54 protein-coding genes (2 of these 54 cut by a window edge) are annotated in these 56,133 nt (G+C 71.0%); 21 read left to right on the top strand and 33 right to left on the bottom strand.

Translation table 11 applies throughout. The annotated features are described in order from the left end of the window. Window positions 1-575, top strand: the 3' portion of a protein-coding gene (cseB, locus tag ASD48_RS10950; RefSeq protein WP_020132468.1) for a two-component system response regulator CseB. Its footprint begins 127 nt before the window's first position; 575 of the gene's 702 nt are visible here — the last part of the coding sequence; the start codon falls outside the window, past its left edge; it ends in the stop codon at window positions 573-575. A 25-nt stretch (window positions 576-600) separates the two neighbouring features. After that, window positions 601-1,947, top strand: coding sequence for a two-component system sensor histidine kinase CseC (gene cseC, locus ASD48_RS10945; protein ID WP_057601345.1), 1,347 nt, complete (start codon window positions 601-603; stop codon window positions 1,945-1,947). 442 nt (window positions 1,948-2,389) lie between these two features. Here the strand turns inward: cseC and ASD48_RS10940 are convergent, their stop codons facing one another. Then, the gene (locus tag ASD48_RS10940; RefSeq protein ID WP_057601343.1) at window positions 2,390-3,973 is read right to left on the bottom strand and encodes an MDR family MFS transporter; all 1,584 of its coding nucleotides are present in this window, start codon (window positions 3,971-3,973) and stop codon (window positions 2,390-2,392) included. A 166-nt stretch (window positions 3,974-4,139) separates the two neighbouring features. Here ASD48_RS10940 and ASD48_RS10935 point away from each other — a divergent pair, with 166 nt between their 5' ends. Beyond that, window positions 4,140-4,727: a TetR/AcrR family transcriptional regulator gene (locus ASD48_RS10935; RefSeq protein ID WP_057601341.1), complete on the top strand. Its 588-nt coding sequence runs from the start codon at window positions 4,140-4,142 to the stop codon at window positions 4,725-4,727. 11 nt (window positions 4,728-4,738) lie between these two features. Here the strand turns inward: ASD48_RS10935 and ASD48_RS10930 are convergent, their stop codons facing one another. Continuing rightward, a complete protein-coding gene (locus ASD48_RS10930) occupies window positions 4,739-5,323 on the bottom strand; it encodes a M23 family metallopeptidase (RefSeq protein ID WP_057601339.1) in 585 nt (194 codons plus the stop codon). Between the two features lie 517 nt (window positions 5,324-5,840). On the opposite strand from ASD48_RS10930, the gene ASD48_RS10925 reads away from it, so the two are divergent. Beyond that, a complete protein-coding gene (locus tag ASD48_RS10925; protein WP_057601337.1) occupies window positions 5,841-6,491 on the top strand; it encodes an HAD family acid phosphatase in 651 nt (216 codons plus the stop codon). 70 nt (window positions 6,492-6,561) lie between these two features. Here ASD48_RS10925 and ASD48_RS10920 read toward each other — a convergent pair whose 3' ends face one another. Then, a complete protein-coding gene (locus ASD48_RS10920) occupies window positions 6,562-9,090 on the bottom strand; it encodes an ATP-dependent Clp protease ATP-binding subunit (protein WP_020132474.1) in 2,529 nt (842 codons plus the stop codon). 430 nt (window positions 9,091-9,520) lie between these two features. On the opposite strand from ASD48_RS10920, the gene ASD48_RS10915 reads away from it, so the two are divergent. Then, complete coding sequence (locus tag ASD48_RS10915) at window positions 9,521-10,162, top strand: SCO3374 family protein (protein WP_057601335.1); 642 nt, start codon at window positions 9,521-9,523, stop codon at window positions 10,160-10,162. On the opposite strand, the gene ASD48_RS10910 is transcribed toward ASD48_RS10915, so the two are convergent. From ASD48_RS10910 to ASD48_RS10865, 10 genes are all read right to left on the bottom strand, one after another. Beyond that, on the bottom strand, window positions 10,141-10,476 hold the full coding sequence (locus ASD48_RS10910) for an Lsr2 family protein (RefSeq protein WP_020132476.1): 336 nt from the start codon (window positions 10,474-10,476) through the stop codon (window positions 10,141-10,143). The two genes, ASD48_RS10915 and ASD48_RS10910, sit on opposite strands and share 22 nt — an antisense overlap. Window positions 10,477-10,702: 226 nt before the next feature. Then, window positions 10,703-11,251 (bottom strand): amino-acid N-acetyltransferase, encoded by a 549-nt coding sequence (locus ASD48_RS10905; RefSeq protein WP_020132477.1) that lies wholly within the window; start codon window positions 11,249-11,251, stop codon window positions 10,703-10,705. Window positions 11,252-11,260: 9 nt separating this feature from the next. Beyond that, window positions 11,261-11,701 (bottom strand): BlaI/MecI/CopY family transcriptional regulator, encoded by a 441-nt coding sequence (locus ASD48_RS10900; protein WP_079073711.1) that lies wholly within the window; start codon window positions 11,699-11,701, stop codon window positions 11,261-11,263. A gap of 147 nt (window positions 11,702-11,848) precedes the next feature. Next, on the bottom strand, window positions 11,849-12,028 hold the full coding sequence (locus ASD48_RS10895; RefSeq protein WP_057601331.1) for a hypothetical protein: 180 nt from the start codon (window positions 12,026-12,028) through the stop codon (window positions 11,849-11,851). Between the two features lie 51 nt (window positions 12,029-12,079). Beyond that, the gene (locus ASD48_RS10890; RefSeq protein ID WP_057601329.1) at window positions 12,080-12,769 is read right to left on the bottom strand and encodes a hypothetical protein; all 690 of its coding nucleotides are present in this window, start codon (window positions 12,767-12,769) and stop codon (window positions 12,080-12,082) included. Window positions 12,770-12,989: 220 nt separating this feature from the next. Beyond that, window positions 12,990-13,787 (bottom strand): type III pantothenate kinase, encoded by a 798-nt coding sequence (locus ASD48_RS10885; RefSeq protein ID WP_020132481.1) that lies wholly within the window; start codon window positions 13,785-13,787, stop codon window positions 12,990-12,992. A 16-nt stretch (window positions 13,788-13,803) separates the two neighbouring features. After that, the gene (gene nadC / locus ASD48_RS10880; RefSeq protein ID WP_057601327.1) at window positions 13,804-14,805 is read right to left on the bottom strand and encodes a carboxylating nicotinate-nucleotide diphosphorylase; all 1,002 of its coding nucleotides are present in this window, start codon (window positions 14,803-14,805) and stop codon (window positions 13,804-13,806) included. A gap of 5 nt (window positions 14,806-14,810) precedes the next feature. After that, a complete protein-coding gene (locus ASD48_RS10875; protein WP_057601325.1) occupies window positions 14,811-16,526 on the bottom strand; it encodes an L-aspartate oxidase in 1,716 nt (571 codons plus the stop codon). Beyond that, the gene (gene panC, locus ASD48_RS10870) at window positions 16,523-17,521 is read right to left on the bottom strand and encodes a pantoate--beta-alanine ligase (RefSeq protein ID WP_057601322.1); all 999 of its coding nucleotides are present in this window, start codon (window positions 17,519-17,521) and stop codon (window positions 16,523-16,525) included. Before panC ends, ASD48_RS10875 begins: the two co-directional genes overlap by 4 nt. Continuing rightward, window positions 17,518-18,483: a DUF2520 domain-containing protein gene (locus tag ASD48_RS10865; protein WP_057601320.1), complete on the bottom strand. Its 966-nt coding sequence runs from the start codon at window positions 18,481-18,483 to the stop codon at window positions 17,518-17,520. The genes panC and ASD48_RS10865 overlap by 4 nt, the downstream gene beginning before the upstream one ends. A gap of 197 nt (window positions 18,484-18,680) precedes the next feature. Here ASD48_RS10865 and ASD48_RS10860 point away from each other — a divergent pair, with 197 nt between their 5' ends. Beyond that, window positions 18,681-19,859 carry a beta-eliminating lyase-related protein gene (locus tag ASD48_RS10860; RefSeq protein WP_057601318.1) on the top strand — a complete coding sequence of 393 codons (1,179 nt, stop codon included), beginning with the start codon at window positions 18,681-18,683 and terminating at the stop codon, window positions 19,857-19,859. On the opposite strand, the gene ASD48_RS44710 is transcribed toward ASD48_RS10860, so the two are convergent. Further along, window positions 19,849-20,061 carry a hypothetical protein gene (locus ASD48_RS44710; RefSeq protein ID WP_057601317.1) on the bottom strand — a complete coding sequence of 71 codons (213 nt, stop codon included), beginning with the start codon at window positions 20,059-20,061 and terminating at the stop codon, window positions 19,849-19,851. The two genes, ASD48_RS10860 and ASD48_RS44710, sit on opposite strands and share 11 nt — an antisense overlap. 265 nt (window positions 20,062-20,326) lie before the next feature. Between ASD48_RS44710 and ASD48_RS10850 the strand changes: the two genes are divergently transcribed. After that, window positions 20,327-21,433 (top strand): DUF5937 family protein, encoded by a 1,107-nt coding sequence (locus ASD48_RS10850; RefSeq protein WP_057601315.1) that lies wholly within the window; start codon window positions 20,327-20,329, stop codon window positions 21,431-21,433. Between the two features lie 60 nt (window positions 21,434-21,493). Here the strand turns inward: ASD48_RS10850 and ASD48_RS10845 are convergent, their stop codons facing one another. Together ASD48_RS10845 and ASD48_RS10840 are read right to left on the bottom strand one after the other, a co-directional pair. Then, on the bottom strand, window positions 21,494-22,174 hold the full coding sequence (locus ASD48_RS10845; protein ID WP_057601313.1) for a response regulator transcription factor: 681 nt from the start codon (window positions 22,172-22,174) through the stop codon (window positions 21,494-21,496). A gap of 157 nt (window positions 22,175-22,331) precedes the next feature. Continuing rightward, window positions 22,332-23,534, bottom strand: coding sequence for a sensor histidine kinase (locus ASD48_RS10840; protein WP_057601311.1), 1,203 nt, complete (start codon window positions 23,532-23,534; stop codon window positions 22,332-22,334). 169 nt (window positions 23,535-23,703) lie between these two features. Between ASD48_RS10840 and ASD48_RS10835 the strand changes: the two genes are divergently transcribed. Beyond that, window positions 23,704-24,714: an SAM-dependent methyltransferase gene (locus tag ASD48_RS10835; protein WP_107104290.1), complete on the top strand. Its 1,011-nt coding sequence runs from the start codon at window positions 23,704-23,706 to the stop codon at window positions 24,712-24,714. Window positions 24,715-24,746: 32 nt separating this feature from the next. On the opposite strand, the gene ASD48_RS10830 is transcribed toward ASD48_RS10835, so the two are convergent. After that, window positions 24,747-25,898, bottom strand: a complete 1,152-nt coding sequence (locus ASD48_RS10830; protein WP_057601306.1) for an NADH-quinone oxidoreductase subunit D — start codon at window positions 25,896-25,898, stop codon at window positions 24,747-24,749. Between the two features lie 43 nt (window positions 25,899-25,941). Here ASD48_RS10830 and ASD48_RS10825 point away from each other — a divergent pair, with 43 nt between their 5' ends. Both ASD48_RS10825 and ASD48_RS10820 read left to right on the top strand, forming a co-directional pair. Beyond that, entirely contained in the window at window positions 25,942-26,445 is a 504-nt protein-coding gene (locus tag ASD48_RS10825; RefSeq protein WP_057601304.1) for a PH domain-containing protein, read from the top strand. A 203-nt stretch (window positions 26,446-26,648) separates the two neighbouring features. Next, on the top strand, window positions 26,649-27,974 hold the full coding sequence (locus ASD48_RS10820; RefSeq protein WP_057601391.1) for a PH domain-containing protein: 1,326 nt from the start codon (window positions 26,649-26,651) through the stop codon (window positions 27,972-27,974). A gap of 19 nt (window positions 27,975-27,993) precedes the next feature. Here the strand turns inward: ASD48_RS10820 and ASD48_RS10815 are convergent, their stop codons facing one another. The 3 genes from ASD48_RS10815 to ASD48_RS45945 form a co-directional block, all read right to left on the bottom strand. Then, window positions 27,994-29,511 (bottom strand): hypothetical protein, encoded by a 1,518-nt coding sequence (locus ASD48_RS10815; protein WP_348983211.1) that lies wholly within the window; start codon window positions 29,509-29,511, stop codon window positions 27,994-27,996. Between the two features lie 394 nt (window positions 29,512-29,905). Next, a complete protein-coding gene (locus ASD48_RS10810; RefSeq protein ID WP_057601300.1) occupies window positions 29,906-31,030 on the bottom strand; it encodes an alpha/beta hydrolase-fold protein in 1,125 nt (374 codons plus the stop codon). Window positions 31,031-31,289: 259 nt separating this feature from the next. Beyond that, on the bottom strand, window positions 31,290-31,415 hold the full coding sequence (locus tag ASD48_RS45945) for a hypothetical protein (protein WP_282438183.1): 126 nt from the start codon (window positions 31,413-31,415) through the stop codon (window positions 31,290-31,292). Between ASD48_RS45945 and ASD48_RS10805 the strand changes: the two genes are divergently transcribed. From ASD48_RS10805 to ASD48_RS10780, 6 genes are all read left to right on the top strand, one after another. Beyond that, window positions 31,368-33,077 (top strand): phosphatidylglycerol lysyltransferase domain-containing protein, encoded by a 1,710-nt coding sequence (locus tag ASD48_RS10805; RefSeq protein ID WP_242432572.1) that lies wholly within the window; start codon window positions 31,368-31,370, stop codon window positions 33,075-33,077. The two genes, ASD48_RS45945 and ASD48_RS10805, sit on opposite strands and share 48 nt — an antisense overlap. A 144-nt stretch (window positions 33,078-33,221) precedes the next feature. Then, window positions 33,222-34,202, top strand: a complete 981-nt coding sequence (gene folP, locus ASD48_RS10800) for a dihydropteroate synthase (RefSeq protein WP_057601296.1) — start codon at window positions 33,222-33,224, stop codon at window positions 34,200-34,202. Further along, window positions 34,199-34,720, top strand: coding sequence for a nuclear transport factor 2 family protein (locus tag ASD48_RS10795; RefSeq protein ID WP_057601294.1), 522 nt, complete (start codon window positions 34,199-34,201; stop codon window positions 34,718-34,720). The genes folP and ASD48_RS10795 overlap by 4 nt, the downstream gene beginning before the upstream one ends. 279 nt (window positions 34,721-34,999) lie before the next feature. Next, window positions 35,000-35,359 (top strand): dihydroneopterin aldolase, encoded by a 360-nt coding sequence (gene folB / locus ASD48_RS10790; protein ID WP_057601292.1) that lies wholly within the window; start codon window positions 35,000-35,002, stop codon window positions 35,357-35,359. Then, on the top strand, window positions 35,356-35,967 hold the full coding sequence (gene folK, locus ASD48_RS10785; protein WP_057601290.1) for a 2-amino-4-hydroxy-6-hydroxymethyldihydropteridine diphosphokinase: 612 nt from the start codon (window positions 35,356-35,358) through the stop codon (window positions 35,965-35,967). Before folB ends, folK begins: the two co-directional genes overlap by 4 nt. Window positions 35,968-36,039: 72 nt before the next feature. Then, complete coding sequence (locus ASD48_RS10780) at window positions 36,040-36,525, top strand: DUF3180 domain-containing protein (protein ID WP_057601288.1); 486 nt, start codon at window positions 36,040-36,042, stop codon at window positions 36,523-36,525. 26 nt (window positions 36,526-36,551) lie between these two features. Here the strand turns inward: ASD48_RS10780 and folE are convergent, their stop codons facing one another. The 6 genes from folE to dacB form a co-directional block, all read right to left on the bottom strand. After that, a complete protein-coding gene (gene folE, locus ASD48_RS10775) occupies window positions 36,552-37,157 on the bottom strand; it encodes a GTP cyclohydrolase I FolE (protein WP_057601286.1) in 606 nt (201 codons plus the stop codon). Between the two features lie 150 nt (window positions 37,158-37,307). Beyond that, on the bottom strand, window positions 37,308-39,347 hold the full coding sequence (gene ftsH / locus ASD48_RS10770; protein WP_020132504.1) for an ATP-dependent zinc metalloprotease FtsH: 2,040 nt from the start codon (window positions 39,345-39,347) through the stop codon (window positions 37,308-37,310). A gap of 186 nt (window positions 39,348-39,533) precedes the next feature. Further along, the gene (gene hpt / locus ASD48_RS10765) at window positions 39,534-40,094 is read right to left on the bottom strand and encodes a hypoxanthine phosphoribosyltransferase (RefSeq protein ID WP_057601282.1); all 561 of its coding nucleotides are present in this window, start codon (window positions 40,092-40,094) and stop codon (window positions 39,534-39,536) included. Between the two features lie 72 nt (window positions 40,095-40,166). Beyond that, on the bottom strand, window positions 40,167-41,189 hold the full coding sequence (gene tilS, locus ASD48_RS10760) for a tRNA lysidine(34) synthetase TilS (protein WP_057601279.1): 1,023 nt from the start codon (window positions 41,187-41,189) through the stop codon (window positions 40,167-40,169). 191 nt (window positions 41,190-41,380) lie between these two features. Continuing rightward, window positions 41,381-42,514 carry a zinc-dependent metalloprotease gene (locus tag ASD48_RS10755; protein WP_079073709.1) on the bottom strand — a complete coding sequence of 378 codons (1,134 nt, stop codon included), beginning with the start codon at window positions 42,512-42,514 and terminating at the stop codon, window positions 41,381-41,383. A gap of 108 nt (window positions 42,515-42,622) precedes the next feature. Then, window positions 42,623-44,284 (bottom strand): D-alanyl-D-alanine carboxypeptidase/D-alanyl-D-alanine-endopeptidase, encoded by a 1,662-nt coding sequence (dacB, locus tag ASD48_RS10750; protein ID WP_057601277.1) that lies wholly within the window; start codon window positions 44,282-44,284, stop codon window positions 42,623-42,625. 79 nt (window positions 44,285-44,363) lie between these two features. Between dacB and ASD48_RS10745 the strand changes: the two genes are divergently transcribed. Beyond that, window positions 44,364-44,855, top strand: a complete 492-nt coding sequence (locus tag ASD48_RS10745; RefSeq protein ID WP_007452023.1) for an inorganic diphosphatase — start codon at window positions 44,364-44,366, stop codon at window positions 44,853-44,855. Between the two features lie 114 nt (window positions 44,856-44,969). Beyond that, window positions 44,970-46,631 (top strand): threonine/serine exporter family protein, encoded by a 1,662-nt coding sequence (locus ASD48_RS10740; protein WP_057601276.1) that lies wholly within the window; start codon window positions 44,970-44,972, stop codon window positions 46,629-46,631. Between the two features lie 40 nt (window positions 46,632-46,671). Here the strand turns inward: ASD48_RS10740 and ASD48_RS10735 are convergent, their stop codons facing one another. Further along, complete coding sequence (locus tag ASD48_RS10735; protein WP_057601275.1) at window positions 46,672-47,667, bottom strand: VTT domain-containing protein; 996 nt, start codon at window positions 47,665-47,667, stop codon at window positions 46,672-46,674. 142 nt (window positions 47,668-47,809) lie between these two features. Between ASD48_RS10735 and ASD48_RS10730 the strand changes: the two genes are divergently transcribed. Further along, window positions 47,810-48,175: a YbjQ family protein gene (locus ASD48_RS10730; RefSeq protein WP_057601274.1), complete on the top strand. Its 366-nt coding sequence runs from the start codon at window positions 47,810-47,812 to the stop codon at window positions 48,173-48,175. A 177-nt stretch (window positions 48,176-48,352) separates the two neighbouring features. Here ASD48_RS10730 and ASD48_RS10725 read toward each other — a convergent pair whose 3' ends face one another. Next, complete coding sequence (locus ASD48_RS10725; RefSeq protein WP_057601390.1) at window positions 48,353-49,114, bottom strand: MerR family transcriptional regulator; 762 nt, start codon at window positions 49,112-49,114, stop codon at window positions 48,353-48,355. A 125-nt stretch (window positions 49,115-49,239) separates the two neighbouring features. Between ASD48_RS10725 and ASD48_RS10720 the strand changes: the two genes are divergently transcribed. Further along, window positions 49,240-50,523, top strand: a complete 1,284-nt coding sequence (locus tag ASD48_RS10720) for an ion channel protein (protein WP_057601273.1) — start codon at window positions 49,240-49,242, stop codon at window positions 50,521-50,523. A gap of 30 nt (window positions 50,524-50,553) precedes the next feature. Then, window positions 50,554-51,960, top strand: a complete 1,407-nt coding sequence (locus ASD48_RS10715) for a glutamate decarboxylase (RefSeq protein ID WP_057601272.1) — start codon at window positions 50,554-50,556, stop codon at window positions 51,958-51,960. A 23-nt stretch (window positions 51,961-51,983) separates the two neighbouring features. On the opposite strand, the gene ASD48_RS10710 is transcribed toward ASD48_RS10715, so the two are convergent. The 5 genes from ASD48_RS10710 to ASD48_RS10690 all read right to left on the bottom strand — a co-directional run. After that, window positions 51,984-52,745 carry an ABC transporter permease gene (locus tag ASD48_RS10710; RefSeq protein ID WP_057601271.1) on the bottom strand — a complete coding sequence of 254 codons (762 nt, stop codon included), beginning with the start codon at window positions 52,743-52,745 and terminating at the stop codon, window positions 51,984-51,986. Then, window positions 52,742-53,713 (bottom strand): ATP-binding cassette domain-containing protein, encoded by a 972-nt coding sequence (locus ASD48_RS10705; protein WP_057601270.1) that lies wholly within the window; start codon window positions 53,711-53,713, stop codon window positions 52,742-52,744. The genes ASD48_RS10710 and ASD48_RS10705 overlap by 4 nt, the downstream gene beginning before the upstream one ends. 82 nt (window positions 53,714-53,795) lie before the next feature. Continuing rightward, window positions 53,796-54,437: a PadR family transcriptional regulator gene (locus tag ASD48_RS10700; protein WP_057601269.1), complete on the bottom strand. Its 642-nt coding sequence runs from the start codon at window positions 54,435-54,437 to the stop codon at window positions 53,796-53,798. Between the two features lie 97 nt (window positions 54,438-54,534). Then, window positions 54,535-55,995, bottom strand: coding sequence for an aldehyde dehydrogenase family protein (locus tag ASD48_RS10695; protein WP_057601268.1), 1,461 nt, complete (start codon window positions 55,993-55,995; stop codon window positions 54,535-54,537). A 122-nt stretch (window positions 55,996-56,117) separates the two neighbouring features. Then, window positions 56,118-56,133: the end of a helix-turn-helix transcriptional regulator gene (locus ASD48_RS10690; RefSeq protein ID WP_057601389.1), read on the bottom strand. The gene runs 809 nt beyond the window's last position; only the last 16 of its 825 coding nucleotides appear in the window; the start codon falls outside the window, past its right edge — the gene reads right to left on this strand; it ends in the stop codon at window positions 56,118-56,120.

Here is a 56,133-nt window from a genome sequence, read left to right as displayed (position 1 = left end):
CGTTCCGCGCCGACCGCCCCGACATCGCGCTGCTGGACGTCATGGTGCCCGGGCTGGACGGCGTGAGCCTGTGCCGCCGCATCCGGGACGAGTCCACCGTGCCGGTGATCATGCTGTCGGCGCGTGCCGACTCCATCGACGTCGTCCTCGGTCTGGAGGCCGGCGCCGACGACTACGTGACCAAGCCCTTCGACGGCGCCGTGCTGGTCGCCCGGATCCGCGCCGTGCTGCGCCGCTTCGGTCACGCGGGCGGCGGCGACCGCACCGAGCCCGCCGCCTCGACGGCCGGCGGTGTGCTGTCGTTCGGCGATCTGGAGATCGACACGGAGGGGATGGAGGTGCGCCGGGCCGGGCAGCCGGTGGCGCTGACCCCCACCGAGATGCGCCTGCTGCTGGAGTTCTCCTCCGCTCCGGGCACGGTCCTCTCGCGCGACAAACTGCTGGAGCGGGTGTGGGACTACGGCTGGGGCGGCGACACCCGGGTCGTCGACGTCCATGTGCAGCGGCTGCGGACGAAGATCGGCCAGGACCGTATCGAGACGGTCCGCGGTTTCGGCTACAAGTTGAAGGCCTGAGCGGGGCAGGGACAGGGGCAGGAGGATGCGGGGGATGATCCGGCAGCTGGTTCCGGCTCGCAGAGAACGCGTGGGCATCCGTACGGGGCTGCGGTGGAAGCTGAGCGCGGCGATCGCGCTGGTCGGCGCGCTGGTGGCGATCGCGCTGAGTCTGGTCGTGCACAACGCCGCCCGCGTGTCCATGCTCGACAACGCGCGTGATCTCGCCGACGAGCGCGTCCAGATCGCCCAGCGCAACTACGAGCAGTCGGGGCGGCCGCCCTACTTCCCCAACATCAAGATCGACGACTCCAACCTGCCGCCGTCGTTGCGGGAGAAGGTCCAGGAGGGCCGCCGGGCCACCTTCGTCTCCGACCGCGCGGGCGGGGTGCCGGACATCTGGGCCGCCGTACCCGTCAAGGGCGGACACGTGCTGTCCCTGCACACCGGCTTCACCGACCGCAGCACGGACATCCTCAACGACCTCGACCAGGCCCTGGTGATCGGCTCCATCGCGGTCGTGCTCGGCGGCAGCGCGCTCGGCGTGCTCATCGGCGGGCAGCTCTCGCGCCGGCTGCGCAAGGCGGCGGCCGCGGCGAACCAGGTCGCCGGCGGCGAGTCGAACGTGCGGGTGCGGGATGCCATAGGCGGGGTCGTACGGGACGAGACCGACGATCTGGCGAGCGCGGTGGACGCCATGGCGGACACGCTCCAGGAGCGGCTGGAGGCCGAGCGCCGGGTCACCGCGGACATCGCGCACGAACTGCGCACCCCGGTGACGGGACTGCTGACGGCCGCCGAGCTGCTGCCGCCCGGCCGGCCCACCGAGCTGGTCCTGGACCGGGCGAAGGCCATGCGCACCCTGGTCGAGGACGTGCTGGAGGTGGCTCGTCTCGACGGCGCCTCGGAGCGCGCCGAACTGCAGGACATCGTGCTGGGTGAGTTCGTGGCCCGCCGGGTCGCGGCCAAGGACCCGGACGTCGAGGTGCGGGTGGTGCACGAGTCGATGGTCACGACCGACCCCCGGCGCCTGGAGCGCGTGCTGTTCAACCTGCTGGCCAACGCCGCCCGGCACGGCAAGCAGCCGATCCAGGTCACCGTCGAGGGCAGGGTCATCCGGGTCCGCGACCACGGCCCCGGGTTCCCGGAGGACCTGCTCGCCGAGGGACCCAGCCGCTTCCGCACCGGCAGCGCCGACCGGGCCGGGCACGGACACGGTCTCGGGCTCACCATCGCGGCGGGCCAGGCCCGGGTGCTCGGCGCCCGGCTGACCTTCCGCAACGTACGGCCCGCAGGGGCTCGTGAGCACATACCCGCCGAGGGTGCCGTCGCCGTCCTGTGGCTGCCCGAGCACGCGCCGACGAACACGGGAAGCTACCCGGTCATGCCGTGACGGCGGACACCGAGCGGCTCGTCGCACGGTGGCGGCACAGCGGGGGCACGGGGCACGGGGCACGCCGTGCGGGGCTGAGCGCAGGATGCTCAGCCGAGGTGCTTCGGGAAGTCGGGCTTTCGCTGGGCCGCCGCCGGATCGGTGAGTACCGGTTGCCGCTGTCGTCGCGGAAGAGCGCCTCATCGCGGAACAGCGCCTCGTCGCGGTGGAGACGGCGGTGACCGGCAGGGCCTCTCGGCGTGGACGACGGGCAGGGTTCGGAGCCGCCGCGAGGGGTGCGGGGAACCGCGCGAAACGGCCCCCGCCGGCCCGCAGGACCGGACACCGTGCCCGTCGGCTCACCACCGGTCGCACCGGGCGGACGGCATCGGCGCGGGCGCAGGAAAAGCGCAGGCCCCCCGGGGCGGACACCGCCGGGGGGCCTGCGCTCACAGCGGCGCGGTCAGACGGCCTCGACCAGGGGCGGCTGCGTCGCGGCCGCATCGTCGGTCGGCTCGCCGTCCTTCTTCGGTCCCGCTCCCTTGAGCGGGACCTCCTTGACGAACACCGCCGCCACCAGCGCGGTCACCGCCACCACGGCCCCCAGCAGGAACGCCGAGTGGGTGCCGGCCGACACCGCGTGCTGGTAGGCCTCCCGGGCCGCGACGGGGAGCTTGGCCAGGCTGGCCGCGTCCAGTTGCGCCGACTGCTCGGTGATCTTCGAACCCAGCGCGCCGGCCCGCTCGGACATGACGTCCTGGACACGGTTGTTGAACAGCGCGCCCATGATCGCGACACCGAAGGAGGAGCCGAGCGTACGGAAGAGGGTGGTGGACGAGGACGCGACGCCCATGTCCTTCATCTCGACGCTGTTCTGCGCGACCAGCATCGTGATCTGCATCAGGCAGCCCATGCCGAGACCGACGACGGCCATGAACACACCGGAGGTGAGGCGGCTGGTCCCGGTGTCCATGGTGGACAGCAGGTACAGGCCGATGACCATCGCAACGCTGCCGACCAGCGGGAAGATCTTGTACTTGCCGCTGCTCGTGGTCACCCGGCCCGCCACCATCGAGGTGACCAGCATGGCGCCGAGCATCGGCAGGAGCAGCAGACCGGAGTTGGTCGCGGAGGCGCCCTGCACCGACTGCTGGTACAGCGGCAGGAAGAGGGTGGCGCCGAACATCACGAAGCCGGTGACGAAACCGATGATCGACATCAGCGTGAAGTTGCGGCTGCGGAAGATGTGCAGCGGCACGATCGGCTCGGCGGCCCTGGTCTGCCAGAACACGAACCCGATGAGCGAGGCGACACCGATCCCGATGAGCTCCATGATCCGCGCGGACGACCAGGCGTACTCCGAGCCGCCCCAGGTGGTGACGAGGACGATCGAGGTGATGCCGACGGTCAGCAGGGTGGCGCCCAGATAGTCGATCCGCGACTGCGAGCGCTTCTTCGGCAGGTGCAGAACGGCGCTGATGAGGGCCAGCGACACCACGCCGAGCGGCAGGTTGATGTAGAAGGACCAGCGCCAGCCCCAGTTGTCGGTGATGGTGCCGCCGACCAGCGGGCCACCGATCATCGCGAGCGCCATGACGCCGGCCATCATGCCCTGGTACTTGCCGCGCTCCCGCGGCGGGATGAGGTCACCGATGATCGCCATGACGCCGACCATCAGACCACCGGCGCCGAGGCCCTGGATCGCGCGGAAGCCGATCAGTTCGCCCATGTTCTGGGCCATGCCGCTCAGTGCGGAGCCGATCAGGAAGATCACGATCGACGTCATGAAGGCGCCCTTGCGCCCGTACATGTCGCCGATCTTGCCCCAGATCGGGGTGGAGGCCGCGGTCGCGAGGGTGTACGCGGTCACGACCCACGACAGGTGCTCGAGCCCGCCGAGTTCGCCGACGATCGTCGGCATCGCCGTGCCCACGATCATGTTGTCGAGCATCGCGAGCATCATCGTGATCATCAGTGCGAGCAGGACGACCCGCACGCTCCTCGGTGGTTTCTCCGCCTCGGTCTCGACTGTCTTCGTGTCCGCCATGATTGCCACTCCCCTGGGCTTCCCCCCGGTCGGCCACTTACTTGCCGCCCGGCTAGTTCACTACACTGGGAAGGTAGACCTGCAACTAGCCGGGCGTCAAGTAAGTTTCCGGGATCTAACTAGCCGGACGGCAAGTAAGTTTTCCGGAGACAAGAGGACCACGAGAATGGACGTCACCATGGACGGCACGAAGCAGCAGCGGCGCGGCAACACCCGCCAGCGCATCCAGGACGTCGCACTCGAACTCTTCGCGGAGCAGGGCTACGAGAAGACCTCCCTCCGCGAGATCGCGGAGCGTCTGGAGGTCACCAAGGCGGCCCTGTACTACCACTTCAAGACCAAGGAAGAGATCATCGTCGGCATCTTCACGGATCTGACGAAGCCGATCGAGGACCTGATCGAGTGGGGCAGGAGCCAGCCGCACACCCTGGACACGAAGCAGGAACTCGTACGGCGCTACAGCCAGGCCCTCTCCGAGGCGACCCCGCTCTTCCGTTTCATGCAGGAGAACCAGGCGACCGTGCGGGAACTCCAGATCGGCGACTCGTTCAAGGACCGCATGCGGGCTCTGCGCGACATCATCATCGACCCGGACGCCCCCCTCTCCGACCAGGTCCGCTGCGTGAGCGCCATCTTCACGCTGCACGCCGGCATGTTCTTCCTGCAGGACCTCGAAGGCGACCCCGAGGACAAGCGCGCAGCCGTCCTCGAGGTCGCCATCGATCTGGTGACGCAGGCGCACCAGGGCGCCTGATCACCCGGGGGTCAGACCGTCACACCCTTGCCGCGCAGGAAGGTGACCGGGTTGATCGCGGAACCGTAGTTCGCGGTCGTACGGATCTCGAAGTGCAGGTGGGGACCGCTGGAGTTGCCGGTGTTGCCGGACAGGGCGATCTTCTGGCCCGTCTTGACGATCTGGCCGACCTTCACGTGGATGCTCGAGAGGTGGGCGTACTGCGAGTAGACGCCGTTGGCGTGCTTGATCACGACGGCGTTGCCGTAGGCGGGGCCGTCACCGGCGCCGTTGCCGCCGGCCTTGACGACGGTGCCGCCGTGCGCGGCCATGACCTTGGTGCCGCTCGGCACGGCGAAGTCCTGACCGCTGTGGGTGGACTGCCACATCGCACCGGCCTGGGCGTAGCCGGCGGACAGCGTGTACTTCTTCACCGGGTCGATCCAGGAGGCGGCCGAGGCGGCCGTCTTGGCCGCGGCGGGCGCGGCGGCGGGCGCGGCGGCTGACGCCACTCCGCTCCCCAGCACGACCGAGGCGCCCAGGGCGGCGGCGCCGACGGCCACACGAGTGCGGAGCTGGGACGTACGGGAAGAACGGAACGTGACGCGCTGGAACATCGAAGACCTCATGGGGACGGGGACAGAAGAAACCACCCGGCGTGAACCTCCGCCGAAGTGGCCATCCCTTGGTAACCCCGAGGCCCACAGACCCCCAAACGTGTGATCTACGACGGAACCTAGTACTTCACCCCAAAACTTCCCACTTATTGACAGAACCACCTTTACGGACACATGCGACATTCGCCCACGCTGGAGGCTTGGAAGGGGATCGAGACCTCGGCGCGGTTCGTCCTTTTTAGTCCGATTTGGGTTACGACTAAGCGGCCTAGTAGGGTCCAGATCGCCTGTGCGCCATGTCACCGGCCGCCCCCTGCAAGGGACTTCGCAATGTGACGGCGACTACTCCCTTGCCCCGCAGGGCACTTGTGACCCCGCTCACGTCGCGTGCACGGGTCTGTGACGGGGCTCTCGTCGGCCTCTACCGTCCAGTAACCCGCTGGTTCCCCTCAGGCCACCCCCAGCGATCAGCATGCTCACGACACCGGCAGCGCAAGGACGCGAGAGGACCCCACACATGACCAGAGGCAGCTGGACGCGCCGCATCGCCATGACCGCCGTGGCGACGGCAGCCGTCACGGCGATGGCCGTTCCGGTCGGCGCCCAGGCCGCGACGGCCACCGGCACCTCCACCTCCACCGTCGCCACCGCGGCCACCGCGGCCGCCACCGAGGACGTCGACTACGCCACCTGGCAGCAGGACTGCCAGGCCGTGGCCGACCAGGCACTGCCGGCGCTGAAGCAGCGGATCGCCGCCACCAAGCCGGGTGAGAAGCAGGCGATCGTCTTCGACATCGACAACACCACCCTGGAGACCGACTTCGGCTTCAGCTACCCCCAGCCGGCCAACAAGCCGGTTCTCGACGTGGCCAAGTACGCCCAGGAGCACGGCGTCGCCCTGTTCTTCGTCACCGCCCGCCCGGGCATCATCTCCGGGGTGACCGACTACAACCTCAAGTACGACGGCTACAAGGTCTCCGGCCTCTACGTGCGCGGCTTCCTCGACCTCTTCAAGGACGTCGCCGCCTACAAGACCGCCCAGCGTGTCGCCATCGAGGCGAAGGGCTACACGATCATCGCGAACATCGGCAACAGCGCCACCGACCTCTCGGGCGGCCACGCCGAGACGACGTACAAGCTGCCGGACTACGACGGCCAGCTGTCGTAGGCATCCGCGCATGCGAAAGGGGCCGGTGCTGTGAAGCACCGGCCCCTCTCTGCGCTCATCCCCCGGAGGGTCAGGCGTCCTTGCTCAGGTTCGGTCCGGCGCCGCCGGCCGCCTGCTCGATCGGCGGGACGTCGGGCAGAGCCGACTTCTCCTCGCCGCGGAAGGTGAAGGTCTTGGTCTCACCCTCACCCTCGGTGTCCACGACCACGATGTGACCGGGGCGCAGCTCGCCGAAGAGGATCTTCTCCGACAGCGTGTCCTCGATCTCGCGCTGGATCGTGCGACGCAGCGGACGCGCGCCCAGCACCGGGTCGTAACCCTTCTTGGACAGCAGCTCCTTGGCGGACTGGGAGAGCTCGATGCCCATGTCCCGGTCCTTCAGGCGCTCGTCGACCTTGCCGATCATCAGGTCGACGATCCGCAGGATGTCCTCCTGCGTCAGCTGCGGGAAGACGACGACGTCGTCGACGCGGTTGAGGAACTCGGGGCGGAAGTGCTGCTTGAGCTCGTCCGAGACCTTGTTCTTCATGCGCTCGTAGTTCGACTTCTTGTCGCCCGAGGCCGCGAAGCCCAGGTTGAAGCCCTTGGAGATGTCCCGCGTGCCGAGGTTGGTCGTCATGATGATGACCGTGTTCTTGAAGTCCACGACCCGGCCCTGGGAGTCGGTCAGACGACCGTCCTCCAGGATCTGGAGCAGCGAGTTGAAGATGTCCGGGTGGGCCTTCTCGACCTCGTCGAAGAGGACGACGGAGAACGGCTTGCGGCGGACCTTCTCGGTCAGCTGGCCGCCCTCTTCGTAGCCCACGTATCCGGGGGGCGAACCGAAGAGCCGCGACACCGTGTGCTTCTCGCTGAACTCCGACATGTCGAGGGAGATCAGCGCGTCCTCGTCGCCGAAGAGGAACTCGGCGAGCGCCTTGGACAGCTCGGTCTTACCGACACCGGACGGACCGGCGAAGATGAACGAACCACCGGGACGCTTCGGGTCCTTGAGGCCCGCACGCGTACGACGGATCGCCTTCGACAGCGCCTTGACGGCGTCGACCTGGCCGATGACCCGCTTGTGGAGCTCGTCCTCCATGCGCAGCAGGCGGCTCGACTCCTCCTCGGTCAGCTTGAAGACCGGGATGCCGGTGGCGGTCGCGAGGACCTCGGCGATCAGCTCGCCGTCGACCTCGGCGACGACGTCCATGTCGCCGGCCTTCCACTCCTTCTCCCGCTTGGCCTTGGCGGCCAGGAGCTGCTTCTCCTTGTCGCGGAGGGAGGCGGCCTTCTCGAAGTCCTGCGAGTCGATCGCGGACTCCTTGTCGCGGCGGACGCCGGCGATCTTCTCGTCGAACTCGCGCAGGTCCGGCGGCGCGGTCATCCGGCGGATGCGCATCCGGGAACCGGCCTCGTCGATCAGGTCGATCGCCTTGTCCGGCAGGAAGCGGTCCGAGATGTACCGGTCGGCCAGGGTGGCGGCCTGGACCAGCGCCTCGTCGGTGATCGAGACACGGTGGTGCGCCTCGTACCGGTCACGCAGACCCTTGAGGATCTCGATCGTGTGCGGCAGGGACGGCTCCGCGACCTGGATGGGCTGGAAGCGGCGCTCGAGGGCCGCGTCCTTCTCCAGGTGCTTGCGGTACTCGTCCAGTGTGGTCGCGCCGATGGTCTGGAGCTCACCGCGGGCCAGCATCGGCTTCAGGATCGAAGCGGCGTCGATGGCGCCTTCGGCGGCACCCGCACCGACCAGCGTGTGCAGCTCGTCGATGAACAGGATGATGTCGCCGCGGGTGCGGATCTCCTTGAGGACCTTCTTCAGGCGCTCCTCGAAGTCACCGCGGTAGCGGGAACCGGCGACCAGGGCACCGAGGTCCAGGGTGTAGAGGTGCTTGTCCTTGAGGGTCTCGGGCACCTCGCCCTTGACGATGGCCTGGGCGAGGCCTTCGACGACGGCGGTCTTGCCGACGCCGGGCTCACCGATCAGCACCGGGTTGTTCTTGGTGCGGCGGGACAGCACCTGCATGACCCGCTCGATCTCCTTCTCGCGCCCGATGACCGGGTCGAGCTTGGACTCACGAGCGGCCTGGGTGAGGTTCCGGCCGAACTGGTCGAGGACCAGGGACGTGGAGGGAGTGCCCTCGGCAGGACCGCCGCTGGCGCCGGCGGTCTCCTTGCCCTGGTAACCGGAGAGCAGCTGGATGACCTGCTGCCGCACCCGGTTGAGATCTGCGCCCAGCTTGACGAGGACCTGGGCGGCGACGCCCTCACCCTCGCGGATCAGGCCGAGCAGGATGTGCTCCGTGCCGATGTAGTTGTGTCCCAGCTGAAGGGCCTCGCGGAGCGACAGCTCCAGGACCTTCTTGGCACGGGGGGTGAAGGGGATGTGCCCGGACGGGGCCTGCTGGCCCTGACCGATGATCTCCTCCACCTGCTGGCGGACCGCCTCGAGCGAAATCCCGAGGCTCTCAAGGGCCTTGGCGGCGACACCCTCACCCTCGTGGATCAGGCCCAGGAGGATGTGCTCGGTGCCGATGTAGTTGTGGTTGAGCATCCGGGCTTCTTCCTGAGCCAGGACGACAACCCGCCGCGCGCGGTCGGTGAACCTCTCGAACATCGTTAATCGCTCCTCAGAGCGGTCAGGCAGTGGGGGGAACTTCCCCTCCCTGTCCTTCCGCAGCTTAGTCCCGCAAGCGGGGACCGCTCATTCCAACTGCCGACACCGTCGATGGCCTCCTGACCCCGAACGCCGACATCTGCTCCAACCCGATGGTGCGAGACGATGTTCCCGCAGGCCAGGCAGTTACCCCAGTCGCCAGTACGCCGATGGCGAACGTGAGACGGCCTTTCCTGCGTGTCGCCCCCTCCCACTAGGGATGTCTTACCCGCTGCAACCGACAGTCCATGCCGTGCGCACCGGTCTCCTCCGCTATGGGCGAACAACCTTGCGTGTCCCGACACCCCCACACGCCCTGTTTGTCGACACAGGAAGCGTCCGTTCAAACACCCAGCGTAACCCGCGGGCCTTTTCGGCGGTTGCAGTTGGCATGGTTGGCTCCGTCCCGCCGGCTGTCTGCTCGGCCGCCGCCGCGATCCTCACGGTCCCCCTCCCCCGACGGCCGCTCGACCCGGACGATCCGGCCGACCGGATCCGCGGCTGGTACGAGAACGAACTGGGGTGGCCGACGGTGCCCGGGGAGCCGGTACGACTTTTGGTCGGCGAGCGCTTCGACGTGCTGGACGTGCCGGCCGAGGCGGGCCTCGCGGCGCTGCGGCGACTCGCGCCGGGCTCGCCGGTGGCCGTGCGGGGCGACCGGATGCGACTGCTGGTGGCCGCGGGCGGCGCGGAGGAGGTGCCGGGGATCCTTCAGTGGCTGGAGTGGGGCGCGCTGCCACTGGACCTGAGGGCGATCGGCGCGGGCGAACTCATCGAGGCGCCCCTGCCACCCGCCGACAGGAGCCAGGGCCGCGATGCGGACCTGAACCGTCCCGGGCCGGTGCAGGGGGCCGCTGTCTGGCTGCGGCCCCCCGTGGCAGGGTGCGAGGCCGAGGCCTCGCTGCCGACGATGTCGGCACTGGGGGGCGTTGGGGGCGCCCCCGATCTCGTACGGCTGCTGGACACGCTGGCGACGCACTGTCACCGTGTCCGACTGCGGCGCGCGAGCGCTCAGCCGTTGGCCTTCTCGTAAGCCTCGCGAATGGACGCGGGAACGCGGCCGCGGTCATTGACCTCGTGACCGTTCTCCTTGGCCCACGCGCGGATCTGGGCGGTGTCCTGGCTGCCACCGGTAGCGGCGCGCGCCTTTCCGCGTCCGCCCGAAGCGCGGCCACCGGTACGACGGCCACCCTTCACGTAGGGCTCGAGAAGTCCACGGAGCTTGTCCGCATTGGTAGTCGTGAGGTCGATCTCGTAGGTCTTGCCGTCCAGCGCGAACGTGACGGTCTCGTCCGCCTCGCCGCCGTCGAGGTCGTCGACAAGAAGGACCTGAACCTTCTGTGCCACCGGATTTCCTTTCATCGAAAACGTGAGGGCCTGGGGTCCGCGGCGTCCGCCGTTTAGCCGCGCCCTGTTATATGCAGTACAGCAGTACGTCGGAAAGCAAACCGCTTTTGCTGGGAAAACACAAACCCCCGGCGAGGACCCACAGCCCGCCCCCAGCCCGGAAACGTGCGCGTTTCGGACATAGGGAACCCGGGCAAGGCGGGTCGGTGTGAATGGACGTCGACGATCACAGATGCAGAAGCATCCGACTGTTGCCCAAGGTGTTCGGTTTCACTCGTTCGAGTCCGAGGAACTCCGCGACGCCCTCGTCATAGGAACGCAGCAGCTCCGCGTACACATCGGTGTCGACCGGCGTCTCACCGATCTCCACGAAGCCGTGCTTGCCGAAGAAGTCGACTTCGAAGGTCAGGCAGAAAACACGTCGAACCCCGAGCCAGCGTGCGGTGTGGAGCAACTTCTCCAACAACTGGTGGCCGATGCCCGCGCCCTTCAGCCCGGGCTTCACCGCGAGAGTGCGGACTTCCGCCAGGTCTTCCCACATCACGTGCAGGGCGCCGCAGCCGACCACCTCGGCGTTGTCGTCGCGTTCGGCGACCCAGAACTCCTGGATGTCCTCGTAAAGCGTCACCGTGGCTTTGTCGAGCAGGATGCCGCCGCGGACGTGGGCGTCAAGGAGACGGCGCACGGCGGAGACATCGCCGGTCCGGGCCCGGCGGACGGTGATGGCTTTAGCGGTGACTTCGGGGTTCTCGGCCGAGGGACTCTCTGCTGACATGTGCGGACGCTATCGCCCGTCGGACTCCGTCGCCGAGTCGGGGTTCTCCCCGGCACTCCCCGTACTCTCCGGACTCCCCGCAGTTGCCGGTTCGGCAGTTTCCGGACCCTGGACCATGCGTACGGCGTCGCGCAGCGCGAGCCGCTGTTCCTCGCTCATCATCCCGAAGAAGGCGACGAGAGCGGCGGCGGGGTTGTCGCTCTGCGCCCAGGCGTCGTTCATCAGGGCCGCCGCGTAGGCGGCCCGGGTCGAGACCGCCTCATATCGATAGGCCCGGCCTTCGGCTTCCCGGCGCACCCAGCCCTTCTGATGGAGATTGTCCAAAACGGTCATCACCGTGGTGTAGGCGATGGACCGTTCCTGCTGAAGGTCTTCCAGGACTTCTCGAACGGTGACCGGGCGGTTCCACTTCCACACCCGCGTCATGACCGCGTCTTCGAGTTCTCCCAATGGGCGAGGCACAGTTCAGAACAATAGTGGGAGATCTCGCCAATCGCGTGCCGGACGTGCGCTTTCATCGGCAAACGGGAGCAAAAAGGGCGTGCGGCTCCGAAAGGAGCCGCACGCCCCGGGCGGTGCGGAAGCGTCGCGGGTCGGTCAGGCGTCGTGGCCCGCGGAGGCCTGACGGGCGCCGTCCGCGCGCGCGAGGACGGCGTCGACCGCCGCGTCCTCCTTGGCCTTGTTGGCTCCGCCCTGGGTCTTCACGATCACCCTGATCACACCGATGAAGAACACGGCCATGACGACGGGAGGCACGAGCGCGGAGACATAGTCCATGGATCCAGGGTAGCCAGGGCGGAACGGGACATCGGGGCGGGGTCGCCCGTGTCAGCCGGCCGCCAGCCGCTGCTGTCCCGGGTCGGCGGGCGGCGGGGCCGGTCTGCGGCGCGGGAAGACCTCGCCCGGCGTGGGAACGGGCCGCCGGGCGGGCTCGGGGGCGGGCTCGACGGGAACCGGGCCGGGGCCGGGTGCGGCCGGCTTCCCGGCGGGTTTCCTGCGCGGCTCCTCGCCGGGGCGCTCGCCGGGATCACCGGCGGCGACGGACGCGAGGGCGTACCCGTCCCCGGAAAGGCCTCCGGGAAGGGCCAGAAGCCGGGTACGGGACGCCGGGACGGTGGGGGCGGCCTCCGGGACCCTGCGGGCCGCCCGACGGGCCAGACGGGCGCGCACGTCCCGTTCGGCGAGCACTTGGCAGCGGCCCAGGAGGGCGGCGGCCGTGGGGTTGCCGCGCAGGGCGCGCAGGGCGGCGAGGTCGTCGGGCTCGGGCCGGTATCCGGTCGGCAGTACCTCCTCAAGGAGCGCGAGGTAGCCGGCGGCGGTGCCGGGGAGGGCGGCGCGGTACCGGGCGAGGTCGGCCACCAGGAAGGCCCGCAGTCGGGCGGCCTCGCGCGTCGCCTCGTCGAGGGACTCGGCGAGGCGATGGCAGTCCTGGATGTCCTCGGCGGAGACGGGGCCGGGGTGAAGGGCGAGGGCAAGGGCGCGGCGGAGCACACGCAGCTCCTCCGTGCCGAACGCCATGCCGCCGCGAGATCCGTAGGGCGTGGGCATGCCGCGACGATACGCGCTAATCAGACAAATTCGACATAGGGGACAGGCGTGGCGCGTCGGTGATCCGCCCTGGTGGCCCCGCCTGCCGGATCGCCCGTCTCCGCCCGACGCCACCGCCCGCGCGCCCGCCTGCGCCCGTCCCGTCCGTCTTGGGTGACCCGCCCTCGCGGGCCCGCGGCAGCGTTCGCGCTCACATGCGGGACACGTTCCGCTCGTACACCAGGCGCAGCCCGATCAGCGTCAGCCACGGCTCGTGCTCGTCGATCACGGAGGACTCGCCGAGCACCGTCGGTGCCAGCCCGCCCGTCGCGATCACGGTGACCTCGTCCGGGTCGTCCGCCAGCTCGCGGGCCATCCGGGTCACCACGCCGTCGACCTGGCCGGCGAACCCGTAGACGATCCCGGACTGCATCGCCTCGACCGTGTTCTTGCCGATCACGCTCCGCGGCCGGGCCACCTCGATCTTGCGCAGCTGCGCGGCCTTGACGCCCAGCGCCTCGACGGAGATCTCGATGCCGGGGGCGATCACCCCGCCGACGTACTCCCCGCGCGCGCTGACCGCGTCGAACGTCGTCGCCGTGCCGAAGTCGACGACGATCGCCGGGCCGCCGTAGAGCTCGTTCGCCGCCACCGCGTTGATGATCCGGTCGGCGCCGACCTCCTTGGGGTTGTCGAAGAGGATCGGCACCCCCGTCTTCACACCGGGTTCGACCAGCACGGCGGGCACGTCGCCGTAGTAGCGGCGGGTCACCTCGCGCAGTTCGTGCAGCACGGAGGGGACGGTCGCGCAGATCGCGATCCCGTCGATGCCGTCGCCGAGTTCCTCTCCGAGCAGCGGGTGCGTTCCCATCAGGCCCTGCAGGAGCACGGCCAGTTCGTCCGCGGTGCGGCGGGCGTCGGTGGAGATCCGCCAGTGCTCGACGATGTCCTCACCGTCGAACAGGCCGAGCACGGTGTGCGTGTTGCCCACGTCGATCGTCAGCAGCATGGCCGGTCCCCGTTCCCTACTCAGCCGCTCGCAGATCCAGACCGATGTCCAGGATCGGCGAGGAGTGCGTCAGAGCACCGACGGCGAGGAAGTCGACGCCGGTGTCGGCGTACGCCTTGGCGTTGACCAGGGTCAGCCGGCCCGACGCCTCCAGCAGGGCGCGCCCGCCGACGACACCGACGGCCTCCGCGCACTCCCCGGGCGTGAAGTTGTCCAGCAGGATCAGGTCGGCGCCGGCGTCGACCACCTCCCGCAGCTGGTGCAGGGTGTCGACCTCGACCTCGATCGCGACGTCCGGGAACGCCTCCCGAACGGCCTCGAAGGCCTGGGCGACGCCGCCCGCGGCGACCACGTGGTTGTCCTTGACCAGCGCCGCGTCGGACAGCGACATGCGGTGGTTGACGCCTCCGCCGCAGCGGACGGCGAACTTCTCCAGGGAGCGCAGACCCGGCGTCGTCTTGCGGGTGTCCCGCACGCGCGCCTTGGTGCCCTCCAGGACGTCCGCCCACGCGCGCGTGGCGGTCGCGATCCCGGACAGCCGGCACAGCAGGTTGAGCGCGCTGCGCTCGGCGGTGAGAAGGTCACGCGTGCGCGTGGTGACGGACAGCAGCTTCTGGCCGGCCTCCACGCGGTCGCCGTCCTCCACGTGCCGCTCGACCTCGAACTCGTCCGTGCAGACGACCGAGACGACCGCCTCGGCGATCCGGAGGCCCGCCACCACGCCCGCCTCGCGCGCGGTGAAGTCGGCGGTGGCGACCGCCTCCTCGGGAATGGTCGCGACGGTGGTCACGTCCACGCCGTGCGCCAGATCCTCCTGGATGGCGACGTTGGCGATGTCCTCGACCTCCAGGGGGTCGAGTCCGGCATCGGACAGCAGCTGGGCGAGCGCGGGGTCGAGCCCGCACTCCGCGTATTCGGCGTATCCGTCGCCGGCGAAATCGGTGTCTGCGTCGGCGCCACAGGCACAGCCGTCGCCGCAGCCGCCGCTCTGGGCGAGGGGAAGGTCGGGGGTGCTCACGTCTGTCACTGCTCCTGGAGGTGCTGCCGGGTCGGGGGGAAGTCTGCGGTATCGGTGGTGTGTACGGCGAGCGTGCGGTCCGGATTCAGCCGGACGACGATGTGACGGCGCCAGTTCGCGTCGTCGCGGTCGGCATGGTCCTCACGCCAGTGGCAGCCGCGGGTCTCCTCTCGCTGCCGGGCGGCGGCGACCAGGACCCGCGCCACGCACAGGAGGTTGGTGGCCTCCCAGGTGTCGACGCCGGGCTCGGCCGTCTTGCCGTTCTCGTCAAGGGCGTCGCGGGCCTCGGCGTGCAGCCGGACCAGCTGGTCGGCCGCCCTCTCCAGGGACTCGGCCGAGCGCAGGACGCCCGCGCCGTCCGTCATGATCCGCTGGATGGCGAACCGGGCCTCCGGGGCGAGCAGCGGGTGCGCCGGCTTCTCCGGGCGCTCGACCGGCGCGGGCACCCGCGTGCGCGGGTCGTCGTCCGTCCGGCTCCCGACGATGTCGGTGACGATGCGCTCGGCGTAGACGAGGCCTTCCAGGAGCGAGTTCGACGCGAGCCGGTTCGCGCCGTGCACGCCGGTGCAGGCGACCTCGCCGCACGCGTACAGGCCCGGCACGGTCGTCCGGCCGTGGGAGTCGGTCCGCACGCCTCCGGAGGCGTAGTGGGCGGCCGGGGCGACCGGGACGGGCTCGGTGACCGGGTCGATGCCGTGGGCGCGGCAGGCGGCCAGGATCGTCGGGAAGCGGTGCTCCCACATGTCGGCGCCGAAGTGACGGGCGTCGAGGAACATGTGCTCGGCGTCCTGCTCCTGCATGCGGCGCATGATGCCCTTGGCGACGATGTCGCGGGGCGCCAGCTCGGCCAGCTCGTGCTGCCCGACCATGAAGCGCACGCCGTCCGCGTCGACCAGGTGGGCGCCCTCGCCGCGGACGGCCTCGGAGACGAGGGGCTGCTGGCCCTCGGCGTCCGCGCCGAGGAACAGCACGGTCGGGTGGAACTGGACGAACTCCAGGTCGGAGACCTCCGCGCCCGCGCGCAGGGCGAGCGCCACGCCGTCTCCGGTGGACACCGACGGGTTGGTGGTGGCGGAGAACACCTGGCCCATGCCGCCGGTGGCCAGGACCACCGCGGGGGCGTGCACGGCGCCCACGCCGTCGTGCTGGCCCTCGCCCATGACGTGCAGGGTGACGCCGGCGGTACGGCCGTCGGCGTCCATGAGCAGATCCAGCACCAGCGCGTTCTCGATCGTGCGCAGGCCCCGCGCGCGTACCGCCTCGACGAGCGCGCGGGAGATCTCCGCGCCGGTCGCGTCGCCGCCCGCGTGCGCGATGCGGCGTCGGTGGTGGCCGCCCTCGCGGGTGAGCTCCAGGCCGCCCTCCTCCGACTCGTCGAAGTGGGCGCCCGTCTCGATCAGCCGGCGCACGGCGTCGGGGCCCTCGGTGACGAGGATCCGCACGGCGCCCTCGTCGCACAGGCCCACGCCCGCCACCAGCGTGTCGTCCAGGTGCTGTTCGGGTGTGTCCCCCTCGCCCAGGGCCGCGGCTATGCCGCCCTGCGCCCAGCGGGTGGAACCGTCGTCGAGCTGGGCCTTGGTGACGACGACCGTCGTCAGGCCGGCGGCCTCGCAGCGCAGGGCCGCGGTCAGGCCGGCGACGCCGGAGCCCACGACCACCACGTCCGCGGCGATGCTCCACCCGGGCGCGGGTGCGTGCAGTCGTATGCCTGTGCTGCTCACGAGGCGGCTCCGAAGGTGAGGGGGAGGTTGTCGATCAGCCGGGTCGTCCCGACCCTGGCGGCGACGGCGAGGACGGCCTCGCCGGTGAAGTCGTCCTCGAGCTCGGTGATCTCCGTGAAGTCCGAGGGATCGACCAGCGCGAGGTAGTCCAGTTCCAGCGGCGGGTCCAGCCGGGCGGCCTCGTCGAGGACCAGGCGGGCCGCCGCGCGGATGGCCGCCGGGTTGCCGGGGGTGGCCTTGGCGACGGCATGCGCGTCGGCCGCCGCGCGGGACTCCCCTATGGCGCTCAGTGCCTCGGCGCGCGCGCGTGTGGCGGGCACCTGACGCGCGCGTGCCCGCAGCGCCTCCTGCGCGACATGCCGGTCGCGGCCCGCGAACAGGGCCTGGGAGAGCGCCAGCGCGGTGCGCCGGCCCGCGGCGGACAGGTAGCGGTTGCGGCTGGACAGGGCCAGCCCGTCCTCCTCGCGCACGGTGGGCACGGCGACGATCTCCACGCCGAAGTTCAGGTCCCGCGTCATACGGCGGATCAGGGCGAGCTGCTGGGCGTCCTTCTGCCCGAACAGGGCGATGTCGGGCCGGGTGAGGTGCAGCAGCTTGGCTACGACGGTGAGCATGCCGTCGAAGTGTCCGGGGCGGGAGCTGCCCTCCAGCCGCTCCCCCATGGGTCCCGCGGTGATGCGGACCTGGGGCTCGCCGCCCGGGTAGACCTCGTCCACGGACGGGGCGAACACGACGTCCGCGCCGGCCTGCTCGGCGAGCTTGAGATCGGCGTCCAGGGTGCGCGGGTAGCGGTCGAGGTCCTCGCCCTGACCGAACTGGAGCGGGTTGACGAAGACCGTGACGACGACCTCGCCGTCCGGCCCGGCGAGATCGCGGGCGGTGCGGACGAGGGTGGCGTGGCCCTCGTGCAGGGCTCCCATGGTCATCACGACGGCCCGGCGGCCGTCACGCGCGCGTGCGTGCAGTTCGGCGGCGGTGCGCAGCAGGGTGGTCATCCGGCATCTCCTTCGGTGCCGTGCGTGCCCGGGGCCCCGGGGCTTCCGGGAGCGCCGTGGGCTTCGTCGGCGAGCACCCCTAGGAGGTCCTCGGCGAGCTCGGGCTTGAGGAGGCCGTGGGCGAGCGCGCGGTCGGCGGTCGCGCGGGCCATCGCCAGATAGCCGGCCACGGTCTGCGGGGCGTGCTCGCGCAGCTCGGCGACGTGCGCGGCGACCGTCCCCGCGTCCCCGCGCGCGACCGGGCCGGTGAGCGCGCCGTCGCCGGAGCGCAGCGCGTTGTCCAGGGCCGCGCCGAGCAGCGGACCGAGCATCCGGTCGGGGGCCTCGACACCCGCCGTCCGCAGCAGCTCCATGGACTGGGCGACCAGCGTGACCAGGTGGTTCGCGCCCAGGGCGAGGGCCGCGTGGTAGAGCGGCCGGTTCTCCTCGGCGATCCACTCCGGCTCGCCGCCCATCTCGATCACCAGGGCCTCGGCGGCCAGCCGCAACTCGTCGGGCGCGGTGACGCCGAAGGAGCAGCCCGCCAGGCGCTGGACGTCGACGGGGCTGCCCGTGAAGGTCATCGCCGGGTGCAGGGCCAGCGGCAGCCCGCCCGCGCGCAGGGCCGGGTCGAGGACCTTGGCGCCGTAGCGCCCCGAGGTGTGCACGATCAGCTGGCCGGGCCGTACGGCGCCGGTCTCGGCGAGCCCTTCCACGAGCCCGGGCAGGGCGTCGTCGGGGACGGTCAGCAGGACCAGGTCGGCGCGCTGGAGGACTTCGGCGGGCGGAAGGAGGGGCACGTCGGGCAGCAGCAGCGCGGCTCGCCGCCTGGAGGCGTCGGAGACGCCGGAGACGGCGACCGGACGGTGCCCGGCGAGCTGGAGGGACGCGGCCAGGGCGGGGCCCACCCGGCCGGCGCCGACGACGCCGACGGCGAGCCGCGCGGGGCGGTCCCTGGGGTCTGGCTGTTGGGTTGTACTCACGCGACGGAGGCCTTCCGTTCCAGTCCGCTCCGGGTACCGGACGATTTCTCGTCATGTTAACGCTATCCGTCCGGGGAGCGTCCGGTTGTCCACAGGCTGTGGGTTATCCCACCCGTTCCCGAGCCGCGGCCCGGAGGGCGTGCGGGGGCCGGAAGGGCCCGTGGCTCCGCGGGCCTTCGCACGGCATCATCCGGTGCATGACGAACACGGCGGATCATGGCGAGGAGAAGTCGGCGCGGCAGCGCCTGCGGGAGCGGCGGGCGGCCGCCTACCGGAATGCGGAACGCGTCCTGTCGCGCGACGGCGCGCGAGGCACCCTGCGGGACCGGCTCGCGCTGCTGCACGAGGCCGCGCCGCAGGTCCACGACCTGGACGAACCCGCGGACCTCTACGGCGACGGGGTCGTGGCGGCGCTGGAGGAGCGGGTCGCCGGGCTGCTGGGCACGGAGGCCGCGGCGTTCTTCCCGACCGGCACGATGGCCCAGCAGGTCGCCCTGCGCTGCTGGGCGGGACGCACGGGCAACCCCACGGTCGCGCTGCACGCGCTGAGCCATCCCGAGGCGTGGGAGCGGGGCGCGTTCGGCGCCGTCAGCGCCCTGCGCACGGTCCGGCTGACACGCGAGCCCCGGCTGCCCACGGCCGAGGAGGTGCGCGCCTTCGAGGAGCCCTTCGGGGCGCTGATGCTGGAGCTGCCGCTCAGGGACGCCGGTTATGTGCTGCCCTCCTGGGAGGAGCTGACCGAGGTCGTGGAGGCGGCCCGCGAGCGCGACGCCGTGGTGCACTTCGACGGCGCGCGCCTGTGGGAGACGACCCATCACTTCGGCCGCCCCCTGCGGGAGATAGCGGACCTGGCCGACAGCGTCTACGTATCGTTCTACAAGTCACTCGACGGCTTCGGCGGCGCCGCGCTCGCCGGACCGAAGACGCTGGTGGACGAGGCGAAGACGTGGCGGCACCGCTACGGCGGAATGGTCTTCCAGCAGTTCCCGACCGCCCTGGCGGCACTCGTCGGCCTGGAGCGGGAACTGCCCCGGCTGCCGGAGTACGTGGCCCACGCGCGCGTGGTGGCCGCCGCGCTGCGCGAGGGGTTCGCCGAAGCGGGCGTGCCGTGGGCACGCGTGCACCCCGAGGTGCCGCACACGCACGAGTTCCAGGTCTGGCTGCCGTACGAGGCCGATGTGCTCGCCGAAGCGGCGGCGCTCCAGGCCGAACAGACGAAGGCGATGCTCTTCGTCGGCGCCTGGAGCCGCGGCGGGCCGGGCCTGTCGTACACCGAGGTCACGGTCAGCTCCGCCGGACTGGCGTGGACGGCGGACGACGTGAGGGCGGCGGTCGTGGACTTCGTGGGCCGGGTGGCCGAGGTGGTCAGCCGGTAGGACGCGGGCGCAGCAGGCGGGCCAGGGCCTGCCGCAGCCGCCGCCGGTGGGCGGGTCGGCCCGCGAGAACCGCGCGGAACTGCTGCTGGTCCCGCAGTTCGCGCATCACCTGCCAGTCGTGGGCGCCGGGCGCGGGCACGACGGGCTCGCCGTGCTGCCGGGCCCGGTAGGCGTCGAGGGCGTACTGCTGCGTGATGCTCATGGCCGATCCCTCTCGGAACGAACGGTGGTCCGGACGGGATCCGGACGTGGTCTGGGCGTGGTTCGGGCGTGATCCGGCCGCAGTCCGGACGTGCTCCGGGCGTGGTCCGGGCAGGGGAGGACGTGCGGAAAGGAGTCCTGAAGGCTGTTCCGCGGCTGCCCCGGCCTCCTCAGGCTGCGCCCGGCCGATGCCCGGCGTCGCGTCGATTGACGGCGGCCGTCAATCGAGGACCGCGTTGTCAGTGGCGCGGTGCACCATGAGGGACATGAGCCTGAGCATCGACATCGCGGGGCTGCGGCCGGAGAGGGTCGCGGTCGTGCCCTCACCCCTGGCCGAGCTCGGCATGGCGCTGCACGCGCTGTCCGAGCCGGGGCACCATCCCGGCCTTCAGGGCTGGGTCACGGGCGTGACCGCCGGGCTCGACTCGCATCTGGCGGACCGGATGTGCGAGGCCGACTTCCTGTGGCGGACGACGTTCTCGGACATCTTCCTGCCGTACGCGGGCATCCCGGGCAGAAGTACGCTCCCCGGGGCCACGCTCGCCGAGGAACTCGACCTCCTGGACAAACTGACGGACGAGCAGTTCGTGGACTCCGCCCTGGAGTTCACCTGCGCGCCGGGGTACGACGTGCCGAGCCCCAACGTGCTCGCCGACCCGAACCTGCGTCGGCGCGCCTTCGAACTGGCCGCCACGCGCGGGCCGCGACAGGTGCGGTTCACGCAGCGGCTGCTCGACGACCCGCCCCGCGTGCGTGCCTGGCTGAGGCAGTTCCTGGAGGACTGCGACGAGGCGTTCTTCGCCGATGTCTGGGCGCGGGTGCGGCTCCCGCTCGCCACGGACGCCCGCTACAAGACGGATCTTCTGCGCCGCAAGGGCCTGGCGGAGGCCCTCGCCGCGGTGTCCTCGGCGGTGACGCTCGACGCGGACGCCGCGCGGATCACCGTGGACAAGCTGGTCCAGGGCCGCAGCGCCACCGGGGACGGCGGTCTGCTGCTGGTGCCGACGAGCCTCGGCTGGCCGCACCTGATGGTGCTGCACCGGTACGGCTGGCAGCCGGTGCTGCACTACCCGGTCGGCTCGCCGGAGCTGGCCTCGCCGCCCTCGGTGGAGCAGCTGACCCTGCGGATGAAAGCGCTGTCCCATCCCGTGCGGATGCGGATCTGCCGCCTGCTGGCCCGCAGCGCGTACACGACGACCGAGCTGGCCCAGGTGAACGGCATCACGGCCCCCGAGATATCCCGGCACCTCGCCGTCCTGAAGAGGGCGGGCCTGCTCACCACCCGCCGGCGCGGTCGCTATGTGCTGCACCAGCTCGACGTGACGGTGGTGGCCCGGCTGGGCAGCGACTTCCTGGAAGGGATGCTCCGCTAGCCGTCGCCGCGCCGTCTAAGCCACGGAGGCCACCCGGGTTCCGCCCGGGTTCCGCGTGGGTCAGCCGTGGCCGCCGTGGCCGCCGGCCCGGACGATCCCCGTCTCGTACGCGAGGACCACCACCTGCACCCGGTCGCGCAGCCCCAGCTTGGTCAGGATGCGGCCCACGTGGGTCTTCACGGTCGCCTCGGACAGCACCAGCCGGGCCGCGATCTCGCCGTTGGACAGCCCCTGGGCGACCAGCACCATGACCTCGCGCTCCCGCTCCGTGAGCCGCTCCAGCTCCTTGTGGCGGGGCTCCTTGCCGGTGGTGGGCAGCATCGGCGCGAACCGGTCGAGAAGGCGGCGGGTGGTGGACGGGGCGACCACCGCGTCGCCGCTGTGCACGGAGCGGATGGCGGCGAGGAGCTCGCCCGGCGGCACGTCCTTGAGCATGAACCCGGAGGCGCCCGCCTTCAGCCCGGAGAACGCGTACTCGTCCAGGTCGAAGGTGGTCAGGATCAGCACCTTGGGCGGTTCGGCCTCGGCGCAGATGCGCCGGGTGGCTTCCACGCCGTCCAGCTTCGGCATACGGACGTCCATGAGCACGACGTCGACCGCCGTGGAGCGCACCACCTGAAGGGCCTCGACGCCGTCGCCCGCCTCCGCCACGACCTCCATGTCCGGCTGGGCGGCGAGCACCATCCGGAACCCGGTGCGCAGCAGCACCTGGTCGTCGACGAGCATCACGCGGATCGTCATCGAGTCCTCTTCCGTTTCTTCTGTCTCTTCTTGTTGCTTCTGTTGCGTCTGGCGCTTCTGTTGCTTCTGGTGCTTCGGTCTTCGTCAGCCGGCGCGGATGACGCCGGGGGGCGTGCGCCGGGGGCGTGACAGGTGTCACCAGGGGCGTGCGTCGGCTTCAGTGCGCGGGTTTGAGCGGGAGCAGGGCGCTGATGCGGAATCCTCCGCCGGGCCGCGGGCCCGCGTCCAGGGTTCCGCCCACCATGCCTACGCGCTCACGCATGCCGATCAGGCCGTGACCCGCGCCGTCGGCGCCGCCCTCCTCGTACAGCTCGTGCGGGGCGCCCTTGCCGTCGTCCTCGACGAGCAGGCCGAGGCCGTCGTCGAAGTAGACCAGGCGCACGCTCGCGCCCGTGTTGGGCCCCCCGTGCTTGCGCGTGTTGGTCAGCGCCTCCTGCACGATCCGGTACGCCGTCAGCTCGACGCCGCTGGGCAGCGGCCGCGGCGTGCCCTCGACCTTGAAGTCCACGGGCAGGCCCGAGCCGCGGCACTGCTCGACGAGGTCCTCGATCTGCTCGACATCGGGCTGAGGCACGTACTCGCCGCCCTCCTGGTGCTCGCCGGTACGCAGCACGCCCAGCAGGCGGCGCATCTCCGCGAGAGCCTGGCGACCCGTGGAGGAGATCGTCTCCAGGGCCTTCTTCGCCTGGTCGGGCGCAGCGTCGAGGACATACGCGGCGCCGTCGGCCTGCACCACCATCACCGACACGTTGTGCGCGACGACGTCGTGCAGCTCCCGCGCGATGCGGGCGCGCTCGGCGGCGACCGCGACCTTCGCCTGCGCCTCGCGCTCCTTCTCCAGGCGGGCCGCGCGCTCCTCCAGCTGCGCGAAGTACGCGCGACGGGTGCGGATGGAGTCGCCCAGCACCCACGCGAGGGCGAACGGCACCGTCTGGAAGACGATGACCGCGACCTGGCCCGGCACGCTCGCGTTCTCGTGTGGCCAGCGCACCTGCGCCAGGGTGGCCGCGCCCAGCGCCATGACCAGCGCGAGGCGGGAGGCCCAGCGGGCGCCGGTCGCGGCGACCGTGTAGACGATCACCAGCAGGGAGAAGTCGGCCGCCGTGACCCCGACGTTCAGCACCAGCTGGGCCAGTCCGAGCGCCGCGGCGAGCACGAGCATCTGCTCGGGCATGCGTCGACGCAACGCGATGACCAGGCACAACAGGAACACGACCGGCACCAGCAGCGCCATGGAGTCGGTGCCGCCGCGATCCTGGCCCGCGGTTCCGGCAGCCGCGGAGATCCCGAACAGGACGAGGGCCCAGAAGCCGTCGACCCCGGTCGGGTGTCTGCGGAGGAAGTCATAGAGGCGCTGCACGTAACCCAGCGTAGGGAAGCCCGATGCGTGCAGGGGTCAACCGGAGGGCCGATCCGGTCCGGGCGCGCGTACTCCGCAAGGTGGATGCCGTGATCACCTGTACGCCTAGTCTGACCGGGTGGTGGACAAGGCGACGGGCTCGGGCGGGTGGCGCGGCTGGCGGGCGGCGATGCAGGCGGCGCTGTACGGCGTGGACGGAACGGGCGGCTTCTACCGTCGCTCCGAGGGCCCGGCCGGGCACTTCCGGACGTCCGTGCACGCCTCACCGCTGTTCGCCACGGCCGTGGCCCGGCTGCTGTGCCGGGTCGACGAGGCGCTCGGCCGGCCCGCTTCGCTCGACTTCGTCGACATGGCCGCCGGGCGGGGCGAACTGGTCACCGGGGTGCTGGCCGCGCTCCCCGCCGATGTGGCGGCACGCACCCGCGCGTACGCCGTCGAACTCGCCGACCGCCCTGCGGGCCTCGCCCACCGGATCGAGTGGCTGCCCGAGCCTCCACGGCGGCTCACCGGGCTGCTGTTCGCCAACGAGTGGCTGGACAACGTGCCGGTCGAGGTCGCGGAGGTCGACTCCGCGGGCGTGGCCCGGCTGGTGCTCGTCCGGGACACCGGGGCCGAGCGGCTCGGCGAGCCGGTGTCCGGCGCGGAGGCGGAGTGGCTCGCGCGGTGGTGGCCGACGGCGGGCGAGGAGGGGTTGCGGGCGGAGATCGGGCTGCCCCGGGACACGGCCTGGGCGTCCGCCGTCTCGTGCCTCGGGCGCGGGCTCGCGGTGGCGGTGGACTACGCGCACACGGCGCACGCGCGGCCCCCGTTCGGGACGCTCACCGGCTTCCGGGAGGGGCGCGAGACGGCACCCGTGCCGGACGGTTCCTGTGACATCACGGCCCACGTCGCGCTGGACGCGTGCGCGGAGGCGGGGGCAACGGCGGCGAAGGGCGCGGCGCGGGCCTCCGTCGGCGCGCGGCTGCTCACCCAACGCGCCGCGCTGCGTGCCCTGGGCATCGCCGGCGCACGCCCCCCGCTGGCGCTGGCGTCCACGGATCCCTCCGCGTACGTGCGCGCCCTCGCGAGCGCCGGAGAGGCCGCCGAACTCCTCGCGCCGGGCGGACTGGGCGACTTCGGATGGCTGCTCCAGCCGGTCGGCATCCCCCACCCGGTCGGCCCGGAGGCCGAGACCGGCTGACCGCCCGCGGCACGCCCCGCCCGCCGCCCGGCCTACTTGTCGATGTCCCCCACGACGAAGAACATCGACCCGAGGATCGCCACCATGTCCGAGACCAGCGTGCCCGGCAGCAGTTCGGTGAGCGCCTGGATGTTGTTGTACGAGGCCGAGCGGAGCTTCAGCCGGTACGGGGTCTTCTCGCCCTTGCTGACGAGGTAGTAGCCGTTGATGCCGAGGGGGTTCTCGGTCCACGCGTACGTGTGTCCCTCGGGCGCCTTGAGGACCTTCGGGAGCCGCTGGTTGATCGGACCGGGCGGCAGCTCCGCGAGACGGTCCAGGCAGGCGTCCGCGAGGTCGAGCGCGTTGTGCGTCTGCTCCAGGAGGCATTCGAAGCGCGCGAGACAGTCTCCCTCGGTCCGGGTCACCACCTTGAGGGTGTCCTGCAGCTCCCCGTAGGCGAGATAGGGCTCGTCGCGGCGCAGGTCGAAGTCGACACCCGAGGCGCGCGCGATCGGCCCGCTCACGCCGTACGCGTGCACGTACTCCGGCGCGAGCGTTCCCACGTCCCGTGTGCGCCCCCGGAAGATCTCGTTGCCGATCACCAGATCGTCGAAGACGTCCATGCGTGAGCGCACGGCGGCGACGGCGCCACGCGCGCGTGCGGCCCAGCCGGCCGGCAGATCCTCCTTGAGGCCGCCGACGCGGTTGAACATGTAGTGCATGCGCCCGCCGGAGACCTCCTCCATCACGTTCTGGAGCACTTCGCGCTCACGGAAGGCGTAGAAGACCGGGGTGATGCCACCCAGCTCCAGAGGGTAGGACCCCAGGAACATCAGGTGGTTCAGCACCCGGTTCAGCTCGGCGAGCAGGGTACGGGTCCACACCGCGCGCGGGGGGACCTCCATGCCGAGCATCCGCTCCACCGCGAGGACCACGCCCAGCTCGTTCGAGAACGCCGACAGCCAGTCGTGGCGGTTGGCCAGCATGACGATCTGGCGGTAGTCGCGTGCCTCGAACAGTTTCTCCGCGCCGCGGTGCATATAGCCGATCACCGGCTCCGCCTGCCGGATGCGCTCGCCGTCCAGGACGAGCCGCAGCCGCAGCACACCGTGCGTGGAGGGGTGCTGGGGGCCGATGTTGAGCACCATGTCGGTGCTCTCCGCGGCACCGCCGATCCCGACCGTGGTCTCCGTCGTAGGAGTCATGGGCACAGTCTCCCCTACGAGCTCCGCTACGTACGCTGACGGTATGGAAACGGGGAGCCCGGGTGGCGTGGGGACGACGGTGACCGGACCGGAGTGGATCGGACTGCCGCCGGGCCTGCTGCGGATGCGGCGGCTGCTGCTGGTGGTGTGGCTGGGGCTGGCGGCCGTCGGTGCCGGGCTGCTGCTCGGGCTGCTCGTCGGCCCCGCGTGGGCCGCGTTCGCACTGCTGCCCCTGATCGGCGTCGCATGGGGCTGGGTGCTGCTCGGCCGCAACTGGCACTCCTGGCGGTACGCCGAGCGGGCCGACGACCTGCTGATCAGCCGGGGCGTGCTGTGGCGCGAGGAGACCGTCGTGCCGTACGGGCGCATGCAGCTCGTCGAGGTCACCTCCGGGCCCGTCGAACGGCACTTCGGGCTGGCCAGCGTCCAGCTGCACACCGCGGCCGCCGCGACCGACGCGACCATCCCCGGCCTGGACCCGGCCGAGGCGGAACGGCTGCGCGACCGTCTCACCCAACTCGGCGAGGCCCGATCGGCGGGACTGTGACCACCCCGGGCGTCGAGGACGACGTACCCGACGTACCCGCCTCGACGAACACCAGGGACATCACAGAGACCGCAGAGACCGCAGAGACGACGGAGCCCACGAAATCCGCGGACGCCGCCGACGCCGCGAAGTCACCCGGCGCCCGGGAGACACCGGAAACTCCGGAAACTGTGGAAAAGCCGGAAAAGCCGAAGAAGACGGAGATACCGGACCCACCTGGCGTCCGCCTCGAACGGCCCGTCACCGAGCGCCGGCTGCATCCCGTCACGCCGTTCCGGCGGGCGTGGGCGCCGATCGCGGTCCTCGTCGGGTGGGCCGTGCACGACCCCAACCAGGCGCAGGAGCAGCTGACCCGGCTGACCACCACGACCCTGCTGATCGCGCTCGCCGTCCTCGTCCCGGCGGCTTCCCTCTACGGCTTTCTGACCTGGTGGTTCACCCATTTCTCGGTGACCGACAGCGAACTGCGCATCCGGACCGGCCTGCTGTTCCGGCGCGCCGCGCACATCCGGCTGGAACGCATCCAGGCGATCGACGTCGGTCAGCCGCTGCTCGCGCGGATCGCAGGCGTCGCGAAGCTCCGGCTCGACGTGGTCGGCGCCGAGAAGAAGGACGAACTGGCCTTCCTGGGCGAGGAGGAGGCCAGGGTGCTGCGGGCGGAGCTGCTCGCGCGGGCCGCGGGTTTCGCGCCGGAGACGGCGCACGAAGTGGGCGAGGCGCCCGCGCGCGAGCTGCTGCGCGTACCGCCGCGCGAACTCGCGATCGCGCTGGTGCTGACCGGCGCGACCTGGGGCGCGCTGGTCGCCGCGCTCGTCGTGCCGCCGGTGCTGTGGCTGGCCACCCACAGCGTGTGGACGGTCCTCGCGACCGGTCTGCCGCTGCTCGGCGCGGCGGGCGCGAGCAGCGTGGGACGGTTCGTCGGCGAGTACGACTGGACGGTCGGCGAGTCGCCCGACGGGCTGCGGATCGACCATGGGCTGCTGGACCGTACGCACGAGACGGTGCCGCCGGGGCGGGTGCAGACCGTGCGGATCGTGCAGCCGCTGCTGTGGCGGCGGCGCGGGTGGGTCCGGGTCGAGCTCGACGTGGCCGGCTCGGCGAACTCCGTGCTCGTGCCGGTCGCCCCGCGCGAGGCCGCGGAGGCCGTCGTCGCGCGCGTGCTGCCCGGGGTGATCGTCCCGGCCGGGACCTCGCTGTCGCGGCCGCCGCGGCGGGCCGGTCGGTGTGTACCGCTGTGGTGGCGGGGCTACGGGATCGCCGTCACGGACGCGGTGTTCGCCTCCCGGCACGGGCTGCTGCGCCGCAGCCTGGCGCTCGTCCCGCACGCCAAGGTGCAGAGCGCACGACTGACCCAAGGGCCCTGGCAGCGCCTCTGGCGGCTCGCGGACGTCCATGTGGACACGGGGGCCGACAAGACCGTCACAGCCCGGCTGCGGGACGCACAGGAGGCCGCGGAGCTGCTCCGCGGCCAGGCCGAACGGTCACGGACCGGGCGCCTGGACGCCCGGTCCGACCGGTGGATGACGTAGGACGCCTCGGGAGACGGCGTCAGGAGACGGCGCTGCGCAGTCCCTGGAGGTCGATGTGCTCCGTCTCGTCGTGGGCGGTCAGGTCGATGACCTGGCCCACACCGCGCGCCGCCTCGTCCAGCGGCTTGAACTCCGCCTCGGACTCGGCCTTGTGCAGGGCGAGGGCCTCCTGGCCGACGACATCGGCCAGATCCTCGTTCTGCACCGCCTCCAGGGCGTAGGGCGCCGACTCGCTCTTCGTGCCGAAGAAGTCGAAGCCTCCCTCGGCCGTCGGACGCCGGACGGGCTGCGCGGCCGGTACGACGGCCACGGCGGTCGGCACGGCGAAGTGGCCGGAGGGACGGCGCTGCACGGCACCGGCGGGGCGGGGGACGAGCGCACCGGCCCCGGTGGCGGACGCGGCCGAGGCGCCGTCGGGGGCGGAGTACACCGGCGGCGCGGGGCGTACGGTCTCCGCGTGGTCCAGGCGCTCGCCGACCACGACCGCTTCCGAAGCCACCGGCTCCGGGGCGAACTCCTCGGCGTCCTCCGCGTCCTCCGCGACGTCCGCGTGGTCCATGTGGTCCATGTGGTCCATGTGGTCCGCGTCCGCGTCCGCGGCGGGAGCCTGAGGGGCGATCGGGGCCTCGTCACCCGGGGCCTGGTCCTGCACACTCTCGTCGTCCGCGATCCGGTCGTCCGCGCTCCGGTCGACCGAGACCGTGTCGGCCCCGGCAGCCGTGTGGGGGGCGGTCGCGCGCGCGTGCTCGTCGACCGCCTCGGGCTTCCCCTGTGCTTCGTCCTCCTGCGCGGCCTCCGCGTCGCCGCCGGCGGCTGTGGCGCCGACGTCCGCGGAAGTCTCCCGCGCGGGCTCCTCCTCGGCGTGGTCCTCGGTCTTCGTCGCCCTCACGCCGTCGGTGTCGAACCGGGCCAGGGCCGCCTGGGCCCGCAGGAACAGCTTGGACCCCTCGGGAGAGAAGACCGCCGAACCCGTCGGCTCCTCCTCGGCCTCCGCGGCCTCCTCGGTCTCCGCGCCCGGTGCTGCGGTGGCCTCGCCGGACTCGGCAGCGTCTCCGGCACGGGCAGAGTCGTCGAACGCGGCCTCCTCGGCCGCCTCCTCGGCCCCGGCCGACACCTCGACGGCATCCGTGCCCTCGGCGTCCTCGATGTCGTCGGCGTCCTGCGCCGCGCGCGCGGCGGGCAGCGCGGGTGCGGGCGCCGCCTCTATCTCGAGCAGCCGGCGGCCCTCCAGGGCGCTGGCCCGCTCGGTCTCGGCCGTGGCGTAGCGACGCAGCAGCGCCGCGTGCTCGTTGCGCAGGCCCGCCAGTTCGGTGCGCTTGGACCGCAGGCGCTGCTCCAGCTTGACGCGCAGCTCACGTGATTCGTCGAGGTCGCTCTCCAGTTCGGCGACCCGTTCCTCGTAGCGCCACTCGTCACTGGCACGCGCGCGTGCCAGGTCGGCGACCTGTTTGCCGGCCTGCATGTCCCAGCGGCGCATCACGTACGCGCCGAGGATCGCCGTCGCCGCGGCGGCGGCGGCCAGACCACGGAGCGCCATCGGCTCCGTGAACACCCAGGGGCCGAGGGCGCAGACAAGGGAGACGCCTGCGATTGCCGAGGGAGGCAGCAGCCTGTGCAAAGGCGGGGAATGGCGGTGACGTCCACGTGGCATGGCCAGAAACTTACCGCGCGTAGGCGAATGTTGGCGCCCCGCCCCGCAAAAACACGGCCATACCGAAGTCTTCACAGGGCATCAGGAAACAACGCGGTCACGGAATTCGACAAGAAGCAAGATCATTTCCTGTTCGGGGCGCCCCGCACAGCCCACATGAAGTCCGGCCGAGCCTCCCGAGCCCCGCGACACCCCGGGCCTTCGACGCCCGTCAGCCCGCCTCCCGCATGCGGCATCCGCCGCCCGGCCCCGCCACCCGGCCCCCGCCGTCGGGCGCCGCTCACCGGTCGCTCAACCGCCCGCTGATCCACTCGAGCGTCGGCGGGATCTCCCGCCGCCAGGTGTTGAAGTTGTGCCCGCCGCTTTCCAGGATGATCGACGAGATCCTGGTCGTACCCGTGGCCTTCGCCAGGTCGATGAACTTCCGCGTGGCCTTGAAGTTGGATTCCCCGACCTTGCTGCTGGTGACGAGCAACGAGGTGGCGGGAGCGGAACGATTCTTCAGAAACCAGTGCAGATCCGCCTCGTTGCGCAGGGTCGCGTTCCCGTGGAAGAGGTCGCCCGTCGTCGGATCGGTCGGCGCCTTGTAGTACGCCGACAGGCCCGCGCCCGCCCCGTAGACCTCCGGGTGGTGCATCGCCAGCTTCAGCGCGCAGTAGCCGCCCGTGGAGTCGCCGATGATGCCCCAGCTGCCGGGCTTCCTGCCCACCCGGTAGTGGGCCGTCACGGCTTCCGGAAGGTCCTTGGCGAAGAACGACTCGGTCTGCGGGCCGCCCGGGATGTCCACGCACTCGGTGTCCCGCGGCGGCGCCACCGTCGGCCGCATCATCACCAGGATCATCGGCTGCATCCGCCCGTCCTCGGCGAGCTCCCGCGCGGTGCGCGGGTAGTGCAGTTTGTCCACCAGCGCCTCCGCCGTTCCGGGGTAACCCGTGAGGACGACGGCCGCGGGGAACGTACGCGTGCGGTACTGCGGGTCGAAGTACTCCGGCGGCAGGTACACGTACGCCGGCGTGGCTATGTGTGTCGTACGTCCGTTGACGGCGACCTTCTGGATCTGTCCGCCGAACTGCGGACGCCCGCCCCCGCCGTCCACGCGCCGGGTGTCGACCACCCGCAGCGGTCCCGCCGGGGCGCCGCCCGCCGCGTGGTCGACGACCACGCCCTGGTCGGTCTCCCGACCGAACAGGTCCGCCCAGCTCGCGTAGAAGCCGAACGCCTGGTTGGCGGTCAGCCCCACCGACACGAACAGCGCCAACTGGGTGGCCAGCAGCAGGCCGATCCGCCCGCTGACGGCCCGCCAGCCGTTCCGGGCCAGACGCGGCCACAGCCACACCGTGCCGACGAACAGCAGTAAGGCGAACAGCACTGACAACAGCAGTATTTTGTCGCTCGTGAGCCCCATGCGGTGGTTTCCTGCCTGCTCTCCGTCCGGGATCGCGCCCGCTCCCCCGACTCCTTCGCGAGGGCTTGTCCCGAACTTTCCTTCGCCTTTTCAGTGGCTTTGAGGAGACGAGTGAACCTCTCTCCTCAAGACACCGTCCTAGAGGGCGCAATGTCGCCGGATGCCCGAATCGGGCCCGGGTCCAAGGTCTCTCGCGGAACTACGGGATGCGATGTCTGTCACTCAAGATGGGGAAATGTCGGGCGGGGTTCCGCACCGATCAAGCCGGGTGCGGCAGATAGTGCGAGGTCCGCGCCCCGAGTCCGTCCCTGCCCTGGTCGCCCGCGCCTGTGCCCTCGTGGGCCTGCTGGATGTCGCCGGAGGCGTCTTCCCGCGGTTCAGGCACAGCCGTATGCACACCTTCGCCGAGGTGCTGCCCGGCTCGTTCGGGCCCTTCGCGGCCGCGCTGTCCCTCAGCGCCGGCGTCCTGCTGCTGCTGCTCGCCCACGGCCTCAAGCGCGGCAAGCGGCGCGCGTGGCGCGCGGCGGTGGTGCTGCTCCCGGCGGGCGCGGTGGCCCAGTTCGTGTACCGGCACTCGATCGTGGGCGCACTCATCTCGGTCGCCCTCCTGGCTCCGCTGCTCATGCACCGCGACCAGTTCGCGGCACTGCCCGACCCGCGCAGCCGCTGGCGCGCGCTCGCCAACTTCGTCCTCATGGGCGCCGGTTCCCTCGGTCTGGGGCTGATCATCGTCAGCGTCCACCCGCGGCGCCTGATCGGCGACCCGAGCCTGGCCGATCGCATTACGCACGTCCTGTACGGCCTCTTCGGCTTCGAGGGCCCGGTCGACTACCAGGGCAACACTTCCTGGACGGTCGCCTTCTCCCTGGGCGCTCTCGGCTGGATCACCGCGGTCACCACGATCTACCTCGCCTTCCGCCCCGAGCACCCGGCCGCCCGCCTCACGGAGGAGGACGAGGTGCGCCTGCGTGCCCTGCTGGACAAGCACGGCCGCCGCGACTCCCTGGGCCACTTCGCGCTGCGCCGCGACAAGGCCGTGGTCTTCTCGCCCAGCGGCAAGGCGGCGGTGACCTACCGCGTCGTCTCCGGCGTGATGCTCGCCAGCGGCGACCCCATCGGCGACGTCGAGGCCTGGCCCGGCGCCATCGAACGCTTCATGGACGAGGCCAAGGCCCACTCCTGGACGCCCGCCGTCATGGGCTGCTCGGAGACGGGCGGCGAGGTCTGGACCCGTGAGACCGGCCTCGACGCGCTCGAGCTGGGTGACGAGGCGGTGGTGGACGTGGCGGATTTCTCCCTGGCCGGCCGCGCGATGCGCAACGTGCGTCAAATGGTCAAGCGCATCGAGCGCGCCGGTTACGAGACCCGGGTACGGCGCGTCCGTGACCTCGGCGAGGCCGAACTGGAGCGCATCCGGCGGGCCTCCGAGGACTGGCGCGGCACCGACACCGAGCGCGGCTTCTCGATGGCCCTGGGCCGGGTCGGGGACGCCGCCGACGGGGACTGCCTCATCGCCACCGCGCACAAGGCCGACGAGGTCCCCGGCGAGTACGGCGACCTGAAGGCGATCCTGCACTTCGTGCCCTGGGGCCCGGACGGCGCCTCCCTGGACCTGATGCGCCGCGACCGCTCGGCCGACCCGGGCATGAACGAACTCCTGATCGTCGCCGCTCTCCAGGCCGCCCCGAAGTTCGGCATCGCGCGCGTGTCCCTGAACTTCGCCATGTTCCGCTCGGCGCTGGCGCGCGGCGAGAAGATCGGCGCGGGCCCGGTGCTGCGGGCCTGGCGCGGGCTGCTGGTGTTCCTCTCCCGCTGGTTCCAGATCGAGTCGCTGTACAAGTTCAACGCCAAGTTCCAGCCGCGCTGGGAGCCCCGCTTCGTCGTCTACCGGGCCTCCGGCGACCTTCCCCGCATCGGCTTCGCCGCCATGCAGGCCGAGGGCTTCGTCAGCCTCGCCCTGCCGCTGCCGCGCTTCCTGCGCCGCCGCTCCGCAGCGGCACGCGTGTGTACGCACGCGGTGGGCGAGCGCGACGTACGCGCGGCGTAGGCGCGGCGACGCCGGGCCGGCGGGCCGGGGCCGCCGCCCGGGCCACGAGACCGGCCCGGCCGGCGGCCCCGCCTCGTCCCGGCTCCGGGGCTTCCACCCGGGCCGCACCGCGGCACGGCCCCCCGCTGGGCCTACGCTGAACGCATGAGCAAGCAGAGCGGACGCGGGCGCGTCGTCGGTCTTCCGGAATGGGACCGCTGCGCGGTCATGGGAGTCGTCAACGTGACCCCCGACTCCTTCTCCGACGGCGGCCGCTGGTTCGACACGACGGCCGCCGTCAAGCACGGCCTCCAGCTCGTCGCCGAGGGCGCGGACCTCGTGGACGTCGGCGGCGAGTCCACGCGCCCGGGCGCCAGCAGGGTCGACGAGACCGAGGAGCTCCGCCGGGTCATCCCCGTGGTCCGCGGCCTCGCCTCCGAGGGTGTCGTCGTGTCCGTCGACACGATGCGCGCCTCCGTCGCCGCCAGGGCCCTCGCGGCCGGTGCCGCCCTCGTCAACGACGTCAGCGGCGGCCTCGCCGACCCGGCGATGATCCCGGCCGTCGCGGACACGGGCGCCCCCTTCGTCGTCATGCACTGGCGCGGCTTCCTCGAGGGCGGCAACGTCAGGGGCGTCTACGCCGATGTCGTCGCCGAGGTCGTGGACGAACTCCACGCGCGCGTGGAGGCCGTCCTGGCGGGCGGCGTCTCCCCGGACCGCATCGTCGTCGACCCGGGTCTCGGCTTCTCCAAGGAGGCCGATCAGGACCTCTCCCTGCTGGCCCACCTCGACCGGCTGCACTCGCTCGGGCACCCGCTGCTCGTCGCGGCGTCCCGCAAGCGGTTCCTCGGCCGTGTCCTGGCCGGCCCGGAGGGCGCGCCGCCGCCCGCGCGCGAGCGCGACGCCGCCACCGCCGCCGTCTCGGCCCTCGCGGCGCAGGCGGGCGCCTGGGCGGTCCGCGTGCACGAGGTACGCGCGACGGCGGACGCGGTCCGGGTCGCCCGCGCCGTGGAGGGGGCGCGCGAGGAAGACAGCGCGCCCGGCACGGGCGCACCACGCCCGGCGCGCACCGCCGCGGGCGAACCAGCGGCCCCCGACGCACACCGCGACGGGCACGGCCCGAGCGGCGCAGAAGGAGTCCGGTGAGCGCCCCCCACACCGACGTCGAGCAGGTCGAGGCCGCCAACACGGCCTTCTACGAGGCGCTGGAGCAAGGCGACTTCGACGGGGTGTCCGCGCTCTGGCTCACCCCGGCCGACCTGGGCGTGGACGAGACGTACCACGATCCGGCGGACGTCGGCGTGATCTCCTGCGTGCACCCCGGCTGGCCCGTGCTCACCGGCCGGGGCGACGTGCTGCGGTCCTACGCCCTGATCATGGCGAACACCGACTACATCCAGTTCTTCCTCACCGACGTGCATGTCTCCGTGACCGGCGACACCGCGCTGGTGAACTGCACCGAGAACATCCTCAGCGGCGGCCCGGCGCCGGAGGACGGCGAGGAGCTCGGGCCGCTCGTCGGCCAGCTGGTGGTCGCGACGAACGTGTTCCGTCGCACCTCCGACGGCTGGAAGCTGTGGTCGCACCACGCCTCCCCGGTACTGACGGAGAACGACGAAGCCGACGGTGCCGAAGACCCCGAGAGTGACGAGAACCCCTCCTGAGCGGGTAGGCGGACCACAGGAAGGGAGCAGGAGTCCCTGAGCTGACCCACAGGGACCAAGAAGTGGTTGGAATCACGAACCCGTGGGTAGGGGCGGCTACCAGCCCGTGAGCAGCCGGGTTCCCGCAGGGAAACGCCCGGTGAAAAGACCGACTCCGGCCGGGGCCACCGTGGCCGGAGCCCGGGTCTGGCCGTGCTCGCGGGTAGATTCGTTCGAGGCCGGGGTGCCGCCCGCACCCGGACGCACCGGCCGAAACCGACGACTGCAGGAGTGATTCGCGTGGATCGTGTCGCGCTGCGCGGCCTGAAGGCCCGCGGGTACCACGGCGTGTTCCCCAAGGAACGCGAGGAGGGCCAGACCTTCATCGTGGACCTCGTCCTGGGCCTGGACACCCGACCGGCCGCGGCCGACGACGACCTGGCGAAGACCGTCCACTACGGCATCGTGGCGGAGGAGGTCGTCGCCGTCGTCCAGGGCGAGCCCGTCGACCTCATCGAGACGCTCGCGGAGCGCATCGCCCAGGCCTGTCTGAAGCACGAAGGGGTCCAGGAGGTCGAGGTCTGCGTCCACAAACCGGACGCGCCGATCACGGTCCCCTTCGACGACGTGACCGTCACCATCATCCGGAGCCGAGTATGACCGCGTTCTTCACCGAGGGTCAGAGCGACCCGACCGTACAGCCGGTACCCGCCTCCGTGGTGGAGAAGGTCGACGCCGCCGACACCACCCTGCACAATCCCCAGCGGGCCGTGATCGCCCTCGGCTCCAACCTGGGCAACCGCCTGGAGACCCTCCAGGGCGCCATCGACGCCCTCGAGGACACCCCGGGCGTGCGCATCAAGGCCGTGTCCCCGGTATACGAGACGGAGCCCTGGGGCGTCGAGCCCGGCAGCCAGCCCTCGTACTTCAACGCGGTGGTCGTGCTGAAGACGACCCTCCCGCCGTCCTCCCTGCTGGAGCGGGCGCACGCGGTCGAGGAGGCCTTCCACCGGGTGCGCGACGAGCGCTGGGGCGCGCGCACGCTCGACGTCGACATCGTCGCGTACGCCGACGTCGTCGACGACGATCCGCACCTCACGCTCCCCCACCCCCGCGCCCACGAACGCGCCTTCGTCCTCGCCCCCTGGCACGACGTGGAGCCCGAGGCCCAGCTGCCCGGCCGCGGCACGGTAGCCGGTCTGCTCGACATCGTGACCCTCGAGGGCGTCGCGGCACGCAAGGACCTGGAACTCCACCTGCCCGAGTAGTCGTTAAGGTCGACAGGACCACTGCCCGCGGGATGTCCATGCCCGCGGGCTCGGGGGAGTTGAAGGGACACCGTGAGAGAGCTGCGCATCAGGGTGCTGGCCGGCGTGTTCGGCGTGGCCGCGATCCTGTCCTGGGCCGGCGCCCGCCTGTGGAACTCGATCGGGACCCTCCCCAGCGTCCCGCTGGCCGCGCCCATCGTCCTCGCCCTGATCGCCGTGGTGCTCACCGCCACCGCGCTGTCGCTGCGCGCCCGGCTCAAGGCCCAGCGTGAGCGCCGCCCCGAGGCAAAGGGCGTCGACCCGCTGATGGCGGCCCGCGCGGTCGTGTTCGGCCAGTCAAGCGCCCTGGTGGCCGCCCTCGTCTCCGGCATGTACGGCGGGACGGGCGTCTTCCTGCTGGAGTCCCTGGACATCCCCGCCCGCCGCGACCAGGCCATCTACGCCGGTTTCTCGGTTCTGGCGGGCATCGCGGTCATAGCGGCGGCCATCTTCCTGGAGCGCGTCTGCAAGCTGCCCGAGGACGACGACCACGACAAGGGGGCGACGTCACCGGCGTGACGTCGCCGGGGTGAGCACAGACCCCGTCAGCGCGCCATGATCAGGCTCATCGCCTCGTTGCGCGTCGCCGCGTCCCGCAGCTGCCCCCGCACCGCCGAGGTGATGGTCTTGGCGCCGGGCTTGCGGATGCCCCGCATGGACATGCACATGTGCTCGCACTCGATGACGACGATCACCCCACGCGGCTCCAGGATCTCCATCAGGGAGTCGGCGATCTGCGTGGTGAGACGTTCCTGCACCTGCGGACGGCGCGCGTAGACGTCCACGAGACGGGCCAGCTTGGACAGGCCGGTGATCTTGCCACTGGTGGACGGGATGTAGCCGACATGGGCGACACCCCTGAACGGCACCAGATGGTGTTCACAGGTGCTGAACACCTCGATGTCCTTCACGAGCACCATCTCGTCGTGCCCGAGGTCGAAGGTGGTCGTCAGCACGTCCTCGGGCTGCTGCCACAGCCCCGCGAATATCTCCTTGTACGCCCGCGCCACCCGCCCAGGCGTCTCCCGGAGGCCCTCGCGGTCCGGGTCCTCGCCGACCGCGATCAGCAGCTCGCGTACGGCGTTCTCGGCGCGCTTCTCGTCGAACTCGCCGATGGCGCCCTCGCCGTCCAGCGTCACGGGGTCGGTCATGTGGTGCCTCGTTCCTGTGCGGGTCACGCGTGTGGGTCACGCGCCTCATCGCGGCATGGAAGACATCAGACGAAAATGCCGCGCCCCCCAGGCTAGAACCTGGGGGGCGCGGCATCCATTCCGGGCCTGGTGGGGCGCCCGCGAGCCGGATCAGCTCTCGGGGCGGTCCTCCGGAGCCGGCTCGGTCACCGGGGTGGGCTCCACCGCGGTGGACTTCGCCGTGGAGATCGCCGGCGTCGCGCCGTTGGCGCCGTTCGTCAGTGCGAGCTCCCGGGGGGAGAGCACCGGCGGACGGGTGGACGGCGTGCGCCGCGAGGAACCGGTCCAGGCGGGCCGGGCCGGGCGCTTGACGATGGCGGAGAAGACCTCGGCGATCTGCTCCTTGTTCAGCGTCTCCTTCTCGAGCAGCTGAAGCACCAGGTTGTCGAGGACGTCGCGGTTCTCGACCAGGATCTCCCAGGCCTCGTTGTGCGCCGTCTCGATGAGCTTCTTGACTTCCTCGTCCACCAGCGCGGCGACCTCTTCCGAGTAGTCGCGCTGGTGAGCCATCTCACGGCCGAGGAACGGCTCGGTGTTGTCGCCGCCGAACTTGATCGCGCCCAGTCGCTCGGTCATGCCGTACTGGGTGACCATCGCGCGGGCCGTGGCGGTGGCCTTCTCGATGTCGTTCGCGGCGCCGGTGGTCGGGTCGTGGAAGACCAGTTCCTCGGCGGCACGACCGCCCAGCATGTAGGCCAGCTGGTCGAGCATCTCGTTGCGCGTGGTCGAGTACTTGTCCTCGTCCGGCAGGACCATCGTGTAACCGAGGGCCCGTCCGCGCGACAGGATCGTGATCTTGTGGACCGGGTCGGAGTTCGGGGAGGCCGCCGCGACCAGGGCGTGTCCGCCCTCGTGGTACGCGGTGATCTTCTTTTCCTTGTCCGACATGATCCGGGTCCGCTTCTGCGGGCCCGCCACGACGCGGTCGATGGCCTCGTCCAGCGAGTGGTTGTCGATGAGCTTCTTGTCGCTGCGCGCCGTGAGGAGCGCCGCTTCGTTCAGCACGTTCGACAGGTCCGCGCCGGTGAAGCCCGGGGTGCGGCGGGCGACGGCCGACAGGTCGACGTCCGGAGCGACCGGCTTGCCCTTCTGGTGAACCTTGAGGATCTCCAGACGGCCCTGCATGTCCGGGCGGTCGACCGCGATCTGGCGGTCGAAGCGGCCGGGACGCAGCAGCGCGGGGTCGAGGATGTCGGGACGGTTCGTGGCGGCGATGAGGATCACGCCGCCCTTCACGTCGAAGCCGTCCATCTCGACGAGCAGCTGGTTCAGCGTCTGCTCGCGCTCGTCGTGACCACCGCCGAGGCCGGCGCCGCGGTGGCGGCCGACCGCGTCGATCTCGTCGACGAAGACGATCGCCGGGGCGTTCGCCTTGGCCTGCTCGAAGAGGTCACGGACCCGGGAGGCACCGACACCGACGAACATCTCGACGAAGTCGGAACCGGAGATCGAGTAGAAGGGAACGCCCGCCTCGCCGGCGACGGCGCGCGCGAGGAGCGTCTTGCCGGTACCGGGCGGGCCGTACAGGAGTACGCCCTTGGGGATCTTGGCGCCGACGGCCTGGAACTTCGCCGGTTCCTGGAGGAACTCCTTGATCTCGTGGAGTTCCTCGACGGCCTCGTCCGAGCCCGCGACGTCGGCGAAAGTCGTCTTCGGGGTGTCCTTGGTGATGAGCTTGGCCTTGGACTTCCCGAAGTTCATGACTCGGGAGCCGCCGCCCTGCATCTGATTCATCAGGAACAGGAAGACGACCACGATGAGGACGAAGGGGAGCAGGGACAGCAGGATCCCGACGAAGGCGTTCTGCTTCGTCGGCGAGACTGTGTATCCGTCCGGGATCTGCTTGTCCTGGTACTTGGTCTGCAGCGTGTTCGCAATGGTCACGCCTTGGTCGCCGATATAGCTCGCCTGGATCTTCGAGCTGTCCTTGACCTTTTCGCCGTCCTTGAGCGTGACCTTGATGGTCTGCTCGTCACCGGTGGTGAGCTTGGCCGACTCGACCTTGTTGTCGTTGATCGCTGCAATGACCTGGCCGGTGTCCACCGTCTTGTAGCCGCCGGACGAGCCGACGACCTGCATCAACACGACCACGGCAAGGACGGCCAGCACGATCCACATGACCGGCCCACGGAAGTATCGCTTCACGTCCATCCATACGGAGCGGTGTCGCCCCGTCCCTCCTGCCATAGTGAGTTTGATAAGACAGTTCTTCTGACGGTACCCCAGCTTTGTCGCGCGGAGCCGCACGGTACGGCTGGCGCACCCGTCTGCATGCTCCAACGGCGAAAGGCCCGCCGGGGTTCCCGATCTTCGTACGGGGCTTGGGCCCTTCGGGTCTCAGCCGCCGTAGACGTGGGGCGCGAGCGTACCGACGAACGGGAGGTTGCGGTACTTCTCGGCGTAGTCGAGGCCGTAGCCGACGACGAACTCGTTGGGAATGTCGAAGCCGACCCACTCGACGTCGATGGCGACCTTCGCGGCCTCGGGCTTGCGCAGCAGCGTGCACACCTTGAGGGTGGCGGGCTCGCGCGAGCCGAGGTTGGAGATCAGCCAGGACAGCGTCAGACCGGAGTCGATGATGTCCTCGACGATCAGGACGTGACGGCCCTTGATGTCGGTGTCCAGGTCCTTGAGGATCCGCACGACACCGGAGGACTGGGTGCCCGCGCCGTAGGACGACACGGCCATCCAGTCCATGGTGACGGGGGTGGACAGGGATCGGGCGAGGTCGGCCATGACCATCACGGCGCCCTTGAGCACACCGACGATGAGCAGGTCCTTGCCCGCGTACTCCGCGTCGATCTTCGCGGCCAGCTCTACCAGCTTCGCGTCGATCTCTTCCTTGGTGATGAGCACCTCTTTGAGGTCGGTGCCCATGTCTTTCGCGTCCACCCGCATCACTTTCGGTTGTCCCACCGGCCACCGAGACCGCCCACGACCACGTAAGCGGTCCTGCCGGAGGGCCCGGATTCAGCCTTGCCGAATCACCAGTCTGCCACCCTGACGCTGGGCGACGACTTTGCCGGGGAGATTGATGACCCCCTGGCCGCGCCAACCGGTGATCAGCCGGTCGACCTCCTCGATGTGCCGGGCGAAGAGGGAACCGGCCGGAGCGCCCGCCTCGATGGCGGCGCGGCGCAGGATCCGACGGCGCACGGCGGGCGGCAGCGCGTAGAGCTTGGCGCACTCCAGAAGACCGGCGGCGTCCCGTACGGAGGCCTCGGCCTGGCCCGCCCAGGCGTCGAGGGCGTCGGCGTCGTCACGGGAGAGCTGGGCCGTACGGGCGAGCGCCTCGACGACGCCCTTGCCGAGGGCCTTCTCCAGGGCGGGCAGCCCCTCGTGGCGCAGCCGGGAGCGGGTGTAGGCCGGGTCGGCGTTGTGCGGGTCGTCCCAGACGGGCAGGGACTGGACCATGCAGGCCTTGCGGGCGGTCTGCCGGTCGAGCTGGAGGAAGGGGCGCCGGTAACGGCCGTCGGCCCCCGAGACCGCAGCCATCCCGGACAGGGAGCGGATGCCGGAGCCGCGGGCGAGGCCGAGCAGGACGGTCTCGGCCTGGTCGTCGCGGGTGTGGCCGAGCAGGATCGCGGCCGCGTCGTGGCGGGCTGCGGCGGCGTCGAGGGCGGTGTAACGCGCATCACGGGCCGCGGCCTCGGGCCCGCCTTCACGGCCGACGGTCACGGCCGTGGCCTCGACGGGGTCGAGGCCGAGTTCACGCAGGCGCAGGACGACTTCCTCGGCGCGCAGGTCGGAACCGGGCTGGAGGCCGTGGTCGACGGTGACACCGCCGGCCCGGATGCCGAGCCGGGGCGCCTCGAAGGCGAGGGCGGAGGCGAGCGCCATGGAGTCGGCGCCACCCGAGCATGCCACGAGCACGAGCGGCGGTGCCGGTCGCTCGTGGGAGGCCGTCTCGGGGGTGGAGTGGTCGTTGAGGATGTCGTGGAGTACGCGGCGGACCGCCAGGCGTATCGCCGCGACCGCAGGATGGGGACCCACTGTCCGGTTCCCTTCATGAAGTTGTCGGGGGTGAACCCGAAGTTCGGTCACGCAGAGTGTGTAGATGGTGACAGAACCGGGCCGTTCCCCGAGCATTGCACGCCTGCCGAGGGCTCACGGTCCCTCGGACGGGTGATTGAAGGGGCGTTCGCCTGCCGTCGGCCGGATTCATTCACCGCCTTTCGGCGGGTTCATGACTCGGCCTTGCGGTGCACTCGCGTGACCCAGTCCGCCGGCTTGGCGATCTCGGCCTTCGTCGGAAGTGTGTTCGGGGAGGTCCATACACGGTTGAAGCCGTCCATCCCGACCTGGTCGACGACGGCCCGTACGAAGCGCTCGCCGTCCCGGTACTGCTTGAGCTTGGCGTCCAGGCCCAGCAACTTCCGCAGGGCGATGTCCAGTCGGGAGGCGCCCTTGGCGCGGCGCTGCTGGAACTTCTCACGGATCTCGGCGACGGTCGCCACGACTTCCGGGCCCACTCCGTCCATGACGAAGTCGGCGTGTCCTTCCAGGAGGGACATCACGGCGGTGAGGCGGGCGAGGATCTCCCGCTGGGCGGGCGTCTGCACCAACTCGACCAGGGAACGGCCGCCGTCGTCCTCCTCGCCCTCGGGCCGGCCGCCGGAGAGGGACTGGGCCGCTTCCCTGACCCGCTCCAGGAACGTCATGGGGTCGACGTCGGTCTCGCCCAGGAACGACTGGATTTCACCCTCGAGGTGGTCCCGCAGCCAGGGCACGGCCGAGAACTGGGTGCGGTGCGTCTCCTCGTGGAGGCACACCCACAGCCGGAAGTCATGCGGATCCACGTCGAGTTCGCGTTCCACGTGGACGATGTTCGGCGCGACGAGCAGCAGGCGGCCGCCGCCGTTGGCCCCGGCGGGGAGCGCGCGGGTGGCGGGGGCGAAGGTCTCGTACTGGCCGAGGACGCGGGAGGACAGGAAGGACAGCAGCATGCCGAGTTCGACGCCGGTGACCTTGCCGCCGACGGCACCGAGGACCGCGCCGCCGGGGGTGTTGCCGCGCCGCTCCTGCATCTTGTCGAGGAGCGGTTTGAGGATCTCGCGGAAGCCCGCCACGTTCGCCGCCACCCAGCCCGGGCGGTCGACGACGAGGACCGGCGTGTCGTGGATGTCCTCGGTCCCCATACGAGTGAAGCCCCGGACGTGTCCCTCCGAGGCCTTGGCGTGTCGGCGCAGTTCCGCGACGACGGCTCGCGCCTCGTCACGGCTGACCTCGGGCCCCGGCCGCACGAGCCGGGTCGCGGTCGCCACCGCGAGATTCCAGTCGACCATCCCCGATGAAGCAGCGCCACCGATGCTCGTCATGCGTCAACCGTACGTGAGCGCCGCCGTTGGGGGCAGGCCACAGGAGACCGGTCAGGGAGATGTCAGGGTCGGGCACGGCGCGGCTCGGGGGTGCCCGGGCCGCGCCGCTCAGCGACAGCCGCAGCCCGCCAGCGCCGTCGCCGCCCGGTCCAGCGCCACCTGGGCCGAGGCCGGATCGGTCGTGCCGGCGGCCAGGAGGGCGAACGCGAGGAGGCGGCCGTCCTGGTCGACGACCGTGCCGGCGAGGGTGTTCACGCCGGTCAGGGTCCCGGTCTTGGCGCGGACGACGCCGGCCGCGCCCTCCGTGTAGCGGCTGGTGAGGGTGCCGGTGAAACCTGCGACGGGAAGGCCGGTGAGGACGGGGCGCAGGTCGGGGCGGCCGGCGTCACCGGCCTTGACCAGGAGGGCGGTCAGGAGGTTCGCCGTGAGCCGGTCCTCGCGGTCGAGGCCACTGCCGTCCTTGATCCGGACGCCGGTCAACGGCACTCCGAGCTTCTTCAGTTGTGCCCGGACGGCCTTTCCGGCCCCGGCGAAGTCGGCGCGCACACCGGTGGCGACGGCGGTCTGGCGGGCGAGTGCCTCGGCGATGTCGTTGTCGCTGTTGGTCAGCATCCGTTCGACCAGGACGGACAGCGGGGGCGAGGAGACCGTGGCGAGGGTCGTCGCGCGCGTGGTGGCCTTGGACGGGCCGGGGGCCGAGGTCTTGATGCCGGCGGCCTCGAGGAACTCCGCGAACTTGCGGGTCGCGTCGGCCGCCGGGTCGCTCACGCGGGTCGTCGGGCCGCTGGTGGAGTCGTCGGTGCGGCCCTCGTCGGCGGACAGGGCGGTGACGGCGGCGAGGTTGGGGTTGACCCCGATGGGGTGAACCTGGGTTCCGGCGAACAGCGTCGTGTCGTACGAGAGCGTCACCTGGGTGAGGCCGCGCTTCTTCAGGGCGGCCGCCGTGGAAGCGGCGAGGGTGCGCAGGTCGGCCCAGCCCTCGGCGTCCGCGCGGGCCGTGAGGGTGGGGTCGCCGCCGCCGACGAGGACGACTTCCCTGGTGTCGGGTTCCAGCGCGGCGCGGGTGGTGAGGCGGTGCTCGCCGCCCATCGCGGAGAGCGCGGCGACCGCGGTGGCGATCTTCGTCGTGGACGCCGGGGTCAGCGCCTCGTCGGCCCCGGAGCCGTACAGCCGCTTGCCGGTGGCCACGTCGACGACCACGGCGGTCCGCCGGGTACCGAGGGCCGGATCGCCCAGGAGGGGGTCCAGGACGCCCGAGAGGCCCGTGCTTGTCGGAAGGGCGTTCGGGGCGGACTTCACTGCGTTGGCGGTGCCACCGAGGCCCGTGAGGACGGAGGCGGCGCTCGGCGCGGGCCGCGGCGCTCCGGCGGCCGTGTCGGAGGTACCGGACGAATCGTCCGTACGGCCGTGATCTGTGCCACCCGCCTGTTCCAGGGCGGCCGCCCGGTCCCGCTCGGCCGTACGCTGACCGGTGGAGTCCCAGGGGCCGGCGGCGGTCACCACACCGGCGGCCAGCGCCAGCCCGGCGGTCGCCGCACCCGCGGTGTACTGCCACGACCTGGTGTTCGGACCGGCCTTCGTGATCCGCTCGAGCTGCGGCTTCGCCGCCTGCGTGAGCCGTGCGACCTGCGGCTTCGCGGCCGCCGCCACACGTGCGAGACGAGGCCTTACGATCCCTGCGGCCCGTGCCAGACGCGGTCGAACGGCGTCCGTGACCCGCACCACGTGCGGTCTCACGGCCCGCCAAGGCCTCAGCTCTGGCACGAACACCAGCCCCTTTCGCGATCACACTGCGGCGTGAGGGACACTTAACCACCAGAACTATGTGCTGATCATGGAGGAGCCACCGGTGGAGTTCGACGTCACGATCGAGATCCCGAAGGGTTCGCGGAACAAGTACGAGGTGGACCACGAGACCGGTCGGATCCGCCTGGACCGTCGACTCTTCACCTCGACCGCCTACCCGACCGACTACGGATTCGTCGAGAACACTCTCGGCGAGGACGGTGACCCGCTGGACGCGCTGGTCATCCTGGACGAGCCGACGTTCCCGGGCTGTCTGATCCGCTGCCGCGCGATCGGCATGTTCCGGATGACGGACGAGGCCGGCGGCGACGACAAGCTGCTGTGCGTCCCGTCGACCGACCCGCGCGTGGAGCACCTGCGGGACATCCACCACGTGTCGGAGTTCGACCGGCTGGAGATCCAGCACTTCTTCGAGGTCTACAAGGACCTGGAGCCCGGCAAGTCCGTCGAGGGCGCCGACTGGGTGGGCCGCACCGACGCCGAGGCCGAGATCGAGCGGTCCTACAAGCGCTTCAAGGACCAGGGCGGCCACTGAGGCCTCTGTCGCCTGATGCCGTCGGAAGGGTCGCACGCGTACGCGTGCGACCCTTCCGCGCGTCTGTGCGCATACTGAGGCCTACGGAAGGTGTCGTTCAGGGAGCGTTGCTGAGTGTCGGAGGCGGAGGACCGCAAACCGCAGTCGGACGAGGCGAGGAGTGGTTTCGACCCCGAGATCACGTCCGAGTTCGCCATCCCGGCGGGGCTGGCAGTCCCCAGAACCGGCGGTGAACCGGAGACCACGTCGGAGTTCGCCGTCCCGAGCGGGCTGGACGTGGGTCCGCCCGCCGCCGCGGAGGGCGAGGGCTCGGCGTTCAGCCTGCCGAGCACCTACAGCGCCCGGCAGGCCCCGGTGGCCTTCACACCGGCCGAAGGCGTGCCGGTGGTGAGTCTGATCAAGGACCTGCCCTGGCAGGACCGGATGCGCACGATGCTGCGGATGCCGGTGGCCGACCGGCCCGCGCCGGAGCCGGGGCCGAAGGCGGAGGAGGGCGGTCCGGCCGTCCCGCGCGTGCTCGACCTGACCTTGCGTATCGGCGAGCTGCTGCTCGCGGGCGGGGAGGGCGCCGAGGACGTGGAGGCCGCGATGTTCGCGGTCTGCCGCTCCTACGGCCTCGACCGCTGCGAACCGAACGTCACCTTCACGCTGCTGTCGATCTCGTACCAGCCGTCCCTGGTGGAGGACCCGGTGACGGCGTCCCGGACGGTCCGCCGCCGGGGCACCGACTACACGCGCCTGGCGGCCGTCTTCCGGCTCGTGGACGACCTGAGCGACCCGGAGAGCCATCTCTCCCTGGAAGAGGCCTACCGGCGGCTCGCGGAGATGCGCCGCAACCGGCATCCCTACCCCACCTGGGTGCTGACGTCGGCGAGCGGGCTGCTCGCGGGCGCGGCCTCGGTGCTGGTCGGCGGCGACCTGGTCGTGTTCGTGGCGGCGGCGCTCGGCGCGATGCTCGGCGACCGGCTGGCGTGGCTCTGCGCGGGGCGCGGGCTGCCGGAGTTCTACCAGTTCCTGGTCGCCGCGATGCCGCCGGCCGCGATAGGCATCGCGCTGACGCTGGCGAACGTCGAGGTGAAGGCGTCCGCGGTGATCACCGGTGGGCTGTTCGCACTGCTGCCCGGACGGGCGCTGGTGGCGGGTGTCCAGGACGGCCTGACCGGTTTCTACATCACCGCGGCCGCGCGCCTGCTGGAGGTCATGTACTTCTTCGTGGGCATCGTGGCGGGCGTGCTGGTGATGCTCTACGTCGGTGTGCAACTCGGCGCGCATCTCAATCCCGACGCGGCCCTGGGCATCACGAAGCGGCCGCTGTGGCAGATCGGCGCGTCGATGCTGCTGTCGTTGACCTTCGCGGTGCTGCTCCAGCAGGAACGATCCACCGTGCTGGCCGTCACCCTGAACGGCGGTGTGGCGTGGTCGGTGTACGGCGCGATGCACTACGCCGGGGAGATCTCGCCGGTCGCCTCCACGGCCGTCGCGGCGGGCGTGGTGGGCCTGTTCGGGCAGTTGCTCTCGCGCTACCGGTTCGCTTCCGCCCTGCCGTACACGACCGCCGCGATCGGGCCCCTGCTGCCGGGATCGGCGACCTACTTCGGGCTGCTGGCCATCGCGCAGAACGAGGTGGACGCGGGGCTGGTGTCGATCACCAAGGCCGCGGCACTGGCGATGGCCATCGCGATCGGCGTGAACCTCGGGTCCGAGATCTCGCGGCTGTTCCTGCGGATCGGCTCCGCCGAGAAGCGGCGGGCCGCGAAGCGGACGCGGGGCTTCTGAGCCTCTGGTGGCTCCGGTCGTCCTGGTGAGCCCGGTTGTCCTAGTAGCCCTGGTTGTCGTACGGGTACGGGCCGTTCTGCTGGGCGCCGTACGGCTGCTGCTGGGGCTGCTGTCGGGGCTGCTGCTGCCAGTCGTCCTGGGGGTACTGCTGCTGTTGCGGGTACGGCTGCTGCTGGGGGTACTGCTGCTGGCCGTAGTAGTCGTGCTGTTCCGCCTGGCCCTGGCCCTGGCCCTGGTTCTGGCCGTGACTCTGGCCACGACCCTGGTTCTGGCCCTGGTTGCCGTACTGGTACTGCGGATCGTGCTGATCGATCCGGCGGAGCTGGGTCGTCGCGTCGTCCATGACCGGGGCCTGCTGCTGGTGGGGCTCGTACTGCTGCCCGGGAGTCTGCGCCGGGGTCTGCTGCGGGTTCTTCTTGGCCTTCGAGCGGGCCCGCAGGAACTCGATCATGATCGGGACCACGGAGACGAGGACGATCAGGATGAGGATCGCTTCGATGTTCTTCTTGACGAAGTCGATGTTGCCCAGCCAGGAGCCGAGCAGGGTGACGCCCGCGCCCCACAGGACGCCGCCGATGACGTTGAAGACCAGGAACGAGCGGTACCGCATGCCGCTGACGCCGGCGATGATCGGCGTGAAGGTGCGCACGATGGGCACGAAGCGGGCCAGGACCAGGGACTTCGGGCCGTACTTCTCGAAGAACTCGTGCGCCTTGGTGACGTTCTCCTGCTTGAAGAGCCGGGAGTCCGGCCGGTTGAAGAGCGACGGCCCGACCTTCTTGCCGAACATGTAACCCGCCTGGTCGCCCAGGATCGCGGCGACGCAGATCAGCGCGACCGCGCCCCAGAGCGGGAAGTCCAGCTGGTTCGACGTGATCAGCAGGCCTGCGGTGAACAGCAGGGAGTCACCGGGCAGGAAGAACCCGATCAGCAGGCCGGACTCCGCGAAGACGATGAGCAGCAGGCCCCAGAGACCGAAGTTGTCGAGCAGGTAATTGGGGTCCAGCCAGCTCGGTCCGAGGGCGATCGTCGTCACGGTTCCGGGCTCCTGATGGGTGGGGGAAGGGTACGGCGTCCATGGTGCAGCCGCACAAAGCTATCAACGCAATGTGTACGCCCCAGGTTCCACGGATGTCTCCGGGATGCACTGTGGGCCCGCTGGGACGAAGCTGTGAGCCATGAGCATCGAAGACTACGGCGGCGGGCAGGGCCCCGAGCCGGACGTACTGGTCGTCACCACTAACGACGTGCCCGGCTTCCGGGTGGAGAAGGTCATCGGCGAGGTCTTCGGACTGACCGTGCGCTCCCGGCACCTGGGCAGCCAGATCGGCGCCGGCCTCAAGTCGATGATCGGCGGTGAGCTCAAGGGTTTGACGAAGACCCTCGTCGAGACCCGCAACCAGGCGATGGAACGCCTCGTCGAGCAGGCACGCGCGCGTGGAGCCAACGGCGTGCTGATGTTCCGCTTCGACGTGACGGAGGCGGCGGAGGTGGGCACCGAGGTGTGCGCGTACGGAACCGCCGTGGTGCTGGTCCGGGAGTAGCCCCCCGCGCCCTCGGGCCTCCGCCCCCGCCCCCCGGCGCCGGACCAGGACCCGATGCTCCGTCACCCGTACGCCGCCCCAAGGTGCGTTGCGCCGCCTTCCGCCGCCACGTGCCTTCCTGCGCCGCCCCGTGCCTTCCTGTACCGCCCTGTAGCGCTTATAGCGCCCTGTGCCGCCCTACGCCGTCTGCCGGGCCGCGTTCGCCGTGATCGCCTCCTTGAGGTGCTCGGCGAGGCCCGGGCGCATGGTGTCGTAGAACGCCTTGAAGCGCTCGTCGGAGACGTACATCTCCCCCAGACCACGGTGCGTCTCGTACGAGCAGTCGTAGAACCACCTGCCGATGTGCCGACGGTGTTCCTCGGCCATGTCCATGGCCGCGTCGCCGGCCGGCGGCTCTCCCGCGGCCATCAGGGCCGTGTAGCGCTCGCTCCAGTCGTCGACCTCGGCCTGGAGACGCTTCCAGTCGTCCTTCGTGTAGCGGGCGGTGCGGCGCTGCGACTCCGCGTAGGCCTCCGTGCCGCCCCAGCGCTGCTCCGCCTCCTCGGCGTACCGCTCCGGGTCCTTGTCGCCGAAGACCTCGAACCGTTCCTCGGGCGTGAGGTTGATGCCCATCTCGCGTGCCTCCATCGCGTGTTCCACGGCCGCGGCCATCTTCTGCAGCTGCTCGATCCGGGCGGTCAGCAGCTCGTGCTGCCGGCGCAGGTGCGCGCGCGGGTCGGCCGCCGGATCGTCGAGCAGGGCCGCGACGTCCTCGAGCGGGAAGCCGAGCTCGCGGTAGAACAGGATCCGCTGCAGGCGGTCGAGGTCGGCGTCGTCGTAGCGCCGGTGGCCCGCGTGGCTGCGCCCGCCGGGGACGAGCAGGCCGATGTCGTCGTAGTGGTGCAGCGTGCGCACCGTGACACCGGCGAATCCGGCGACCTGTCCTACCGAGTAGCTCACTTCGTCCGCTCCCTTCTCGTACGCGCTCCACGGTGCGTCCTCACGCCGCGTGAGGTGCAAGGGGATCCCGCCACGGTCGCCGCCGTCCGGATGTCATGTCCGTTTTGCCCGCTTATCGTGAGCCCGTGGCCCAGGACACCGCACAGCAGCCGCCCCGCGTTCCGGCGACCCCGGCACGCACCCTGCTGCCGTCGATCCTGCCCGCCCTCGCCATCGGCGTGCTGGCGAGCCTGCTGCTCCTGCTGGTGGAGGGGGCGGCCGAGCAACTCCAGCACGTGCTGTGGCAGAACCTGCCGGACGCGCTGGGCGTGGGCCGGTACTCCGTGCTCTGGATGATGATCATGCTCACCGCGACCGGAGTCCTGGTGGGCCTGGTGGTGTGGAAGGTGCCGGGGCACGCCGGTCCCGACCCGGCCACGATGGGGCTTGACGCGCGCGTGCTGCCACCGGTGGTCCTCCCCGGGCTGCTGGTGGCGACCGCGCTCATGCTGGCGGGCGGCCCCAGCCTGGGCCCGGAGAACCCGATCATCGCCGTGAACGTGGCAGTCGTCTTCTGGCTGGGCAGCCGGTTGCGGCCGCGGGCGCCGGGCGCGGTGTGGGTGATGCTCGCGGAGGCGGCGACCATCGGCGCGCTGTTCGGTACGCCGGTGGCGGCGGCGCTGCTGATCTCCGAGGCGCTGGCGGGACGGCAGACCAAGGGGCCGCTGTGGGACAGCGTCTTCACACCGCTGGTCGCCGCCGCGGCCGGCGCGCTGACGACCACCCTGGTGGCCGATCCGAGCTTCGACATGCACCTCCCCCCGTTCGGACAGCCCGGTTGGGACGACCTGCTGGCGGCGATGGTGGTCGCGTCGGCGGGCGCGGTGCTCGGCATGTGCGGTGTCTACGCCTTCCCGTACGCCCACGCCGCCTTCGCGCGGCTGCGGCACCCGATGCTGATCCTCCCGGCCGGCGGGGTCGTACTGGGGCTGCTGGCGGCCCTGGGCGGCCATCTGACGCTCTTCAAGGGGTTGGACGAGGTCGCGGAGCTCGCCGCCGACCCCGACGGCTGGACGGCCGGGCAGTTCGCCACGATGACGGTGGTGAAGATGGCCGCGCTGGTCGTCGCCGCGACCTCCGGCTTCCGGGGCGGGCGGATCTTCCCGGCCGTGTTCGTGGGCTCCGCCCTCGGTCTCACCGCCCACGCGCTCGTGCCGGGCGTCCATCCGGCGGTGGGCGTGGCCACCGGCGTGCTGGGCGTCCTCCTGGCCATCACACGGCAGGGCTGGGTGAGCCTCTTCGTCGCCGCCGTCCTGGTCTCCTCGCCGTCGATCATCGCCCTGCTCTGCATCGCCTCGCTGCCTGCCTGGCTGCTGGTGACGGGGCGGCCCCAGATGCAGTTGCGCGCGGACGGAACTTCGGTCCGCTGACACCCGTTCGATCCATCAGGAGGCACTCCCATGGCGTTGCACAAAGGTCCTCAGAAGTCCGACGAGCGTCCCCTGTCGGTGAATCCCTTCTACGGCGAGGCCGATCCGGTCAGCGGCATGGTCGAGGCGCCGCCCAAGCACCGGCTGCCGGACGGCCCTACGCCCCCGTCGGCGGCGTACCAGCTGGTCCACGACGAGCTGATGCTGGACGGCAATTCACGCCTCAACCTGGCCACCTTCGTCACCACCTGGATGGAGCCGCAGGCCGGCATCCTGATGGCGGAGTGCCGGGACAAGAACATGATCGACAAGGACGAGTACCCGCGCACCGCCGAACTGGAGCGGCGCTGCGTGGCGATGCTCGCCGACCTGTGGAACGCGCCCGACCCGTCGTCCGCCGTGGGCTGTTCGACGACGGGGTCGAGCGAGGCGTGCATGCTCGCCGGGATGGCGATGAAGCGCCGGTGGGCGCAGCGCAACGCCGACCGCTACCCGGGCGCCCGGCCCAACCTCGTGATGGGCGTCAACGTCCAGGTCTGCTGGGACAAGTTCTGCAACTTCTGGGAGGTGGAGGCCCGCCTGGTCCCCATGGAGGGCGAGCGCTTCCACCTCGACCCGCAGGCCGCGGCCGAGTTGTGCGACGAGAACACCATCGGCGTCGTCGGCATCCTCGGCTCCACCTTCGACGGCTCCTACGAGCCGATCGCGGACCTCTGCGCGGCCCTCGACGCCCTCCAGGAGCGCACCGGACTCGACATCCCGGTGCATGTGGACGGCGCGTCCGGAGCGATGATCGCCCCCTTCCTCGACGAGGACCTGGTGTGGGACTTCCGTCTCCCGCGGGTGACCTCGATCAACACCTCCGGGCACAAGTACGGGCTGGTGTACCCGGGTGTCGGCTGGGCGCTGTGGCGTGACAAGGAGGCCCTGCCGGAGGAGCTGGTCTTCCGGGTGAACTACCTGGGCGGCGACATGCCGACCTTCGCCCTCAACTTCTCCCGGCCGGGCGCCCAGGTCGTCGCGCAGTACTACACGCTGCTGAGACTGGGCCGCGCGGGCTACCGGGCGGTGCAGCAGACCACGCGGGACGTGGCCCGGGGCATCGCAGACCGGGTGGAGGCGCTCGGCGACTTCCGGCTCCTCACCCGGGGCGACGAGCTGCCGGTGTTCGCCTTCACGACGGCCCCGGGCGTGGACGCGTACGACGTGTTCGACGTCTCACGGCGGCTGCGCGAGAGCGGCTGGCTGGTGCCCGCGTACACGTTCCCGCCGAACCGGGAGGACCTGTCCGTCCTGCGGGTCGTGTGCAGAAACGGCTTCTCGGAGGACCTCGCCGACATGTTCGTGGAGGACCTGTCCCGACTGCTGCCGGAACTCCGCCGGCAGTCGGCACCGCGGACCCGGGACAAGACCGCGGCGACCGGGTTCCACCACTAGGGCCCGCCCGCGTGCCGCCCCGCTCAGTGGCTCATGCGGGCGAACTTCCGGACCGCCAGGGGGAAGAAGACCGCCAGCAGGGCCAGGGGCCAGGCGGTGGCCGCCCACACGTGGGCCGGATCGGCGCCCAGCCCGCCGAACAGGTCGCGTACCGCGGTCGCCGTCCGGGACATCGGATTCCACTCGACGGCGGTGCCCAGCCAGCCGGGCATCGCGGCGGGGGCGGCAAGGGCGTTGGAGAGGAAGCCGACCGGCCAGACCAGGATCTGCACGGCCTGCACCATCTCCGGTTTTCCTGCCACCAGCGCCAGATGGATGCCGATCCACAGCATCGCGAAGCGGAAGAGGAGGAGCAGGCCGACTGCGGCCAGGAAGGCGCCGGGCCCGCCCTGGGGCCGCCAGCCGAGCGCGAGGCCGACGACGATCAGCACCGCCAGGCCGACGGCCGACTGGAGCATGTCGGCCGCCGAACGGCCCACCAGGACCGCGCCGTCGGCCATCGGCATGGCCCGGAACCGGTCGATGACGCCCTTGTTGAGATCCTGGGTGACGGCGAGCATCGTGCCCTCCAGGCCGAAGGCCATGGTGAGGGCCAGCATGCCGGGCATCAGGTAGTCGAGGTAGTCGCCGTTCACCCCGCGGCCGCCGCCGACCAGGTAGCCGAACATCAGCAGCAGCATCACGGGGAAGACGAGCCCGACGACCAGCCGGCCCGGCTGCCGTGCCCAGTGGGCGAGTTCACGCCGGGTCATGGTCCAGGAATCGGTCAGCGCGTACGTACTCACACGGTCTCCTTCGTACGGTCGTCCTGCCCGGTCAGGTGCAGGAACACCTCGTCCAGCGTGGGGCGGCGCAGGGCCACGTCCTCCGCCTCGACGCCGGCCTCCTCCAGGGCGCGGACCACGGCGGAGAGGGCGGCCATGCGGTCGGCGACCGGGGCGCTGAGCAGGCGGCGGTCGGGGTCGACGGTGACGTCCTCCTTGGGCAGGGGCAGCAGCGCGAGGGCCGCGCCCAGCAGGCCCGCGTCGCGCAGGACGACGTCGATGCGGTCGCCGCCGGTCAGCGCCTTCAGCTCGTCCGCCGTGCCGTCGGCGATCACGCTGCCCCGGTCGACGACGGAGATCCGGTCGGCGAGCTGGTCGGCCTCCTCCAGGTACTGGGTGGTGAGCACGACCGTGGTGCCGCCGCCGACCAGCGAGCGGACCGCGGACCACACCTCGGCGCGTCCGCGCGGGTCGAGGCCGGTGGTCGGCTCGTCCAGGAAGAGCACCTCGGGGTCGGTGCCGTGCCGGTTGCCGATGAGGGAGGCGGCCAGGTCGAGGCGGCGGCGCATGCCTCCGCTGAAGGCGCGGACCGGCTTGCGGCCGGTGGCGGTGAGGTCGAAGCGCTCGAGGAGTTCGTCGGCGCGCACGCGCGCGTGGCGGGCTCCCAGGTGGTGGAGGCGGCCGAACATCTCCAGGTTCTGACGGCCGCCCAGCTCCTCGTCGAGGGCGGCGTGCTGGCCCAGCAGTCCGATGCGCAGGCGGACCTCCCTGGCCTGGCGCACGACGTCGTGGCCGGCCACCTCGACGCGTCCGGAGTCCGGCCGCAGCAGCGTGGACAGGATCCTGACCAGGGTCGTCTTGCCCGCGCCGTTCGGCCCGAGCACCCCGTGCACGGTGCCGCGGGCCACCGTGAGGTCGAGCCCGTCCAGTGCCTGGGTGTCGCCGTACCTCTTGCGCACACCTTCGACGGTGATCGCCCTGTCGGCCATGAAAGCCCCCCGGTCCACTCGACTAATCAAAGTTGACTACTGAGGCAGGGTAACGCGAGGGGCTCGCACTAGTCAAACTTGATTAGCGAGCGTCTCCCGGATGCCGTTCATCCGTGGCGTACGGGTTCTCCTCGCCCTCCGCGAGGACGCCGACGAACGGCTCGCCCTCCCCCGCGAAGGTGTACGCGCCGCCCTCGATGCGTGCGATCAGGCCCCGCGTCCACGCCGCCTCGGCGTCGGCCGTGTGGATCCAGAGGTTCATGATCTCCCCGATGTGGCCCAGTTGCTCCGGCCCGTCCTCGGGGACGTAGTGCTCGGTGACGGCGGAGCGCCACTCCTCGATGCCGTGGATGCGCTCCTTCAGGAGCGATACGGCCTCCGCGCGCGGGAGGTCGACCACGAAGCCGATGGCCGCCGATTTCACGTCCGTCTTCTGGTCGTACGAGGTCAGCGCCTCGCGCAGCAGCCTGAAGAACTCCTCGGTGCCGGCCTCGGTGATCTCGTACTCGGTGCGCGGCGGGCCGCCCGCGGTGGACGGGGCCGTCTCGTGCTCGCGCAGCAGCCCCTGCTTCGCCATCTGCTTGAGGGCGTGGTAGATCGAGCCCGGCTTGGCGTTGGACCACTCGTGGGCGCCCCAGTACTCCAGGTCGCCGCGCACCTGGTAGCCGTGGGCCCGCCCGTGCTGACGCACGGCGCCCAGCACGAGAAGACGGATCGCTGACATGCGCCCAGGTTATGGCGTGGCGGACACGCGCCCGTCAGGTGCCCGGGCGCCCGTCCGCCGTGCCGCCGAAGCGCCGGCCCTCAGAGGACCCGACGGCTCAGAACGGGAATCCGCTGCGGCCGTGCTGGACCGAGATCCACTTCGTGGTGGTGAAGGCCTCCAGGGTCGTCTCGCCGTTGAGGCGGCCGACGCCGGAGCTCTTCTCGCCGCCGAAGGGCACGATCGGCTCGTCGTGGACGGTGGCGTCGTTGACGTGGAACATGCCGGTGACGATCTGCTTGGCGAAGGCGACGCCCCGCTCGATGTCGGCGGTGTGGACGGCGCCGCTGAGGCCGTACGGCGTGTCGTTGGCGATGCGGACCGCCTCCTCCTCACCGTCGAAGGTGTTGATGAAGACGACCGGGCCGAAGACCTCCTGCTGGAGCAGGGCGGACTCGGCGGGCAGACCGGCCAGCACGGAGGGCTCGACGAGGTTGTCCGTGGTCGTGCCGTGCAGCAGGGCGGTGGCGCCCTCGGCGATCGCCTGCTCGACGGCGCCGGTCACGGCCTCGGCCTGCTGGGAGTTGATCACCGGGCCGATGGCGGTCTGCGGGTCGCGCGGGTCGCCGGCCTTGAGGGTCTTCACCTTGGCGACGAACTTCTCGGTGAACTCGTCCGCGAGCGAGCGGTCGACCAGGATGCGGTTGGCGGCCATGCAGACCTGGCCCTGGTGGACGAAGCGGCTGAAGACGGCCGCGTCGACCGCGTAGTCGACGTCGGCGTCGTCGAGGACGACGAAGGCGCTGTTGCCGCCGAGTTCGATGATGGACCGCTTGAAGTGCGAGGCGGCGACGGTGGCGACATGGCGGCCGACCTTGTCGGAACCGGTGAAGGAGATGACCCGCGGGATCGGGTGCTCCAGGAAGGCGTCGCCGATCTCGGCGATGTCGGTCACGACGACGTTCAGCAGACCCGGGGGCAGACCGGCGTCCTCGAAGAGCTTGGCGATCACGGTGCCGCCGGCGATCGGGGTGTTCTGGTGCGGCTTGAGGACCACACCGTTGCCCAGGGCCAGCGCGGGGGCGACGGACTTCAGCGACAGCAGGAAGGGCACGTTGAACGGGCTGATCACACCGACGACGCCGACCGGCTCCCGGTAGACGCGGTTCTCCTTGCCGTCGATCGGCGAGGGCAGGATGCGGCCCTCGGGGCGCAGCGCCAGGTGGATCGACTCGCGCAGGAACTCCTTGGCGAGGTGCAGCTCGAAGGCGGCCTTGCCGAAGGTGCCGCCTGCCTCCGCGACGAGGATCTCGCTGATCTCCGCCTCGCGCTCCTCGACCAGCCGCAGCACCTTCTCGAAGACCGAGCGACGGGCGTAGGCATTGGTCGCGGCCCACTGCTTCTGGACGCGGGCGGCCGCGCGGTAGGCGGCGTCGACCTCTTCGACCGTGGCTATGGTGATCGAGGCCAGCTTCTCGCCGTCGTAGGGGTTGAAGTCGATGATGTCCCAGGACCCGGTCCCCGGACGCCACTTACCGTCGATGTACTGCTGGGCCAGGTCAGTGAAGTAGGACGTCATGTGATCCCTCAATCCCCTGCTGCGATCGGCTGCGATCGATCGGCATCACGATCTGATCACACGTCATCGTACGGGGGTTTCAAGGGAGTTGGGGCCGTTCCAGGAGGCGCCTAGGGGAATCCCTAGGACAGCTGGATC

The organism is Streptomyces sp. Root1310 (assembly GCF_001426425.1).
In the GTDB taxonomy this organism is placed as follows: Bacteria; Actinomycetota; Actinomycetes; order Streptomycetales; family Streptomycetaceae; genus Streptomyces.
The sequence above is the reverse complement of the archived record's forward strand: the minus strand, read 5'-3'. Positions and strand labels throughout refer to the sequence as shown.

Bases quoted from the DNA above. Each gene is read 5' to 3' on its own strand.
- cseC (WP_057601345.1), top strand. From the start codon at position 601: ATGCGGGGGATGATCCGGCAGCTGGTTCCGGCTCGCAGAGAACGCGTG.
- ASD48_RS10940 (WP_057601343.1), bottom strand. From the start codon at position 3,973: ATGGCGGACACGAAGACAGTCGAGACCGAGGCGGAGAAACCACCGAGG.
- ASD48_RS10935 (WP_057601341.1), top strand. From the start codon at position 4,140: ATGGACGTCACCATGGACGGCACGAAGCAGCAGCGGCGCGGCAACACC.
- ASD48_RS10930 (WP_057601339.1), bottom strand. From the start codon at position 5,323: ATGTTCCAGCGCGTCACGTTCCGTTCTTCCCGTACGTCCCAGCTCCGC.
- ASD48_RS10925 (WP_057601337.1), top strand. From the start codon at position 5,841: ATGACCAGAGGCAGCTGGACGCGCCGCATCGCCATGACCGCCGTGGCG.
- ASD48_RS10920 (WP_020132474.1), bottom strand. From the start codon at position 9,090: ATGTTCGAGAGGTTCACCGACCGCGCGCGGCGGGTTGTCGTCCTGGCT.
- ASD48_RS10915 (WP_057601335.1), top strand. From the start codon at position 9,521: ATGGTTGGCTCCGTCCCGCCGGCTGTCTGCTCGGCCGCCGCCGCGATC.
- ASD48_RS10905 (WP_020132477.1), bottom strand. From the start codon at position 11,251: ATGTCAGCAGAGAGTCCCTCGGCCGAGAACCCCGAAGTCACCGCTAAA.
- ASD48_RS10895 (WP_057601331.1), bottom strand. From the start codon at position 12,028: ATGGACTATGTCTCCGCGCTCGTGCCTCCCGTCGTCATGGCCGTGTTC.
- ASD48_RS10890 (WP_057601329.1), bottom strand. From the start codon at position 12,769: ATGGCGTTCGGCACGGAGGAGCTGCGTGTGCTCCGCCGCGCCCTTGCC.
- ASD48_RS10885 (WP_020132481.1), bottom strand. From the start codon at position 13,787: ATGCTGCTGACGATCGACGTGGGCAACACGCACACCGTGCTCGGCCTG.
- panC (WP_057601322.1), bottom strand. From the start codon at position 17,521: ATGACCACCCTGCTGCGCACCGCCGCCGAACTGCACGCACGCGCGCGT.
- ASD48_RS10860 (WP_057601318.1), top strand. From the start codon at position 18,681: ATGACGAACACGGCGGATCATGGCGAGGAGAAGTCGGCGCGGCAGCGC.
- ASD48_RS44710 (WP_057601317.1), bottom strand. From the start codon at position 20,061: ATGAGCATCACGCAGCAGTACGCCCTCGACGCCTACCGGGCCCGGCAG.
- ASD48_RS10850 (WP_057601315.1), top strand. From the start codon at position 20,327: ATGAGCCTGAGCATCGACATCGCGGGGCTGCGGCCGGAGAGGGTCGCG.
- ASD48_RS10845 (WP_057601313.1), bottom strand. From the start codon at position 22,174: ATGACGATCCGCGTGATGCTCGTCGACGACCAGGTGCTGCTGCGCACC.
- ASD48_RS10835 (WP_107104290.1), top strand. From the start codon at position 23,704: ATGCAGGCGGCGCTGTACGGCGTGGACGGAACGGGCGGCTTCTACCGT.
- ASD48_RS10830 (WP_057601306.1), bottom strand. From the start codon at position 25,898: ATGACTCCTACGACGGAGACCACGGTCGGGATCGGCGGTGCCGCGGAG.
- ASD48_RS10825 (WP_057601304.1), top strand. From the start codon at position 25,942: ATGGAAACGGGGAGCCCGGGTGGCGTGGGGACGACGGTGACCGGACCG.
- ASD48_RS10815 (WP_348983211.1), bottom strand. From the start codon at position 29,511: ATGGCGCTCCGTGGTCTGGCCGCCGCCGCCGCGGCGACGGCGATCCTC.
- ASD48_RS10810 (WP_057601300.1), bottom strand. From the start codon at position 31,030: ATGGGGCTCACGAGCGACAAAATACTGCTGTTGTCAGTGCTGTTCGCC.
- folP (WP_057601296.1), top strand. From the start codon at position 33,222: ATGAGCAAGCAGAGCGGACGCGGGCGCGTCGTCGGTCTTCCGGAATGG.
- folK (WP_057601290.1), top strand. From the start codon at position 35,356: ATGACCGCGTTCTTCACCGAGGGTCAGAGCGACCCGACCGTACAGCCG.
- folE (WP_057601286.1), bottom strand. From the start codon at position 37,157: ATGACCGACCCCGTGACGCTGGACGGCGAGGGCGCCATCGGCGAGTTC.
- ftsH (WP_020132504.1), bottom strand. From the start codon at position 39,347: ATGGACGTGAAGCGATACTTCCGTGGGCCGGTCATGTGGATCGTGCTG.
- hpt (WP_057601282.1), bottom strand. From the start codon at position 40,094: ATGCGGGTGGACGCGAAAGACATGGGCACCGACCTCAAAGAGGTGCTC.
- ASD48_RS10755 (WP_079073709.1), bottom strand. From the start codon at position 42,514: ATGACGAGCATCGGTGGCGCTGCTTCATCGGGGATGGTCGACTGGAAT.
- ASD48_RS10730 (WP_057601274.1), top strand. From the start codon at position 47,810: ATGAGCATCGAAGACTACGGCGGCGGGCAGGGCCCCGAGCCGGACGTA.
- ASD48_RS10715 (WP_057601272.1), top strand. From the start codon at position 50,554: ATGGCGTTGCACAAAGGTCCTCAGAAGTCCGACGAGCGTCCCCTGTCG.
- ASD48_RS10705 (WP_057601270.1), bottom strand. From the start codon at position 53,713: ATGGCCGACAGGGCGATCACCGTCGAAGGTGTGCGCAAGAGGTACGGC.
- ASD48_RS10700 (WP_057601269.1), bottom strand. From the start codon at position 54,437: ATGTCAGCGATCCGTCTTCTCGTGCTGGGCGCCGTGCGTCAGCACGGG.
- ASD48_RS10695 (WP_057601268.1), bottom strand. From the start codon at position 55,995: ATGACGTCCTACTTCACTGACCTGGCCCAGCAGTACATCGACGGTAAG.